This is a genomic window from Variovorax sp. H27-G14 (assembly GCF_046156345.1).
Classification (GTDB): Bacteria; Pseudomonadota; Gammaproteobacteria; order Burkholderiales; family Burkholderiaceae_C; genus Variovorax.
In genome coordinates this window covers 1-56,299 of the sequence record NZ_JAYLVN010000013.1, presented here as the reverse complement: position 1 = coordinate 56,299, position 56,299 = coordinate 1, and the positions used below count along the sequence as shown (strand labels likewise).

At 66.4% G+C, this 56,299-nt stretch carries 49 protein-coding genes (1 of these 49 cut by a window edge); 20 read left to right on the top strand and 29 right to left on the bottom strand.

Going from position 1 to position 56,299, the window contains the following annotated elements; genetic code table 11:
• The 6 genes in view from VLK31_RS25020 to VLK31_RS24995 are tightly spaced (at most 60 nt apart) and all read right to left on the bottom strand, a layout consistent with a single transcriptional unit that may run on beyond the window.
• Positions 1-824, bottom strand: partial view of a TRAP transporter substrate-binding protein gene (locus VLK31_RS25020; protein WP_409171167.1) — the 5' portion only. The gene continues 190 nt to the left of window position 1, outside the view; only the first 824 of its 1,014 coding nucleotides appear in the window; its start codon is at positions 822-824; its stop codon lies beyond the left edge, outside the window.
• 60 nt (positions 825-884) lie between these two features.
• Positions 885-2,474, bottom strand: a complete 1,590-nt coding sequence (locus VLK31_RS25015; RefSeq protein ID WP_409171166.1) for an acyl-CoA synthetase — start codon at positions 2,472-2,474, stop codon at positions 885-887.
• A complete protein-coding gene (locus tag VLK31_RS25010; RefSeq protein WP_409171165.1) occupies positions 2,471-3,640 on the bottom strand; it encodes an acetyl-CoA acetyltransferase in 1,170 nt (389 codons plus the stop codon). The genes VLK31_RS25015 and VLK31_RS25010 overlap by 4 nt, the downstream gene beginning before the upstream one ends.
• Before the next feature lie 12 nt (positions 3,641-3,652).
• Positions 3,653-4,510 (bottom strand): SDR family NAD(P)-dependent oxidoreductase, encoded by an 858-nt coding sequence (locus tag VLK31_RS25005; protein ID WP_409171164.1) that lies wholly within the window; start codon positions 4,508-4,510, stop codon positions 3,653-3,655.
• A 21-nt stretch (positions 4,511-4,531) separates the two neighbouring features.
• Positions 4,532-4,930, bottom strand: a complete 399-nt coding sequence (locus VLK31_RS25000; protein WP_409171163.1) for a PPC domain-containing DNA-binding protein — start codon at positions 4,928-4,930, stop codon at positions 4,532-4,534.
• Positions 4,923-5,477, bottom strand: a complete 555-nt coding sequence (locus tag VLK31_RS24995) for a PCC domain-containing protein (protein WP_409171162.1) — start codon at positions 5,475-5,477, stop codon at positions 4,923-4,925. The genes VLK31_RS25000 and VLK31_RS24995 overlap by 8 nt, the downstream gene beginning before the upstream one ends.
• A 117-nt stretch (positions 5,478-5,594) precedes the next feature.
• On the opposite strand from VLK31_RS24995, the gene VLK31_RS24990 reads away from it, so the two are divergent.
• Positions 5,595-6,515 carry a LysR family transcriptional regulator gene (locus VLK31_RS24990; RefSeq protein ID WP_409171161.1) on the top strand — a complete coding sequence of 307 codons (921 nt, stop codon included), beginning with the start codon at positions 5,595-5,597 and terminating at the stop codon, positions 6,513-6,515.
• An 18-nt stretch (positions 6,516-6,533) separates the two neighbouring features.
• On the opposite strand, the gene VLK31_RS24985 is transcribed toward VLK31_RS24990, so the two are convergent.
• The 10 genes from VLK31_RS24985 to VLK31_RS24940 all read right to left on the bottom strand — a co-directional run bounded on the left by VLK31_RS24985 (position 6,534) and on the right by VLK31_RS24940 (position 17,021).
• On the bottom strand, positions 6,534-7,175 hold the full coding sequence (locus VLK31_RS24985) for a glutathione S-transferase family protein (protein ID WP_409171160.1): 642 nt from the start codon (positions 7,173-7,175) through the stop codon (positions 6,534-6,536).
• Between the two features lie 132 nt (positions 7,176-7,307).
• Positions 7,308-8,057, bottom strand: a complete 750-nt coding sequence (locus tag VLK31_RS24980; RefSeq protein ID WP_409171159.1) for a class II aldolase/adducin family protein — start codon at positions 8,055-8,057, stop codon at positions 7,308-7,310.
• A complete protein-coding gene (locus VLK31_RS24975) occupies positions 8,054-8,704 on the bottom strand; it encodes an FMN-binding negative transcriptional regulator (RefSeq protein ID WP_409171158.1) in 651 nt (216 codons plus the stop codon). The genes VLK31_RS24980 and VLK31_RS24975 overlap by 4 nt, the downstream gene beginning before the upstream one ends.
• An 11-nt stretch (positions 8,705-8,715) precedes the next feature.
• On the bottom strand, positions 8,716-9,702 hold the full coding sequence (locus VLK31_RS24970) for an alpha/beta hydrolase (protein ID WP_409171157.1): 987 nt from the start codon (positions 9,700-9,702) through the stop codon (positions 8,716-8,718).
• Positions 9,703-9,748: 46 nt separating this feature from the next.
• Positions 9,749-10,675, bottom strand: a complete 927-nt coding sequence (locus VLK31_RS24965) for a 2-hydroxyacid dehydrogenase (RefSeq protein ID WP_409171156.1) — start codon at positions 10,673-10,675, stop codon at positions 9,749-9,751.
• 7 nt (positions 10,676-10,682) lie between these two features.
• The gene (locus VLK31_RS24960) at positions 10,683-11,885 is read right to left on the bottom strand and encodes a serine hydrolase domain-containing protein (protein WP_409171155.1); all 1,203 of its coding nucleotides are present in this window, start codon (positions 11,883-11,885) and stop codon (positions 10,683-10,685) included.
• On the bottom strand, positions 11,882-13,555 hold the full coding sequence (locus tag VLK31_RS24955) for an ABC transporter ATP-binding protein (RefSeq protein ID WP_409171154.1): 1,674 nt from the start codon (positions 13,553-13,555) through the stop codon (positions 11,882-11,884). Before VLK31_RS24955 ends, VLK31_RS24960 begins: the two co-directional genes overlap by 4 nt.
• Positions 13,556-13,560: 5 nt before the next feature.
• Positions 13,561-14,391, bottom strand: a complete 831-nt coding sequence (locus VLK31_RS24950; protein WP_409171153.1) for an ABC transporter permease — start codon at positions 14,389-14,391, stop codon at positions 13,561-13,563.
• A 7-nt stretch (positions 14,392-14,398) separates the two neighbouring features.
• Positions 14,399-15,424: an ABC transporter permease gene (locus VLK31_RS24945; protein WP_409171152.1), complete on the bottom strand. Its 1,026-nt coding sequence runs from the start codon at positions 15,422-15,424 to the stop codon at positions 14,399-14,401.
• Between the two features lie 7 nt (positions 15,425-15,431).
• Positions 15,432-17,021, bottom strand: coding sequence for an ABC transporter substrate-binding protein (locus VLK31_RS24940; RefSeq protein ID WP_409171151.1), 1,590 nt, complete (start codon positions 17,019-17,021; stop codon positions 15,432-15,434).
• Between the two features lie 275 nt (positions 17,022-17,296).
• On the opposite strand from VLK31_RS24940, the gene VLK31_RS24935 reads away from it, so the two are divergent.
• Positions 17,297-18,094, top strand: coding sequence for an AraC family transcriptional regulator (locus tag VLK31_RS24935; protein ID WP_409171150.1), 798 nt, complete (start codon positions 17,297-17,299; stop codon positions 18,092-18,094).
• Positions 18,095-18,126: 32 nt separating this feature from the next.
• On the opposite strand, the gene VLK31_RS24930 is transcribed toward VLK31_RS24935, so the two are convergent.
• Complete coding sequence (locus VLK31_RS24930; RefSeq protein WP_409171149.1) at positions 18,127-20,193, bottom strand: helix-turn-helix domain-containing protein; 2,067 nt, start codon at positions 20,191-20,193, stop codon at positions 18,127-18,129.
• A 202-nt stretch (positions 20,194-20,395) separates the two neighbouring features.
• Here VLK31_RS24930 and VLK31_RS24925 point away from each other — a divergent pair, with 202 nt between their 5' ends.
• The 10 genes from VLK31_RS24925 (at position 20,396) to VLK31_RS24880 (ending at position 29,722) form a co-directional block, all read left to right on the top strand.
• Positions 20,396-21,715: an ABC transporter substrate-binding protein gene (locus VLK31_RS24925; protein ID WP_409171148.1), complete on the top strand. Its 1,320-nt coding sequence runs from the start codon at positions 20,396-20,398 to the stop codon at positions 21,713-21,715.
• A gap of 82 nt (positions 21,716-21,797) precedes the next feature.
• A complete protein-coding gene (locus tag VLK31_RS24920) occupies positions 21,798-22,703 on the top strand; it encodes a branched-chain amino acid ABC transporter permease (RefSeq protein ID WP_409171147.1) in 906 nt (301 codons plus the stop codon).
• Positions 22,703-23,668 carry a branched-chain amino acid ABC transporter permease gene (locus tag VLK31_RS24915; RefSeq protein WP_409171146.1) on the top strand — a complete coding sequence of 322 codons (966 nt, stop codon included), beginning with the start codon at positions 22,703-22,705 and terminating at the stop codon, positions 23,666-23,668. Before VLK31_RS24920 ends, VLK31_RS24915 begins: the two co-directional genes overlap by 1 nt.
• Positions 23,665-24,435: an ABC transporter ATP-binding protein gene (locus tag VLK31_RS24910; protein ID WP_409171145.1), complete on the top strand. Its 771-nt coding sequence runs from the start codon at positions 23,665-23,667 to the stop codon at positions 24,433-24,435. Before VLK31_RS24915 ends, VLK31_RS24910 begins: the two co-directional genes overlap by 4 nt.
• 8 nt (positions 24,436-24,443) lie before the next feature.
• A complete protein-coding gene (locus VLK31_RS24905) occupies positions 24,444-25,130 on the top strand; it encodes an ABC transporter ATP-binding protein (RefSeq protein ID WP_409171144.1) in 687 nt (228 codons plus the stop codon).
• A 49-nt stretch (positions 25,131-25,179) separates the two neighbouring features.
• On the top strand, positions 25,180-26,397 hold the full coding sequence (locus VLK31_RS24900) for a CaiB/BaiF CoA transferase family protein (RefSeq protein WP_409171143.1): 1,218 nt from the start codon (positions 25,180-25,182) through the stop codon (positions 26,395-26,397).
• A complete protein-coding gene (locus tag VLK31_RS24895) occupies positions 26,397-27,164 on the top strand; it encodes an enoyl-CoA hydratase/isomerase family protein (RefSeq protein WP_409171142.1) in 768 nt (255 codons plus the stop codon). The genes VLK31_RS24900 and VLK31_RS24895 overlap by 1 nt, the downstream gene beginning before the upstream one ends.
• Entirely contained in the window at positions 27,161-28,549 is a 1,389-nt protein-coding gene (locus VLK31_RS24890) for a hydroxymethylglutaryl-CoA reductase, degradative (protein ID WP_409171288.1), read from the top strand. Before VLK31_RS24895 ends, VLK31_RS24890 begins: the two co-directional genes overlap by 4 nt.
• A gap of 48 nt (positions 28,550-28,597) precedes the next feature.
• Positions 28,598-28,870 (top strand): hypothetical protein, encoded by a 273-nt coding sequence (locus tag VLK31_RS24885; protein WP_409171141.1) that lies wholly within the window; start codon positions 28,598-28,600, stop codon positions 28,868-28,870.
• Positions 28,871-28,924: 54 nt separating this feature from the next.
• Positions 28,925-29,722: an AraC family transcriptional regulator gene (locus VLK31_RS24880; RefSeq protein WP_409171140.1), complete on the top strand. Its 798-nt coding sequence runs from the start codon at positions 28,925-28,927 to the stop codon at positions 29,720-29,722.
• 534 nt (positions 29,723-30,256) lie between these two features.
• Here the strand turns inward: VLK31_RS24880 and VLK31_RS24875 are convergent.
• From VLK31_RS24875 to VLK31_RS24845, 7 genes are all read right to left on the bottom strand, one after another.
• Positions 30,257-30,538 (bottom strand): DUF6959 family protein, encoded by a 282-nt coding sequence (locus tag VLK31_RS24875; RefSeq protein WP_409171139.1) that lies wholly within the window; start codon positions 30,536-30,538, stop codon positions 30,257-30,259.
• Positions 30,539-30,546: 8 nt separating this feature from the next.
• Positions 30,547-31,146: an RHS repeat-associated core domain-containing protein gene (locus VLK31_RS24870; RefSeq protein WP_409171138.1), complete on the bottom strand. Its 600-nt coding sequence runs from the start codon at positions 31,144-31,146 to the stop codon at positions 30,547-30,549.
• A gap of 103 nt (positions 31,147-31,249) precedes the next feature.
• The gene (locus tag VLK31_RS24865) at positions 31,250-31,756 is read right to left on the bottom strand and encodes a hypothetical protein (protein WP_409171137.1); all 507 of its coding nucleotides are present in this window, start codon (positions 31,754-31,756) and stop codon (positions 31,250-31,252) included.
• A 234-nt stretch (positions 31,757-31,990) separates the two neighbouring features.
• Positions 31,991-32,275 carry a hypothetical protein gene (locus VLK31_RS24860; protein WP_409171136.1) on the bottom strand — a complete coding sequence of 95 codons (285 nt, stop codon included), beginning with the start codon at positions 32,273-32,275 and terminating at the stop codon, positions 31,991-31,993.
• Positions 32,272-32,871, bottom strand: a complete 600-nt coding sequence (locus VLK31_RS24855; RefSeq protein ID WP_409171135.1) for a hypothetical protein — start codon at positions 32,869-32,871, stop codon at positions 32,272-32,274. The genes VLK31_RS24860 and VLK31_RS24855 overlap by 4 nt, the downstream gene beginning before the upstream one ends.
• 259 nt (positions 32,872-33,130) lie before the next feature.
• The gene (locus VLK31_RS24850; protein WP_409171134.1) at positions 33,131-33,709 is read right to left on the bottom strand and encodes a hypothetical protein; all 579 of its coding nucleotides are present in this window, start codon (positions 33,707-33,709) and stop codon (positions 33,131-33,133) included.
• Positions 33,706-37,656 (bottom strand): RHS repeat-associated core domain-containing protein, encoded by a 3,951-nt coding sequence (locus tag VLK31_RS24845; protein ID WP_409171133.1) that lies wholly within the window; start codon positions 37,654-37,656, stop codon positions 33,706-33,708. The genes VLK31_RS24850 and VLK31_RS24845 overlap by 4 nt, the downstream gene beginning before the upstream one ends.
• A gap of 169 nt (positions 37,657-37,825) precedes the next feature.
• On the opposite strand from VLK31_RS24845, the gene VLK31_RS24840 reads away from it, so the two are divergent.
• Together VLK31_RS24840 and VLK31_RS24835 are read left to right on the top strand one after the other, a co-directional pair.
• On the top strand, positions 37,826-38,302 hold the full coding sequence (locus VLK31_RS24840; RefSeq protein ID WP_409171132.1) for a hypothetical protein: 477 nt from the start codon (positions 37,826-37,828) through the stop codon (positions 38,300-38,302).
• A 301-nt stretch (positions 38,303-38,603) separates the two neighbouring features.
• Positions 38,604-39,875 (top strand): acyl-CoA thioesterase/bile acid-CoA:amino acid N-acyltransferase family protein, encoded by a 1,272-nt coding sequence (locus VLK31_RS24835; RefSeq protein WP_409171131.1) that lies wholly within the window; start codon positions 38,604-38,606, stop codon positions 39,873-39,875.
• Between the two features lie 55 nt (positions 39,876-39,930).
• Here VLK31_RS24835 and VLK31_RS24830 read toward each other — a convergent pair whose 3' ends face one another.
• Positions 39,931-40,440, bottom strand: coding sequence for a bacteriohemerythrin (locus VLK31_RS24830; RefSeq protein ID WP_409171130.1), 510 nt, complete (start codon positions 40,438-40,440; stop codon positions 39,931-39,933).
• A gap of 163 nt (positions 40,441-40,603) precedes the next feature.
• On the bottom strand, positions 40,604-41,233 hold the full coding sequence (locus tag VLK31_RS24825) for a hypothetical protein (RefSeq protein ID WP_409171129.1): 630 nt from the start codon (positions 41,231-41,233) through the stop codon (positions 40,604-40,606).
• A gap of 385 nt (positions 41,234-41,618) precedes the next feature.
• Between VLK31_RS24825 and VLK31_RS24820 the strand changes: the two genes are divergently transcribed.
• The 3 genes from VLK31_RS24820 to VLK31_RS24810 are packed head-to-tail and all read left to right on the top strand — an operon-like array spanning position 41,619 to position 45,141.
• Positions 41,619-42,617: a glycosyltransferase family 2 protein gene (locus tag VLK31_RS24820; RefSeq protein WP_409171128.1), complete on the top strand. Its 999-nt coding sequence runs from the start codon at positions 41,619-41,621 to the stop codon at positions 42,615-42,617.
• Positions 42,614-43,477 carry a ChbG/HpnK family deacetylase gene (locus VLK31_RS24815; RefSeq protein WP_409171127.1) on the top strand — a complete coding sequence of 288 codons (864 nt, stop codon included), beginning with the start codon at positions 42,614-42,616 and terminating at the stop codon, positions 43,475-43,477. Before VLK31_RS24820 ends, VLK31_RS24815 begins: the two co-directional genes overlap by 4 nt.
• On the top strand, positions 43,474-45,141 hold the full coding sequence (locus tag VLK31_RS24810; RefSeq protein ID WP_409171126.1) for an ArnT family glycosyltransferase: 1,668 nt from the start codon (positions 43,474-43,476) through the stop codon (positions 45,139-45,141). Before VLK31_RS24815 ends, VLK31_RS24810 begins: the two co-directional genes overlap by 4 nt.
• Here the strand turns inward: VLK31_RS24810 and VLK31_RS24805 are convergent.
• Positions 45,138-46,784: a thiamine pyrophosphate-binding protein gene (locus tag VLK31_RS24805; RefSeq protein WP_409171125.1), complete on the bottom strand. Its 1,647-nt coding sequence runs from the start codon at positions 46,782-46,784 to the stop codon at positions 45,138-45,140. The two genes, VLK31_RS24810 and VLK31_RS24805, sit on opposite strands and share 4 nt — an antisense overlap.
• Positions 46,785-46,918: 134 nt before the next feature.
• On the opposite strand from VLK31_RS24805, the gene VLK31_RS24800 reads away from it, so the two are divergent.
• Positions 46,919-48,925 carry an ATP-binding protein gene (locus tag VLK31_RS24800; RefSeq protein WP_409171124.1) on the top strand — a complete coding sequence of 669 codons (2,007 nt, stop codon included), beginning with the start codon at positions 46,919-46,921 and terminating at the stop codon, positions 48,923-48,925.
• 19 nt (positions 48,926-48,944) lie between these two features.
• Here the strand turns inward: VLK31_RS24800 and VLK31_RS24795 are convergent, their stop codons facing one another.
• Positions 48,945-50,249 carry an ArgE/DapE family deacylase gene (locus tag VLK31_RS24795; protein WP_409171123.1) on the bottom strand — a complete coding sequence of 435 codons (1,305 nt, stop codon included), beginning with the start codon at positions 50,247-50,249 and terminating at the stop codon, positions 48,945-48,947.
• 109 nt (positions 50,250-50,358) lie between these two features.
• Positions 50,359-53,916, bottom strand: a complete 3,558-nt coding sequence (locus tag VLK31_RS24790; protein WP_409171122.1) for an indolepyruvate ferredoxin oxidoreductase family protein — start codon at positions 53,914-53,916, stop codon at positions 50,359-50,361.
• Positions 53,917-54,224: 308 nt separating this feature from the next.
• Here VLK31_RS24790 and VLK31_RS24785 point away from each other — a divergent pair, with 308 nt between their 5' ends.
• Positions 54,225-55,112, top strand: coding sequence for a LysR family transcriptional regulator (locus VLK31_RS24785; protein ID WP_409171121.1), 888 nt, complete (start codon positions 54,225-54,227; stop codon positions 55,110-55,112).
• Positions 55,113-55,724: 612 nt separating this feature from the next.
• Complete coding sequence (locus VLK31_RS24780; RefSeq protein ID WP_409171120.1) at positions 55,725-55,997, top strand: hypothetical protein; 273 nt, start codon at positions 55,725-55,727, stop codon at positions 55,995-55,997.
• Positions 55,998-56,299: the final 302 nt, after the last annotated feature.

Here is a 56,299-nt window from a genome sequence, read left to right as displayed (position 1 = left end):
CGCTCCTTCATGGCCGCGGCGTTGATGTGCTTTGCAACGACGGTCTGCAGCTCGGGCGGCAGCCTGTCCCACGCGCGCTTGTTGGCCAGGAACCAGAAGCCGTCCCACATGTGGTTGCTCATGGAGCAGAACTTCTGCACCTCGTAGAGCTTGGCGGTCGAGATGATGGCGAGCGGGTTCTCCTGCCCATCGACAATCTTGGTCTGCAGCGCGGAGTACACCTCGGCAAAGTTGATCGACGTGGGCGCGGCGTCCAGCGCCTTGAACATGGAGGTCCACAGCGGCGACACCGGCACGCGGATCTTGAAGCCCTTCAGGTCCGCCGGCGTTGCAATGGCCTTGTTCGACGAGGTGATCTGGCGAAAGCCGTTGTCCCAGATCTTCTCCATGGCCACGATGTTGGCCTTGGCGATCTGCGTGCGAATATGGCTGCCCAGATCGCCGTCCATGGCCTTCCACACGCTCGCGTAGTCGGGGAAGGCAAAGCCCACGCCGCTGATGGAAGCCGACGGCACCAGCGTCGACAGAATGAGCCCCGACAGCGTGAAGAACTCCACACCCCCCGAGCGCAACTGGCTCAGCACGTCGGTGTCGGAGCCCAGCTGGTTGTTGGGAAAGATCTGAATGTCTACCTGCCCGTTGGTCTCTGCGCGAATGGCGTCGGCCATCTCCTTGGCCCGCAGGTTCATCGGGTGCGACACGGGCAGGTTGTTGGCGTACTTGTAGTTGAAGACGTTCTTCTGCGCGAGGGCGTGGCGCAACGGGAGCGCAAGGCTCGAGGCGGCGACGGCGGTGCGCAGCACGGTGCGGCGTTGGATGTTCATTCTTTGTCTCGGTGTCTTGGTTTGTTTTGAATGCGATCGTCCGGGGGGCAGGGTGCAGGCTCAGTTCGTGGCGGCCTCCCCGATGTCCCCACGCTCGGCCAGCAGCCGGCGTATGTCGTTCTTGGTCACCTTGCCGTAGCCCGACCGGGGCAGCGACTCCCAGAAGAAGACGTGGCGCGGCCAGCGGTATTTGGCGCAGCGGCCGTCCAGGTGGCCCAGGATGTCCTCGGGCGTCACACCGTCGCGGTTGCACACCAGTACGGCCACGCCCACCTCGCCCCATTTGGCGTCGGGCATGCCCAGCACGGCAGCCTCGCGCACGGCGGGGTGGGTCAGCAGAATTTCTTCGACCTCGCGCGGGTAGACGTTGGAGCCACCCGAGATGTACATGTCCGACTCGCGGCCCGTGATGTAGAGCAGCCCTTGCGCGTCCACGCGGCCCAGGTCGCCGGTGTGGAACCAGCCGCCGCGCAGCGCCTTGGCCGTGGCCTCCGGGTTGTTGAAATAGCCCGCGAACACGGCGGGGCCGCGGCAGCAGATTTCACCGACCGCGCCTGCGGGCATGCGTTGCATGTGCTCGTCGAGGATGGCCACCTCCATGCCGGTGCGCGGCCGTCCGCACGAGCCGATGTGCGCGTTGGCATCGGCGTCGTCGGCCGAGTGCATCGACGGCGGCAGCACCGTGATGCAGCCCGTGACCTCGCCAAGCCCGAAGTACTGCACCAGCACCGGCCCGAGCTTTTGCAGCGCGCGCTTCTGGTCGGCCCGGTACATGGGTGCGCCGGCATACACCACGTAGCGCAGCGAGCCATGGTCGAACTCGTCGACCGACGGGTCTTCCACCAGCATCTTGACGATGGTCGGCACCGTGAACACGTTGCTCACCTTGTGTCGCTCCACCAGCGACCAGAAGCTGCGTGGCGCCAGCCTGTCGGAAGGCGGCAGCACCGTGGCCGCGCCGCGCGCCACGTTCAGCAGCGCATGAATGCCCGCGCCGTGCGACAGCGGCGCGACCGCAATGGAGCAGTCTTGCTCGGTGGTGCCGGGAATCAGGTCGGCCAGGTGGTTGGTCACCACGAAGGCGAGCTGCCCGTGCGTGAGCACCGCCGCCTTGGGCTTGCCGGTGGTGCCCGAGGTGTAGAAGTACCAGAGCGGCGTGTCGGCCTGCACATCGGCAATGGATTTTTCGGCGCCGGAGTTTGCGGCGAGCATCGCCTCGTAACCGTGCTCCCCCTGGCGCGGCACGCCGACAGCGACCACGTGGCGCAGGTGCGTGCTGGCCGCGCGCACCGCGTCCACGTGCGCGGCAAAGCAGTCTTCGGCCAGCATCACCGAGGCTTCGCTCGAACTGCCCAGGTACGCCACCTCCGGCGGCGTGAGCCGGAAGTTGACGGGCACCCACACCGCGCCCATGCGAAACGCGGCCCAGCAGCTTTCGAACAGCGCCAGGTTGTTGCGCGACTGCACCAGCAGCTTGTCGCCGGCCTGCATGCCCAGCGCGCGCAGGCCCTGCACGAGCGCGTCGACGCGCCCGTCTATCTCGCGCCAGGTCCACTCGCGCTCTTCCAGGATCAGGCCGACGCGTTGGGGAAACAGCGCCGCCGTCTGCGCAAGCAGCACCGACAGGTTGGCCGCCTGGGCTGCGCTCACGCCGCCTCCAGCACGCTGAGGTAGTTGGCCACGGCCGCGCCGCCCATGTTGAACACGGCACCCGGCTTGCCCGTGCCCACCTGCATGTCGCCGGCGGTGCCGCTCAGTTGCATCGCGGCCATCACGTGCTGCGACACACCCGTGGCGCCGATGGGGTGGCCGCGCGACTTCAGGCCGCCCGACGGGTTCACTGGCAGCCTGCCGTCCTTGCGCGTCACGCCGTCCAGAATCACGCGCGCGCCCTGGCCGTGCGGCGCCAGGCCCATGGCCTCGTACTCCAGCAGCTCGGCGATGGTGAAGCAGTCGTGTGTTTCCACGAAGCCCAGGTCGTCGAGCGTGAGCTGCGCTGCTGCCATCCCGCGGTGCCACGCCAGCGCCGCGCCTTCGAAGCGCGTGGGGTCGCGCCGCGACAGCGGCAGGTAGTCGTTGACCTGCGTGCGCGAGCGCCAGCGCACCGCAGGCACCGTCGCCGAGCCCACGGGCGCGGCCGAGATCACCAGCGCCGCGGCGCCGTCGGACACCAGCGAACAGTCGGAGCGCTTGAGCGGACCCGCAACGAACGGGTTCTTGTCCGACGGATTGCGGCAGAAGTCGAAACCCAGGTCGCGCCGCATGTGCGCAAACGGGTTGTGCGTGCCGTTGGCGTGGTTCTTGGCCGCAATGGCCGCCAGCGCGTCGCTCTGGTCGCCGAAGCGCTCGAAGTAGCCGCCCGCGATCTGGCCGAACACGCCGGCAAAGCCCGCGGGCGTGTCGCCTTCTTCCTTCACGTAGGAGCAGCGCAGCAGCGTTTGCGCAATGACCGGGCCGGGCACCGCGTTCATGATCTCGAAGCCCACCACCAGCGCGTGCCGCACGCGCCCGCTGGCCACCGCGTCCAGCGCGGCCCAGATCGCGGCCGACCCGGTGGCGCAGGCGTTTTCCAGCCGCACGGCCGGCACGTGGCGCAGGCCGGGCACCGCCATGGCCACCAGCGAGGCGCTGAAATCCTGCGGCAGGAAGCCGCTGTTGAAGTGGCCGACAAAGATGCCGTCGATGTCGCCGGCCTCCAGACCTGCGGTGCGCAGCGCGGGCTCGACCGCGTCACGGATCAGTTGCTCGCTGTCCGCCGCGTCGAGCTTGCCGAAGGGCGTGTGGCCCCAGCCGACGATGTAGCTGTTGGTGTGCATGGGCTTTGCTCCTCAGGCGGGGTTGGGTTGGCTGGCGTGGCCAGCCGTGGTCGTGGTCGTGGGCAGGCCGCGGCGCAGCGTCGGCAGGCCGACGCCGGCCGCGTCGAAGCCGCCGTCCACCGCAATCACCTGGCCGTTGATGAAGCTCGCCGCGTCGCTGCACAGAAAGCCGACCGTGTGGGCCATTTCCTCCACACTGCCATAGCGGCCCAGCGGAATGGCGTCGCAGTAGTCGGAGCGAATGGCCACGCTGTGGACCAGCTTGGCCATTTCGGTTTCCACGGGGCCGGGCGCGATCACGTTCACGCGCACGCCCGCATTGCCCAGCTCGACCGCGTACTGCTTGGTGAGGTGGATGAGCGCCGCTTTGCTGGTGCCGTAGGCCACGCGCAGCGTGCTGGCGCGCAGGCCCGAGATGGACGCCACGTTCACCACCGCGCCGCGGCCGGCCTCGGCCATCCATGCGCCGAAGGCCTGCGTGCAGAGAAACGCGCCGTCCAGGTTGGTGCCCAGCACGGTGCGCCAGTCCGCGAAGGTGGTCTCCGCGATGCGCTTGAACACCGCCACGCCGGCGTTGTTGACCAGCGCATCGACGCGCCCGAAGCGGCCCAGCACGGCCCTGGCCGCGGCGTCGACCTGCGCGGGGTCGGACACGTCGCAGCGCACGCCCAGCACACGCTCTGGCAGGGCCAGGTCGCGCACGGCGTTGTCGAGCGTGGCGTGGTCGTTGTCGAGCAGCGCGACCTGGTAGCCGTGCGCCAGGAACCACTGTCCGATGGCCAGGCCGATGCCGCGCGCGCCTCCGGTGACGACGGCGACGCGGGGGGAAGATGGCGCAGAGGATGGTGTAGCGGAGGGTGTGTCTGTCATGGTTTTCTTGCGTTTGCGGAATCAGGATTCGTCGGAAGGCAGCCACTCTTCGAGCGTGATCTCGAAGGTGACGCACACGGCGTTGGCGCCCGCCACGAAAGGGCCGCCGTAGACCTGGCCCTGCGTGTCGGCGACCACACCGGTCAGTGCCGCGCGCAGCGTGCCGTCGGACTGGCGGCGCACTTCGCCGGCCAGGCTCACAATTTCCACGGCGGGCCCGCGAATCACCTGGCAGGTGCCGTCGGGCCGCTCCAGGCAGGCGTCGACCAGGCTGCCCAGCGCGCCGCGCACAAAGGCGTTGCCGAAGCCCTGGGCCACGCAGAGCTTTTCAACGCTCTGCATCAGGTCTTCGTTGGGGCCGATGCGTGCGTAGGCCACGCGGCCCATGCGGCCGCGCTCGATCAGGCGCACATCAGACATGGGCCACCGCCCTGGCTTCGGGGCGCATCAGCGGCATGCGGGTTTCTTCGTCGTAGGACACGCGCAGCTCGAAGCTGTCGAGCGCGGTGACCACCACCGTGACGGGAATGCGGCCGACCACCGTGCGCTCGGTCAGGATGTGCCCGCCGCGCACGCGCCCGTCGGCTTCGCGGAACGCGCCGTGGCAGTGCACCACCGGGCTGCCGCTGGCCGAGCGGCCCAGCGTGGCATTGCCGAAGATGAGCCGCGCGCCGCGCAGCGTTTCGGGTGCGCCGTAGGTGGCAAGCACGCGGCCGGTGGGGTCAGGCAGCGCCATGCAGAAGCTCATGGCGTCGAGCTCGCCGTCGATGAGCGTCATCGATGCGCTGGCCACGTCTTCGCTGTACAGCGCCCGCACGAGGCTGTCGTACAGCGTGGCGCCCGGGGGCAGCGACAGGCGAAAGTGCCGGCCCTTGTCGGCGTGCATGTGGGCGATCCGCACAGGCCCGCTAGGGCCGGGGTGAACCACGGTGCGTGCTCGTGGCAGGCCCGTCGTTTTCTCGATCATTTCTTTGTCTCCTTGGCGCGCGGCAGGGGTAGAGCCGGCGTCTGGCACAAAGTCTAGGATCGGACATCCATAGCAACAAATCTACAATTCAGATAGATCAATACAGGATTCAGATCGATGGAACTGCGCCACCTTCGCTGCCTGGTCGCCGTGGCAGAAGAGCTTCACTTCGGCCGCGCCGCGCAACGCCTGCACTTGTCGCAGCCCCCTGTGAGCCTGGCCATCAAGGAGCTGGAAGACGAACTGGGCGTGGCCCTGTTCGAGCGCACCTCGCGGCGCATTGCCATCACGCGCGCGGGCGAAGACGCGCTGCACGATGCGCGCGCCGTGCTCGCCGGCATGGAAACCATGCGCCGGCGCGCGCACGACGGCGCGGCCGGCATCATGGGCTCGATTGCGGTCGGCTTCATCAGCCTGCCCGCCTATTCGTTCCTGCCGCAGACGCTGCGCTGCTTCAACGAAGCGCATCCGCGCGCGCGGGTGGCGCTGCGCGAGGGCATCACCGAGCAGATCGTTGCCGACGTCGAGGCCGGCCACCTCGACGTGGGAATGGTGCTGCAGCCGTCCGACATGCCGGCCACGCTCGGCTCGCGGCTGGTGCAGAAAGACACGCTGATCCTTGCGCTGCCGGAGGCGCATCCGCTGGCCGGTGCCGGGCCGGTGGCGCTGGAAAAGTTCTCGGGCGAGCGCTTTCTGGGCTTCGAGCGCCATATCGGCCCGCAGATGTTCGACGCCATCGTCACCACCTGCATGCGCCGCGGCTTCAGCCCGCTGATGTTTCCGGCGCGGCAGATGAACACCATCGTGAGCCTGGTGTCGGGCGGCGTGGGCATTGCGCTGGTGCCGGCTTGCGTGAAGGCGCTGCACCGCGAAGGCGTGGTGTACCGCTCGCTGAAGGGCGAGAAGACCTACGTCGACACGCTGGTGGTGTGGCGCAAGTCGGACGAGTCGCCGTTGGTGAAGGCCTTGTTGGCGTTGCTGCCCGATGCAGCACCCAGGGCGGGAAGAAAAGCAGCGGTGGGCGGGGCGCTCGGCTGAGCGCCCGGCGGGCGGCTTTCAGTCCAGCATCGGCGTCAGGTCCGGATCGCCCTTGGCCATGGCGCGGCGGTACGCCGGCCGCTCGCCAATGCGCTGCAGGTAGGCACGAATGTTCGGCCACGGTGCCAGGTCGAGCGGCTGGAACAGCCGCATCGTGGTGAGCGAGAACACGCTCATGATGTCGGCCGCCGTGAACTCGTCGCCCGCCAGGTAGGTCGCTTCGCCCAGCCGTTTTTCCAGCAGCGTCAGCACCAGGTCGAGCCGGCCCTGCACGGCCTTGATCATCGGGTGGTCCGCCGCGAGCTTGGCGCGGCTCATCATCATCATTCGGCCCATCGACGGTTGCAGGTTGCCGTTGGCAAAGTGAAACCAGTACAGAAAGGCGGCGTAGTCCGCATGCTCCGGGCCGGGCTTCAGGCGGCCGCCGCCGTGCTTCACGATGATGTATTCGACGATGGCAGCCGACTCGGCCATCAGCAGATCGCCGTCTTCGATGACCGGCGCCGCGCCCAGCGGGTGCAGCGCCTTGAGCTCGGGCGGCGAGAGCACGGTGACCGCGTCGCGCGTGTGGTGCTGCAGTTCGTAAGGAATGTCCAGCTCTTCGCAGAGCCAGACGATGCGTTCGGATTGGGAATGGCCGAGGTGATGGATCTTGAGCATGGGGTGCGGGGGTGTAAAGGGTGTGGGGGAGTGGTTGCGGGTGTCGGGGTGCGCCGCCGGCCAATGCAGAAAGCACGCTGGCGCGGCGGCACGAGATGGTCGCACGTAACCCGCCGTCTTCCTGTCAGCCGATCAGCCTATCAGTCGCAAAGCCGACTCCCACGCCATCTGCGAATGCGCCAGCCCCTCTTCGCGGTTGAACTGCGCCGCCGTGCGCTCGCACACGGCCGCGGGCGGCAGGCTCAGCTTGCGCCCGCCGCTCAGCGCCTTCACCTGCGCCTGGCAGGCACGCTCCAGAAAGTAGATGTTCAGGAAGGCCTCGGCAATGGTGCGGCCCGCGGCCAGCAGGCCGTGGTTGCGCAGGATCATCACGCGGTGCGTGCCCAGGCTGTTCACCAGCCGCTCGCGCTCGTCCAGGTCCAGCGCAATGCCTTCGTAGTCGTGGTACGCCAGGTGGCCGTAGAACTTCAGCGCGTGCTGGCTGATCGGCAGCAGGCCTTCTTCCTGGCACGACACCGCAATGCCGTCGGCCGTGTGCGTGTGAATGACGCAGGCCAGGTCGTGCCGCGCCATGTGCACGGCCGAGTGAATGGTGAAGCCCGCCGCGTTCACGCGCTGTGACGCATCGGCCGCGTTCACGGCCTGGCCGCTCGGGTCGATCTTCACCAGGTCCTGCGGCTGCATCTCGTGGAACAACACGCCGTAGCGGTTGATGAGAAAGTGGTCGGGCGTGCCCGGCAACCGCGCGCTGATGTGCGTGTCGACCAGGTCCGTCATGCGGAAGTGGGCAATCAGGCGGTACAGCGCGGCCAGGTCGTGCCGCGTGCGGGCCTCGGCTTCGGCAATGGCTGCGGGGGAGAGTGTCTCTTCGGTGGTGGTCATGCGTGGGGTGCGGCTGCAAGGCCGGGTTGTTGCCGAATCAGCGCGGCCACCGCCAGGCTCTGCGCGTCGCCCTGGCGCTCCAGCGCGGCGATGACGCCGAGACGGTCGGCCACCGACTTGTCCTGGTTGAGCTTCATCTTTCCTTCGATGCGCGCAATGGGAATGTGCACCGCGGCAATGGCCTTCAGCCGCAGCGCGGTGTAGTCGGCCGGAACGCCCGGAAACGACCAGTCGCCGCCCAGCGGCGTGTCGTAGGTGGCCACGGTGCGTTGCAGCACCGCGTGAATGGCGTCGGTGTCTTCCACCACCTGGGGCGTGCCGTGCACGTGAATGGCGGTGTAGTTCCATGTCGGAAAGGTCAGGCGGTGCTCATACCAGCTCGGCGAGATGAAGGCGTGCGGCCCCTGGAAAATCACCAGTGCCGGCACGCCGGCCTTCAGGTCAAGAAACTGCGGATTGCCGCGCGCCAGGTGCGTGGTCAACAGGCCATGCGAGCCTTGCGGGGTGTCTTCGTCGACCAGAAAGGGCAGGTGCGTGGCGTTGAGCCCGTTCGCGCCGTGCGTCACTAGCGTGGCAAAGCTCCACTCGCGCATGCGCGCACGCAGCAGCACCTCGTCTTGCTCGGCATAGGCCGGTGGCGTGTACATGGGCGCGGTCCTCAGGCGTGGCGCTGCAGCCAGCCCACCGTGTCGTCGAAGGCCACGCCGGCCACGTCGGCCACCGACACCGCCTCCAGAAAGCTGTGCACCGTGCCCTTGTAGACCTTCGATTCCACATCCACGCCCTCTGCCTTCATCTTGGCGACCATGTCGATGTTGCCGTCGTACAGCGGGTCGCACTCGGTAATGACCAGAAAGGCCGGCGGAATGCCGTGCAGGTCGGCGTCCAGCAGGTTCATGCGCGGGTCGGTGTAGTCCTCCTTGCGCCCGAGGTAGTTCCGGTAGAACCACACCATCATGTGCAGGGAGAGGCCGTAGTCGCCCGCGCCGTAGCGCACCACCGAGTCCTGGTACAGGTCGGTGCTGAAGCCGGTGTAGTTGAGCACCATGCCGCGAATCGGGCTTTCGCCGATGTCGCGAAAGTGCAGGCAGGTGCCCAGCGACAGGTTGCCGCCGGCCGAGTCGCCGCCAATGAAGAGCTGCGCCGCGTCGATCTCCAGCGCACCCGCGTTGGCCTTCAGCCAGTTCACGGTGTCGATGCATTCCTCGATCGGTTGCGGAAACTTGGCCTCCGGCGCGCGGGTGTAGTTGATGCCCACCACCACGATGCCCGCGCGCTGCGCGTACTCGCGCATCACGCGGTCGTGCGTGTTCACGCTGAACAGCACGAAGCCGCCGCCGTGGATGTAGAAAAACGCGCCCGGCATGCGGCGCTCGCTCGGGTAGTACACGCGCACCATCACCTCGCCGTGGCGCGTGGGCACCTGGTGCTCTACGGTGCGCGCCATGCGCGGGCCGCCTTCGGTCCAGGGCGCGCGCACCTGCTCGGCAATGTCGCGGCCTTCGGCGATGGACACGGTGTCGCGGCGCGGAAACTTCGAGGCGTCGGCCGACATCTTCTGCACGAAGAGCTGCACCTGCGGGTCGAGCGGCGCGGGCTTGGCGCCCTGGGTCGATGCGGCGAATGCGGGGTCGAGTTGGGTCATGGTGTGCGTTGCCAGAGAAAATTGAAAGAGAGGAACGGTGCCGCGCTCAGTAGCCGCGCGCCGTGTCCACCTGGTTGAAAAACGGCGCGCCCGCGCGCAGCTGCGCCACGTTGCGTGCGATCTGCGAGGCAACCACGTCGAAGGCCGCCATGGTCGCCATGTGCGGCGTGACCACCACGCCGCTCGCCTGCCAGAGCGGGTTTTCTGGCGGAAGCGGCTCCTGCTCGAACACGTCGATCACCGCGCCGCGCAACTGGCCGCTGTCCAGTGCGGCCAGCAGGTCGCTTTCGACCAGGTGCTCGCCGCGGCCGCAATGAATGAGCGCGCTGCCCTTGGGCATGGCCGCGAAGGTGCGCGCATTCAGAATGCCGCGCGTGTGCGGGGTGAGCGGCAGCAGGCACACCAGCACGTCGGTCTGCGCCAGGAAGGGCGCCAAGCCCGCCTCGCCGCTGAACACGGTCACGCCCGGCATGTCGCGCGCGGTGCGCGCCCAGCCGCTCACCGTGTAGCCCAGCTGCGGCAGGTACGAGGCGATGTGCCCGCCCAGCTCGCCCAGGCCCATCAGCCCCACGCGGCAGGAAGCCGCGGGCGTCTGCAGCGGGCGCTTCCATTGCTGCGTGCGCTGGCTGGCCATGGCCTGGTCGATCTTGCGGTGGAAATGCAGCACGCCCCACAGCACGAACTGCAGCATGCCGTCGGCCAGCAGCGGGTCGACCACGCGGCACACCGGCAGACCGCGCAGCTCTTGCTCGGCCACCACGTTGTCGACGCCGGCCGCAATGCTGTGCACCAGTTTCAGGTTGGGCATGCGCGCATACACGCCGGGCGGCGACTGCCAGCAGGCGGCCACCTCGGCCTGCAGGCAACGCGGGTCGGGCCAGGTGACGATGTCGAGCGTCGGGTCCGCGGCCAGCAGCAGCGGGCGCAGAAAGTCCATGTCGACGGAGCGGCTCAAGAGGGCGACGGTGGTCATGCGTTTGTCAGGGGTTGGCAAGAAGGTGCAGTGCCAGCGCTCGGTAAGCGGGCAAGGTGGTCGGGTCGAGTCCGGCGTTGCCGGCCTTGGGGTGGGAGGCGAAGCGCGCAATCGTCATCTCGGCCACGGGGTCGATGTACACGCCCTGGCCGTGAATGCCGCGCGCGCAGTACGCGCCGTGGGCGTTGTGCGTCACCCACCACATGTGGCGGTAGCTCCAGCCGGGCAGCAGCGCATAGCCCGCATGCGCGAAGTGCGCGGGGCTGCCGCCACGGCGAATGTCTTGCACCGCCGCCTCGGGCACGATCTGCCGGCCATTGAAGAAGCCGTTGCCGCGCATCACTTCGCCGAAGCGGGCCATGTCGCGCAGCGTGCCGTTGAAGGCACCGCCCGCGCCCGCCAGGCGCTTGCCGTCGACGCCAAAGTACGCGTCGTGCTCCGCGCCCATCGGCTGCCACAGGCGCTGCGCCACCAGCTGCTGCAGTGTCTGCCCGGTCACGTTGCACAGGATCCATGCCAGCACCTCGGTGTTGACGGTCTTGTAGGCAAAGGCTTCGCCGTGCCAGTTGTTGCGCTGCACGGTGCACAGGAACGCGCGAATGCCGCAGGGGTCGATCACGCCGGGCTCGCGCGGCAGTTGCCCTGCTGCGCGCAGGTAAGACCACACCTCGGCGCCGGGGCGCGTGTAGTCCTCGTCGTATTCGAGCGCGGTCGTCATGTCCATGGTCTGGCGCACCGTGGCGTTGCCCCAGGCGCTGGCCTCCAGCGCGGGCACGTAGGCGGTCACCAGCGCGTCGGGGTCGATGCGCCCGGCCACCATCTCGGCCGCGGCCAGCGTGCCGACCAGCGACTTGGTGACCGACATGCACACATGTGGCGTGTGCGGCTGCAACGGCCCGTCGTAGTGTTCGTAGACGATGCGGCCCTTGTGCAGCACCACGATGCCGTCGGTGTGGTTGGCCGCGAGCGACTGGCGCCAGCGCATGGGCGCAGCGCCGCCCAGGGGCGTGAACGTCAGGTCGTCGATGTCGTCGCGCAGCGCGTAGGCCAGCGTGCTCACCGGCCCTTCACCGCGCCACACCTGCGTGGTCGGCACGCTCTCGCGCAATGCGCTGAAGCGTTCGCGCACCCGGGGCGCGGACCACGCCAGCGGATCTTCCGACAGGCGAGGCGCGCCCATGCGCCAGCCCAGTTCCACGGAGTCCGTCATGCCGCGAGCTTGTGTTCGAAGTAGTCCAGGCCCGGCATGGCGCTGAGCAACTGGCGCGTGTACTCATGCTGCGGTGCGCTGAACAGCTGCCCCGGCGCGCCGCGCTCCACGATCTGCCCCTTGCGCATCACCACCACCGAGTTGGAAATTTCTGCGGCCACGCGCAGGTCGTGCGTGATGAACATCATCGTCAGGCCCAGCTCCGCCTTCAGCTCGGCCAGCAGCGCGAGCACCTGCGCCTGAATCGACACGTCCAGCGCGGACACGGCCTCGTCGGCAATCAGCAGGCGCGGCTTGAGCGCCAGCGCGCGCGCAATCGAAATGCGCTGGCGCTGCCCGCCCGAGAACTCGTGCGGAAAGCGGTTGACGGCCGAGGCGCCCAGCCCCACGCGATCGAGCAGCGCGGCGGCAATCTTCAGTGCCTCGGCACGCGGCGTGCCGAAGATCATCGGGCCGCGCGCAATGGCATCGCCCACTTTCTGGCGCGGGTTGAGCGAGGCGAACGGGTCCTGAAAAATGATCTGCACCTGCCGGCGGTACGCACGCAGCGCCGTTGCGTCTTGCGTGAGCACCGGCTGGCCCGCGAAGGTGATGGCGCCGCTGTCGGGCTCGATGAGCCGCATCACCATGCGCCCGAGCGTCGATTTGCCCGAGCCCGATTCGCCCACCACGGACACGGTTTCGCCTTCCTCGATGGACAGGTCGATGCCGTCGGCCGCCACCACCGTGCGCGGCGGCGCGAACAAGCCGGACTTGGACACGAAGGTCTTGCGCAGTTGTTCGATCTTGAGCAGTGGCTCGGCCCGGCTGGCACTCAGTGGTGTGCTGCGCGCATGCCGCCCCGGCACAGCGTCGATGAGCGCGCGCGTGTACGCATGCTGCGGGTTGCGCAGCACCTCGTCGCGCGTGCCTTGCTCCACCACGCAGCCGTGGCGCATCACCACCACGCGGTCGGCAATGTCCGCGACCACGCCGAAGTCGTGCGTGATGAACAGAACGCCCATGCGGCGCTCGGCCTGCAGCGACTGGATCAAATCGAGAATCTGGCGCTGCGTGGTCACGTCCAGCGCGGTGGTCGGTTCGTCGGCCAGCAGCAGGCGCGGGTTGTTCAGCAGCGCCATGGCAATCATCACGCGCTGGCGCTGCCCGCCCGACAGTTGAAACGGGTAGCTGCGCACGATCTGCCGGGGTGCCGGCAGGCCCACGGCTTCGATGATTGCAAGGCAACGCTCTTCGACGGCCGCGCCCGACAGGCCCGCCGTGTTGTGCAGCAGCAGCGCCTCGGCCACCTGCGCACCGATGCGCTGCAGCGGGTTGAGCGCGCTCATCGGCTCCTGGAACACCATGGCAATGCGCTCGCCACGCAGCTTGCGCATGCTGGCCGCGTCGAGCTGTGCGAGGTCGGTGCCTTCGAGCAGCACGCGGCTCTTGGCGTCGAGCTTCACGCGCGGCGGCAGCAGGCCCAGGATGGCATGCGCCGTCATCGACTTGCCCGAACCTGACTCGCCGACCAGGCAGACGATTTCGTTTTCGGCAATGTCCAGCGAGAGCTTTTCGACGGCGTAGCTGCGGTCGCCCGAGCTGGGCAGCACGATCGACAGGTCGCGAATCGACAGCAGCGGGGCGGCGGCCGAGGCAGGCGGTGTGGTCGGCGTTGTGGAGGGCGGCATCGTGGTCATTGGCGCGAGATCCGTGGGTTGAGCACGTCGTTCAGGCCTTCGCCCACAAGGTTGATGGCCAGCACCGTCAGCAGGATGGCCAGGCCGGGAAAAAAGCTCATCCACCAGGCCTGGCGCAGCATGGTGCGCGCCGCGCCAATCATGAAACCCCAGCTCATGAGGTTGGGGTCGCCCAGGCCCATGAAGCTCAGCGCGCTTTCGATCAGGATGGCGCTGGCGATGCTCAGCGAGCCCGCCACGATGATCGGCGACAGCGCGTTCGGCAGGATGTAGCGCACGATCAGCGAGAACGGCGACTCCCCCTGGCAGCGCGCCGCCTGCACGAACTCGCGCTCCTTCAGGCTCAGGAACTCGCCGCGCGTGAGGCGCGCCACCTGCGGCCAGCTGACCAGTGCAATGGCCACCACCACCGTGCGAATCGACGGCTCCAGAATGGCCACCAGCAAGATGCACAGCATGAACGCCGGAATGGTCTGGAACAGTTCGGTGAAGCGCATCAGCGCCTCGCCGATGCGCCCGCCCAGGTAGCCCGACAGGGCACCCACCACAATGCCGATGATCAATGCCACCAGCGTGGATGTGAGCCCGATCATCAGCGACACGCGCGTGCCGTGCGCAATGCCCGAGGCAATGTCGCGCCCCAGGCTGTCGCTGCCCAGCAGCATGCCGTCGGTGCCGGGCGGCGTGAAGGGCGCCGCAATGGTGTCCCACGGGTCGCCCGGAAAGAACAGCGGCGCGGTCACGGCCAGCGCAATCACCGCCAGCAAGATCACCAGCCCGAGCATGCCGCTCGGGTGGCGCAGAAAAGAACGAAGAGTGGCTTTCATAAGGGGTTCAGGCGGCCTTGATGCGGGGGTCTATCACGCGGTACAACAAATCGGTGAGCCAGTTGAAGGCAATCACCAGCACCGACAGCACCAGAAAAATGCCCAGCATCACCTGGTAGTCGCGCTGCAGCACCGCGTCGTACGTGAGGCGGCCCAGGCCGGGCCAGGCGAACACCGTCTCGATGACCACCGAGCCGCCGATCAGCGTGCCGGCCTGCACGCCGGCCATGGTCACCACCGGCAGCAGCGCGTTGCGCAGCATGTGGCGCCACAGAATGCGGCTGTCGGAGGCGCCCTTGGCGCGCGCCGTCTTCACGTAGTCCTGGTGGCTCACCTCGATGATGGAAGAGCGCATGAGCCGTGCATAGATCGCCAGGTACAGCATGCCCAGCGTGAAGGCGGGCAGCACCAGGTGCTTGAGCTTGTCGAGCACCGCGGCGCCGGCGCTCATCGGCACGCCGATGGTCTCGTAGCCGAAGGCCGGCAGCCAGCCCAGCTGCACCGAGAACAGCAGCACCAGCATCAGCCCGAGCCAGAACACCGGCGTGGCGTAGATCACCAACGCCAGCAGGCTGATGAAGGTGTCCGACAGCTTGCCCGCGCGCACGCCCGCCAGCGCCCCCAGCACCACGCCGCCCACCAGCGATATGGCGAATGCAGACAGCGTGAGCAGCAGCGTGGCCGGCAGCCGCTCGGCAATGGCGCTGGCCACCGTGCGCTGCTGGCGGTACGAGTAGCCCAGGTCGAGCGTGATCACCTTGCCCAGGTAGGTCGCAAGCTGCGTGGTCACGGGTTTGTCGAGCCCGTAGTCCTTGCGCACGCGGGCCAGAAAGGCCTCGTCGGTCGCACCCGACTGCCCGGCAATGACCAGCGCCGGGTCGCCCGGCGCGGCGCGCACCAGCATGAAGTTGAAGATGGCGATGAGCAGCACCACCACCACCATCTTGAGCAGCCGCGCCGCCAAGGCACCCAAGGTGCCCAAAGCGCCCGCAGCGCCGACCCCACTCACCCCGCCAAGCCATTGCAGTTTCATGGACGCGTCAGGCCTTGAACGACACGGTGTCGAAACTCTCGTGAATGCCGATGGCCGTGGTCACCAGGTTCTCGATGCGCTTGTCGTAGATGGTGGGAAATTCCATTTCCACCAGCCATGCGATGGGCACGTCTTCGACGATGAGCTTTTGCATCTGGCTGTACAGCGCGCCGCGCTTGGCCTCGTCGATTTCCACCGCGGCCTCTTCCGCGATGCGGTCGACCTCGGGGTTCGAATAGCCCACCGTGTTGGTGAACAGGATCTTGCGGATGTTCGATGTCACGTAGTTGCGCGTGACACCCAGCGCCGGGTCGCCGAACTGGTAGAGCCACGACAGGTTCATGTCGTAGTCCCAGTTGCTGATGCGCTGCGTGTAGCTGCCGGGGTCGGTCGACTCCAGCGTCACGGCAATGCCCACCTTGGCCAGCGACTGGCGGATGTACTCGCAGGTGCGCTGCACCATCTCGCCGTAGGGCGACACGGGCAGTTTCACGCGGGCGCGCACGCCCTTGTCGTCGGGCTTCAGGCCCATCTCGTCGAGCAGCGCCTTGGCCTTGTCGATGGAGTAGTCGTACTTGCGCACGTTGGGCTCGTAGAACTTGGTCTTGGAGTTGACCGGCCCCGTGGCCACCTTGCCGAAACCGTAGAGGATTTTGTCCTTGATGAAGTTGCGATCGATGGCGTGCATCACCGCCTGGCGAAAGCGCTTGTCGTTCAGCGGCGCGGTGCGGTTGTTGATCTCCAGCCACATGATGGGCGCGAAGTATTCGTAGCCCTTGGTCGTGACCGCCAGGTTCGACTTCTTGCCCAGCCGCTGCGCGTCGAACAGCTCCAGGTCGGTCCACTGCGTGAGCTGCACCGTGCCGTTTTCCAGCGCCAGCGCGCGCGAGGCACCGTCGGGCACCACGCGGTAGATGATGGCGTCCAGATGGGGCAGGCCGGGCTTGAAGTAGGCCTCGTTGCGCACCAGGTGAATGTGCGAGCCGCGCACCCATTCCTTCAGCTTGAACGGGCCCGAGCCAATGGGCGCCAGGTTGGCGGGGTTCTTGGTGACGTCTGTGCCCGCGTACACATGCTTGGGCATCACCGGCAGGTTGGAGATGTCGAAGGCGCCAATGAAGGGCGCGAACGGCTGCTGCAGTTTGAACACCACCGTGAATGCATCCGGCGCGGTGATCGACTCGCAGCGCCCGAACAGCGCCTTGGCGCGCGGGTGCGTGATCGGCAGAAAGTCTTTCACCGTGTAGAGCACGTCCTCGGAGGTCAGCGGCTTGCCGTCGTGCCACTTCACGTTGCGCTCCAGGTTGAAGGTGTAGGTCTTGCCGTCGGGCGAAATGGTCCAGCTCTTGGCCAGGCTGGGCAGCGGCTTCAGGTTGACGTCGTAAGTCAGCAAGCTCAGAAAGATCTTGCCCGCCACCATCTGCGTGGGCGTGAGCTGGCTGATGGCAAGGTTCAGGATCGGCGGCTCCGGTTGCACGATCGAGTTGAGCGTGCCGCCGCGCGTCTGCCCGTGGGCGCGGGTGATGCCGAGGTTGAGCTCGAGCATGCCCATGGCGCCGGCGCCCATCAGGAACTTGTTGAAGTCGCGTTTGTGCATGAAGGTCCTCGAAGGATGGTTTGAATTCAGGGGGTGGCGGGCCGCAGCGCGGTGCGCACCGATCGCGAAATTCAGTTTAGGGACGGGCCCTGCGCGTGTTTGCAGGGATCGAGCCGAGTTCTGTTCCGCGTGGGCCATCCGGCCCGTGCGTTGCGGTGCGCGGGCCAGTGGCATATGTCTTGCATGGCGTCTTGTCCCGCCATCGGGCAAGCCCGATGGTCAACGCCATCGGACGGGGCCAATATCCGAGCCTCCCCCAGCCGGACAGGAACCGCATGATTCGCCCCAACACCTTCGAGGCCTACCAGGTCATTCCGCGGCCGGTATCGATGATCGTGGTCGAGCACGACCCCGAGCCCTCGCTGATCGTGCCCTCGCATTCGCACCCGCGGGCGCAACTCGCCTATGCGGTGAAAGGCACCTTCACGCTGCACACCCCCACCGGCGCGTGGCTGGTGCCGCCCAACCGCGCCGTGTGGGTGCCGGGCGGCGTGGTGCACGAGATGCACGCACGCGGGCAGGCCGTGTCCAACCGCTCGCTGTACATCCAGGCCGATGCCTCACCCAACCTGCCCACCGAGTGCTGCGTGATCGAGGTGTCGCCGCTGATGCGGCAACTGGTGATCGACGCCATCGGCATTCCGCTGCTGTACGACGAGGCGGGGCGAGACGGTCGGGTGATGCGGCTCATCCTCGACGAGATCTGCGCGGCGCCCAAGGTGCCGCTGCACGTGCCGATGCCGCAAGACCCGAGGCTGCTGCGCATCTGCCGCGCGCTGCTGGACGACCCGGGCAACGATGGCGATCTGGAGTACTGGGCACGCCACGGCGCGCTGGGCAGGCGCACGCTCACGCGGCTGTTCCGTGACGAGACCGGCATCACGTTCACGATGTGGCGGCAGCAGCTGCGGCTGATGGAAGCGCTGCGCCGGCTGGCGATGGACACGCCGGTGACCACCGTGGCGATGGACCTGGGCTATGAAAGCCCAAGTGCGTTCACGGCGAGGTTCCGGCGGGTGATGGGCAAGACGCCCAAGCATTACCTGGGGCGGTGCGATTCGGACATGGGGTGAAGCTGGGGTGAGGTGAGAGCCCTCGCTGGACGCTAGAGCCCCGCGCCCACGCCCCCCGTGAGCGCCTGCGCCTGCACCTTCCTGCGCAGCATGTGCATGCGCAGCGCCACATGCAGTTCAAGCGAGCGTCCGCCCACACGCCAGTTTTTCAGCAGGCCGTCGACCGACTCCAGCCGCTGGCGCAAGGTGTTCACATGGATCTGCAGCGCGTCGGCGGTGGCCTTCGCGTTCTGCGCATGCTCCAGGTAGGCCAGCAGCGTGCCGGCCAGGTCGGTGCCGCGGCGCTGGTCGTGCTGCACCAGCTCCCCCACGGTCGCCTCGATGAAGCCGGCGACGTCTGCCGCGCGGCGCTGCTCGAACAGCAGTGAATACATCGACAGCGTGGCCTCGGGCAGCAGCTCGTGCGAGCGACCCAGCGCACGCATGATGTCGATGCCGCGCTTGAGCGCGCGAAAGCAGCCGGGCAGCCCGTCGACCTGCGACTGCGTGCCCGACGTCACGCCCACCGCGCTCAGGCGCGCGTCGGGCAGCAGCGTGGCCTGCAGCGCCGACTGCAGCGGCTCGAACGCGGCCTCGGGGCAGATGGCCACGATGAAGCCCTCGCATTCCTCTAGCAGCGTGCCGCGCGCCACGGCCGGGCGCATGCGGCGCAGCGCGTATTCGATGTGCCGGTCTTCCACGCTGAGCACCGCCATGCGCAGCGGCAACCCCAGGTCCAGGCCCAGCGGCTGGGTACGCAGCTGCAGCGCGGCCGGCGATTCCTGTTGCCAGCTCACCAGCGCGCGGATTGCCGCGGCCGACTCGCCGCTCACCACCAGCTCGCTGCGCTCCTGCGACAGCAGCACCACGCCCGCGACCAGCGCGCCGCGCTCGAAGGTGCGGATCTCGGTGGCGCTCATCGCGCGGTCCGACAGCATCACCATCGCGCCCAGCAGCCGGTCGGCGCCCATCAGCGCTGCCACGCGCAGATGAAGGTGCGGGTCGGGCCCGCCGCCGTGGCCTTCGACCGCATGCGAACGGCCTGAGCGCCGGCCCTCGGTGAGCGCGCTGTGCATCAGGTCTTGCACCGGCGTGAGGCCCAGCAGCTCGGCCAACCCGCTGGCCAGGTGCGCGGGCGCCAGCGTCGCGTGCTGGGTCGGCTGCTCGGCCTCGTCGAGCAGCGCGATGTGAACCCCCAGCATCGACGCCACCATGTTGAGGATGTCGACCACGCTGCAGCCGCGCGCGACCAGCCGCGTCATCTGCTCGTGCGCCTCGGCCGCGGTCTGAATCTCCTCGGCCTGGCGGTGCAGCGAGGCGTTGGCATCGCTGGCGCGCTGCAGCGCCACCTGTGCCTCCTGGAACAGGCGCGCGTTCTCGATGGCCACCGCGGCCTGCGCGGCCAGCGTCGACAGCATCGCGACCTCCCACGGCGCATGGCGGCGCGGCTGCCGGTCGCAGATGCACAGCACGCCGATGCAGTGGTTGCCCACCATGAGCGGCGCGCCCAAGAGCGACTGCACGCCCTCGTCCTTGATGGCCAGGTCGATGCCCTGCTCGTGCGCAAAGCCGTGGTCGGTCAGGTAGTCGCTGCTGTGGTACGGCGTCTTGTGCTTGAGCACGTGGCCGCAGATGCCGTGGTCCAGCGGCACGCGCACGTTCTTGAAGCGCTCCGAAATCGCGCCCTCGGTCGCGCGAATGTAGAAGTCGTTGCGCAGGCGGTCGAAGTTGGTGAGGTAGCCGATGTCGGCCGAAAAAATCTGCCGCGCGCGGCGCACGATGGCCTGCAGCACCAGTTCGAGGTCGCGGATCGACGTGAGGTCTTGCGCGCTCTCCAGCACCACCAGCAGGCCGCGCTCGCGCCGCTGCTGCAGCGCCTGCTGCTCGCAGACCGCCACCGCCGCGCGGATGCTGCCGGCCAGCAGCGAGCGCTGGGCCGGGTCGCGCACCGTGGCCTGCACGCGCGCCAGCATGTCGTCGAACTCGCGCGCGCTGGCGTTGCGCTGAAGCATGGCGAGCAGCTCCGACTGCAGCTCCGCGGGCACCAGCGCCGCGGTTTCAGCTTCGTGCGCGCCCATGGCCGCGCCGCCTTGGCGCGCGACCGATTCCGATGTTGTCAAAGACCTCTCCCGGTGTGTGCCCCTGCGGGCATCAAAGCTCAGTGCAAACCCTGACGCGAACCGCACTGCGGTGCGGCCGATGTGCGAACTGCCCATAAGGCAGCTGATCTGGTGTGTGGATGCGCCATAGGAGATCGCGGTTGCGATCGACATGATTCATGCACTCGCACATTAACAGTGAGAGACCACAGGAGACAACCCAGTGAAATCGCTTGCCACACTCATGGCGTGGGGAACGGCCGTGTTCGCCCTGGCCACGGCCGCCATTGCCCAGCCTCAACCGCAGCCTCAAGCTCAGCGCCCCGCTGAAATAAAGCTCGGCATCAGCACCTTCATGACCGGCCCGGCCTCGGTGCTCGGCGCGCCCGCCAAGGTGGCGGCCGATATGTGGATCGAAGACTTCAACGCCGCGGGCGGCATCAGCGGCACCAAGCTCAGCCCCACCTGGATCGACGAAGGGCAGGGCGCCGACAAGTTCCTCTCCGAGTACCGCCGGCTGGCGCAGGAGCCCGGAGAAAAGCTGATGCTGTCGGCCATCTCCAGCGGCTACTGCAATGCGCTGGCGCCGGTGGCCGAAGACCTCAAGGTCATCAACATTCTGTGGGAGTGCTCGACCGAGAAGGTGCTCGAAGAGCGCCGCTACAAGTACGTGTTTCGCACCGGTCCCAACGGCACCATGGAGATGGTGGCGGCCGTGCTGCACCTGCTCAAGACCAGGCCCGACTTCAAGACCCTTGCGGTGGTCAACCAGGACTACGCGTGGGGCCGCGACTCGTGGGAAATTTTTCGCAACACGCTGCTCGCGCTCAAGCCCGACGTGAAGATCGTGGCCGAGCTGTTCCCCAAGTTCGGCGCGTCCGACTTCTCGAGCGAGGTCACGCGGCTGCAGGCGCTGCGGCCCGACGTGGTGCTGTCCACCGCCTGGGGCGGCGACCTCGACACCTTTCTGCGCCAGGCCTCGCAACGCGGCCTGCTCAAGTCGTCGCAGTTCGTGCTGCCGCTGGCCGACTCGTCGCTCGAGCGGCTCGGCGACGCGGTGCCGCCGGGCGTGATCGTGGGCTTCGTCGGCGACGGCTACTTTGCCGACCCGGAGTTTGCCAACGACCCCGAGGCGCGCGCCTTCGTGCAGAAGTTCAAGCAGCGCACCGGTGCCTACCCCAACTTCGCCGTGTATCACATGGTGCAGGCGCTGAAGGCGGCCACCGGTGCCTACAAGCAGGCGCTTGCCGACAACAAGGGCCAGTGGCCGAGCACCGACCAGCTCGCGGCCACCTTGCGCAAGCTGGAGTACCGCGGCCTGTCGCGCCCGATCAAGCTGCGCGAGGACGGCCAGGCATTGCAGGGCCAGCTCTACGGCGTGACCGCCAAGGACGCGTCGCAGCCCTTCCCGGTGGCGCGTCAGCTCTCGTTCTATCCGGCCGACATCCTCACGCCGCCCGTGGGCCAGAAGTCCGCCGAGTGGGTGAAGACGCTCAAGCCCGCGCTGCTGAAGAGCCCGCAGATCCGGCGCGTGGGCGACTGATGCAGTCGACGCGACCGACCTCACTCACATCACCGACTTCAGCCACATCAACGACATCAAGGACAAGAGGCGCCCACCGTTCATGGACCTGAACCTTCTTTTGCTTGCCACCGTCGACGGCCTGTCCTACGCCGGCTTGCTGTTTCTCATCTCGCTGGGCCTCACGTTGATCTGCGGCGTCTTCGGCGTGATCAACGTGGCGCACGGCAGCCTGTATGCCTTCGGTGGCTACAGCGCGGCCAGCCTGCTGGCCTGGCTGCTGCCGCACACCTCGTCCACATGGGCGCTGGTGGGCTCGCTGTTCGTCGCCGCGGCGGTGGTCGGTGGCTCTTTGGGCGCCTTGCTGGAGCGTGGCCTGCTGCGCCACTTTCAGGACCGCGACCCGGTGCTGCAGTTGCTTGTGACGTTCGCGGCCTTCATGGTGCTGGAAGACGTGCAGCGCATGGTGTGGGGCGCCACGCCCGTCAGCGCGGGCGACTTGGCCACGCGGCTCGGCACCACCGAGCTGCTGGGCGTCACCTTCCTGAACTACCAGCTGCTGTTCATTCCCGGCGTGGCGCTGGTGGCCTACGCGGGCCTGCAGTTTCTGTTGCGCCATTCGACGGCGGGGCGGCAGATTGTGGCGGTCATTCACCACCGCGAAGTGGCGACCGCACTGGGCATTCACGCAGCGCGTGTCGGCACGCTGACCTTCGCGCTGGCCGGTGCGCTGGGCGCGCTGGGTGGGGCGCTGTCGGTGCCCATGACGTCGTTCGTGCCCGGGCTTGGCGCCGAGATGATCGTGACCTCTTTCGCCGTCATCGCCACCGCCGGGCTGGGGCAGATCACCGGCGCGCTGGTGGCTGCCGTGCTGATCGGCATGGCGCGTTCGCTGGCGGTGTACACGCTGCCCGAGCTCGAAGTCGTCATGCCCTACCTGATGATGGTGGCGGTGCTTTTGGTGCGCCCACACGGGCTCTTCACCGTCACCGTGGCGCGGAGGATCTGATGCGCAAACCGACCTCTCTCGCGGTGGGCGCGCTCGTGGTGCTGGTGGTGCTGGTGTTGCTGGGTACTGGCTGGGCCATGCCCTCGTCGCGCATGCCGCTCATCACCTTGCTGTGCTTCGGCCTGGCCGCGCTGGGCCTCACGGTGCTCATGCGCGCGGGCCAGGTGTCGTTCGGCCACGCCATGTACGCGGCCATCGGCGGCTATGCCACCGCGTTCAGCGTGCGGGCGTTCCCCGGCATCGACGGCGTGGTCGCGGTTGCCGCGGGCGTGCTCGCCAGCCTGGTGTGCGGTGCGTTGATGGCGGCCTTTGTGTCGCGCTACCGCGGCATCTTCTTCGGCATGCTGAACCTCGGCCTGTCGATGGTGCTGTTCTCGCTGGCCGGCAAGCTCTATGCATGGACCGGCGGCACCGACGGCCTGCGCTTCGAGCGGCCCACGCTGCTGGGCATGGCGCTGGAGCGCGGCCAGTTCGAGCTGGGCGTGCTGGTGCTCGTGCTGTCGCTGGCCGTGGCCGTCACCTGGGCGGTGCAGCGGTACTTCGACTCTTCCTCAGGCCAGGTGATGGTGGCGCTGCGCACCAACGAAACCCGGCTGGAGTACATCGGCCTGTCGGCCCGCATGGTGCTGGCCGAGGGCTACGTGCTGTCGGCCGGACTGGTCGGCCTTGCCGGCGCGCTGCTCGCACTGGTGCAGAGCCTGGTGACCCCGGAGAGCGGCTACTGGATTCGCTCGGGCGAGTACGTGTTCATCGCCATCCTGGGCGGCTCGGGCCATGCGGTGGGGGCCTTTCTTGGCGCGGCCGTGTTCGAGCTCATCAAGCTCGCCGCGGCCGCCTACTTCACCAACGCCTGGCAGATTCTGCTGGGCACCACGCTGATCGTGGTGATCTTCTTTGCGCCGCAGGGCATCGTCGGCTGGCGCCGGCGTGCACCGCGCACGCAGCGGCCGCAGGAGGCGCCATGACCGCATCGACGACCCAACAGAAGCAGGGCGAGCTGCTGCGCACCGAAGGCCTGACGCTGCGCTTCGGCGGCATCACCGCCGCCGACGGCATCGACTTTTCGCTGGCGCGCGGCGAGCACCTGGCGGTGATCGGCGCCAACGGCGCGGGCAAGACCACCTTCATCAACATCTGCACCGGCTACATCAAGCCCGACAGCGGCCGCGTGCTGTTCGAGGGCCAGGACATCACCCGCCAGGGGCCGCGGCAGATCGCGCGCCTGGGTGTGGGCCGCTCGTTCCAGTTGCCGCAGCTTTTTCTGGACCACACGGTGCGCCAGTGCCTGGAGCTGGCCTCCGTGAGCCGGCAGGGGCGCCTGTCGCGCTGGACTTCGCTCTCTCGCGCGGCCGACCAGCGCGCGGTGAGCGAGATGCTGGAGCTGGTCGAGCTTGGCGCGCATGCCGACACGCCCACCACCGTGCTGCCGGAAGGCCGCCGCAAGCTGCTGGACGTGGGCATTGCGCTGATGCTGGAGCCCAAGCTGGTGATCATGGACGAACCCACCAGCGGCGTGTCTTCGCAGGACAAGCACGGCGTGATGCAGACGCTGATGCACGCCCTGCGGCAGCGCCAGGTCACGAGCTGGTTCGTGGAGCACGACGTGGAAATCGTGCGCCGCTACGCCACGCGGGTGGCCGCGTGGATCGACGGGCGCATTGCCGCCGACGGCACGCCGGCGCAGGTGTTCGCCGACGCGCTGGTGCGCCGCGACGTGCTGGGAGAACGCTGATGCTGCGCATGGAATCCGTCCATATCGACCTGGCGGGGCACTCGGTGCTGCGCGGTGTCGCGCTGGAACTCGCGCCGGGCCAGACGGTGGCCGTGGTCGGGCGTAACGGCGCGGGCAAGACCACGCTGCTGCGCGCGCTCATGGGGCTGGTTGCGCCGCGTTCGGGCAGGCTGCTGCTCGACGGCGAAGACATCACGCGCAGCCCCGCTTCGCACCGCGCCGCGGCCGGCTTCGGCTACGCGCCGGAAGACCGCGTGATCTTTCCCACGCTGAGCGTCGCGCAGAACATCACCTTGCCATGCGAGGTGCTGCGGCTGCCGCGCCACGAGATCCAGCGGCGCATCGACGCCGTGCTGGCCAGCGTGCCGCAGCTGGAGCCGATGCTCGGGCGTTCGGGCGCGGCACTGTCCGGTGGGCAGGGAAAGATCGTTGCGCTTGCGCGCGCCCTGATGGTGGGCGTGCGCTTCGTGCTGCTCGACGAACCCTTTCAGGGCCTGGCGCCCGCCTTGGCGCGCCAGTACGGCGATGCGCTGCGCGCCCTGCGGGTGTCGCATCCGCAGCTGTGCGTGGTGGTGACCGAATCGAACGCGGCGCTGCTCGACGCGGTGCACAGCCGCACCCTGTACATCGAACGCGGCGCCGTCTCCGAGACGGCATGCGACGCCGTCTCTCAGATGGCGTGCGGCCCCGCCTGAACCCTCGACATGTATCCCCACGGAGAACACACAAGTGAGTACTGAACCAATGCAGCTTCCGCTCGGCGAGGGACCGCTGCGCGGCATGGTCGTGATCGACGTCACCCGCGTGGTGGCCGGGCCTTACTGCACCATGATGCTGGCCGACCTGGGCGCCACCGTCATCAAGGTCGAGAACCCGGCCGAGCCCGACTACGTGCGCACCTTTCCGCCCTTCGTGCAGGGCCACACCGGCAAGGCCAGCGCCTTCTTCGCGCAGTACAACCGCCACAAGCTGGGCGTGAGCCTGGACCTGAAGTCGGAGCAGGGCCGCGCGCTGCTGCGCGAGCTGGTGAGCAAGGCCGACCTGCTGGTGGAAAACTTTCGCCCCGGCACCATGGAGCGCATGGGGCTGGGCTACGAGGCGCTGAAGCCGTGCAACCCGCGGCTGGTGTACGTGTCGATCAGCGGCTTTGGGCAGACCGGGCCCAACTCGCGCCGGCCGGCCTACGACAACAGTGCGCAGGCCACCGGCGGCCTGTGGTCGCTCAACGGCGAGAAGGGTGCCGCGCCGTTGCGCGTGGGCACCATCATCGGGGACCTGTCGGCCTCGTTCTATGCGGCCATTGCGGGGCTGTCGGCGGTGATCCATGCGCGGCAGACCGGCGAGGGCCAGTGGGTCGATGTGGCCCAGCAGGACGCGGTGGTCACGCTGACCGAGCACGCCATCGTCAACTACACGGTCGACGGCGTGGTGGGCGAGCCGCTGGGCAACGACCACCCCTTCGTACGGCCCTACGGCCAGTACGCCTGCAAGGACGGCTTCGTCTTCTTCGGCGCCTACACCGACAAGTTCTGGCGCGAGGCGTGCCGCATCTTCGGCGAGCCGGCGCTGGTCGACGACGCCGAGATCGACACCATGGAAAAGCGCTTCGACCCCGACACCTACACGCGCCGGGTGCAGCCCATCGTGCAGGCCTGGTGCGCGCGGCACACCAAGGCCGAGCTGGAGGCCATGGCCGGCGACACCATTCCTATGACCCCGATCAAGACCATTGCCGAGGTGGTGGCCGACCCGCACCTGGCGGCGCGCGACATGTTCGTGCCCACGCAGGTGGACGGCGTGCAGGTGCAGGCCTTCGGCAGCCCGATGAAGCTGTCGGCAACGCCGGCGCACGCGGTCGGCAGCGCGCCCGGGTTCGGCGAGCACAACGAGATCGTGCTCAAGGGCTGGCTGGGCATGGACGCGGCCGACTACGACCGCTATGTGGCCGAGGGGGTGATCTGATGGGCATTTCCTACGCGGTGGACGACCAAGGCATTGCGCACGTGCGCTTCGACCGCCCCGACAAACTCAACGCGCTCACGCTGGCCATGTACGACGAGCTTGCGCAGGCCTTCGTGCGCGCGAACGACGACCCGAAGGTGCGCGTGGTGCTGCTGGGCGGCAACGGCGAGCGCGCGTTTTGCGTTGGCGCCGACCTGGGCGAATCGATTCCGGCGCTGGCCGAGGGCCGCTTCGACATTTCGGAATGGGACGGCGCCCACATCAAGCAGCCGGGTTTCTACAAACCGGTGGTGGCCGCGATCAACGGGCTGTGCATGGGCGGGGGCTTCGAGATCATGCTGGCCGCCGACATTCGCGTGGCTTCGGAGACGTCGGTGTTCGCATTGCCCGAAGCCTCTCTGGGCTTCACGCCGGCCGGCGGCACGCTGGTGCGGCTGGTGCGGCAGATTCCGTATGCGCTGGCGATGGAGCTGATGCTCACGGCCGAACGCTTTCCCGCGCGCCGCCTCGCGGAAATGGGCTTGCTGAACCGCGTGGTGCCGCCCGACCAGCTGGAGGCCGTGGCGCTGGACTTTGCGCGCGGCATCGCAAAGAAGGGGCGCGTGGCCGTGGCGGTCATCAAGGAGGCGGCGCTCACGCTCGCACACCTGCCGTTCGACGAAGCCTTTCGCCGCGAGGCCGTGCTCGGCCAGCGCGCCTTCACCAGCGAAGAGGCGCGCGAAGGCCTGCGCCGCTTTTTGTCGCGCGATCGGTCCGCGGCGCGCTGAACGCGCCTTCCACGGATTCGCCCGCTCACCCATTCACTCGATCACTCGATCGCTCGATCGCTCGTTCATTCATCGATTCAGGACAGCCCATGGTTCAAGACTCCCGCCTCCCCAACTTTCGCGCGCTCACGCCGGCCCAGCGCCTCGACCACATCGCCACGGTGACGGGCCTCACGCCTGAAGAGGTCGCGCTGCTGAAGGCGCCCGGCGCGCTGCCGCTGGCGCGTGCCGACGGCATGATCGAAAACGTCATCGGCACCTTCGAGCTGCCCTTTGGCGTGGCCGGCAACTTTCTGGTGAACGGGCGCGAGTACCTGGTGCCGATGGTGGTCGAAGAGCCTTCGGTGGTGGCAGCCGCTTCCTTCATGGCCAAGCTGGCGCGCGAAGGCGGCGGCTTCGATGCGTCGAGCACCGGGCCGATCATGCGGGCCCAGGTACAGGTGCTCGGCGTGACCGACCCGTACGGCGCACGGCAGGCGCTGCTGCGCGCACGCGACCAGATACTGGAAGTGGCCAACAGCCGCGACAAGGTGCTGATCGGCCTGGGCGGCGGCTGCCGCGACATCGAGGTGCATGTGTTCCCCGACACCGCACGCGGCGCCATGATCGTGATGCACCTGATCGTCGACGTGCGCGACGCAATGGGCGCCAACACCGTCAACACCATGGCCGAGGCGGTGTCTCCACTGGTCGAAAATCTCACCGGCGGCAAGGTGCGCCTGCGCATCCTGTCGAACCTGGCCGACCTGCGGTTGGCACGCGCCCGCGTGCGGCTCACGCCCGCAGTGCTGAAAACGGCGGAGCGCAGCGGCGAGGAAATCATTGAAGGCGTGCTCGACGCCTACACCTTCGCGGCCATCGACCCGTACCGCGCGGCCACGCACAACAAGGGAATCATGAACGGCATCGACCCGGTGATCGTGGCCACGGGCAACGACTGGCGCGCGGTAGAGGCCGGCGCGCATGCGTACGCCTGCCGCAGCGGGCGCTACACCTCGCTCACCACCTGGGAGAAAGACACGAGCGGCGCGCTCGTCGGCACCATCGAAATGCCGATGCCCGTCGGCCTGGTGGGCGGCGCGACCAAGACGCACCCGCTGGCGCAACTGTCGCTGAAGATCCTTGGCGTGACCTCGGCGCAAGAGCTGGGCGAAGTGGCCGTGGCCGTGGGCCTGGCGCAGAACCTGGGCGCGCTGCGCGCACTGGCCACCGAAGGCATTCAGCGCGGCCACATGGCGCTGCACGCACGCAACATCGCGCTGGTGGCCGGTGCCACGGGCGACGAGATAGACGCGGTCGCCAAGCAGATGGCCGCCGAGCACGACGTGCGCACCGACCGCGCGCTTGCGTTGCTCGCGCAGCTGCGCGGCAAGTCGACCGCCTGACAGCGGCCTGGCCCCGAATGTCTTGAACACCCACGGAGCGCAACTGCCATGAGCACCTCACAGCACACCGAGCACGCGCCGCCGGCCATGGCGGCGCGCCGGTTCTTTCACACCGGCTGGCTTACGCAGGAGCGCATCGTGCTGCTGCTGCTGGCCGTGCTTGGCATGCTCGGGATCAGATCCATCGACACCAATGCGCGCCTGCCGGAAATACTGACCCTGTCCGACCGCATCCTCGTCATGCGGCAGGGCCGGGTGGTGGAAGAGTTTGCGCCGGAGGCCGCGACCGAAGACAAGATCATGTACGCGGCCGTGCACTGAGGCGTAGCGACCGACGCCGCCAGCCGCACCCCACACGAAGGAGTATCGAAGCCCATGATTCGCCCCAACACCTTCGAGGCCTACCAGGTCATTCCGCGGCCGGTATCGATGATCGTGGTCGAGCACGACCCCGAGCCCTCGCTGATCGTGCCCTCGCATTCGCACCCGCGCGCGCAGCTCGCTTATGCCGTGAAAGGCACCTTCACGCTGCACACCCCCACCGGCGCGTGGCTGGTGCCGCCCAACCGCGCCGTGTGGGTGCCGGGCGGCGTGGTGCACGAGATGCATGCGCGCGGGCAGGCGGTGTCCAACCGCTCGCTGTACATCCAGTCGGACGCCTCACCCAACCTGCCGACCGAGTGCTGCGTGATAGAGGTGTCGCCGCTGATGCGGCAACTGGTGATCGATGCCATCGGCATCCCGCTGCTGTACGACGAGGCAGGCCGCGACGGTCGGGTGATGCGGCTCATCCTCGACGAGATCTGCGCGGCGCCCAAGGTGCCGCTGCACGTGCCGATGCCGCAAGACCCGAGGCTGCTGCGCATCTGCCGCGCGCTGCTGGACGACCCGGGCAACGATGGCGATTTGGAGTACTGGGCACGCCACGGTGCACTGGGCCGGCGCACGCTCACGCGGCTGTTCCGAGACGAGACCGGCATCACCTTCACGATGTGGCGGCAGCAACTGCGGCTGATGGAAGCACTGCGCCGGCTTGCGATGGACACGCCGGTGACCACCGTGGCGATGGACCTGGGCTATGAAAGCCCGAGCGCATTCACGGCGATGTTCAGGCGGGTGATGGGCAAGACGCCCAAGCATTACCTGGGGCGGTGTGATTCGGACATGGGGTGAAGGCTTGCGATTTATAGAAGCGTTCAGGTGATCGCTGTGCACGGCATAAGTCGCACCGTTGATCACCGCAGCAATCGGCATCGGCCCACTGGCAGTTGGCAAGTACACGTACTGCGCCTGCCCCGCACTGGCCGCACCGCCGCTGCCCACCTCCGCAATCGGCGTGCCCTGCTCGTCATACGCATACGCATAGCCCAGTCGCTCCGCTGACGTGCTGCCCGGACTCCACAGCTTCGTAAAAAAGCCGACCAGGCTTCGCATGACGCCGGGGTTGCTTTCGTTGCCCTGCACCGGCGGATACAGCGGCTCGGTCTTGAACACCCGTTACCCCAGGCGGTGACGAACAAAGGCGCTGTGAAAGCTGGGTCGCTTACCTCGGGTTCTGTTCAAGAAGCCGTCAAGTCCTCGCCCGGCCGCGTTGTAGCCGTCGCCGATTAACTCCGTGGCGGTGAGGCGGCCCGAGGTGTGAGGAAAATTGGCCGCTGACCCCTTTCTTCGCCTCAGGCCAGCCAAGATGTTGGGCCAGTGATGTGATCAAGGGGTCTTCGTTTTAGGGTAAGGCAATTGGATTCCGCGCTCAGCGCAGGTGGCTTCGTAGTATTCCCGCGCGGCAGACAACTGCTCCCGCATTTCCTCGATCTCCGTCGTCAGGTCTTCTAATTCGTTGGACCGCACGAGAGCGCTCATTTCTTCGAGGCGGCGCACTAGCCCATTCAACGTGTCGCCTTGCACAACCACTCCCGGATAGTTGCGCTCCGGGAGTTGGACGACCGCAAAGTTGACTGGACGCCCTAGAAGTTCAAGTGTCTTGATCATGGTAATTGTTAGTTCGGCGGGAAGATGATGTGTGGTCTGCCAGCATTTACTGTGTCGCGCCAGAGGTCCAGGTTACGTGGTTCACCAAGGCCTCTCGGCCCGTCGGGAAGCGAACTTTTCAAACTGTGCGCGGTTGACCTTGAAGCCGTCGGTGGAATGACGTAGTCCCAATCGGATGCCGGTCGTGCCGTTCCATTCGCTCGGCTCTCAACCACGCAAATTGGTGTTCCCGTCCGATCAGCAGCATTTTGGATTCTTCTCGCATCGCCTGGCGATATGTTCTCGAGTTTTGCACCACCCCCGGCTCTCGATCCCGATGCTCTCCCTCCACCGCCAAATATCGATCTACCGCCGCCGACACCGCCACCGGCTTCAAAAATTTGATTCTCGTAGGGTCGCAACATTCTTGATCGCTGCAAGCCGTCAGGATCAACGTAGCTCAGCGGATTCGCACCGGCATAACCGAACCGATTCCACCCGCCATCCAACCCAATCGGATCTCCCTGCGTATACCTCCCGGTCGTCGGGCTGTACGTCCTGAACCCGTTGTAAAACAACCCCGACTCCTCATCCGCATACTGCCCCGGATACCGCAGGTTGAACTTCACCTCGGAGAGGTTCGTTGTGCCGGGGTTCGGCGTGATGTCCAGATTCGCAAACCGGTTGTTCGCAATCGTCGGCTTACCTTCCCGAACGCGCGATGTTCAATTTTTATCTCGGCAAGTCATAAGTTGGCGGCGACTTGAGAGTTGGGCTCAATCTCACGCCTGCTACCAGCAATTTTTGCGCTCCAGGACCAACGTAGTACGACTTAATCTTCGCAAACGTATTCATTATCTCCCGAGTGAATAAAGCGTACAAATCTTGCGACGCTTTCTCCGGTCGAACCGTTCCGATTTGTCCCGCAAGTAGCCGATTTTCACTCGCCAAGCCGCCTAGATGCAGGCTCACCGAATCAGGGTTTTCGAGTTGGTCTATCGCGTGTTTGACCGTTTCGTCACGTTGCGTGACCTGTCTCGTCGAAACCTTGATCGCTTCATCAAGTACAAGATAGATCGTGAGCGGAACCAACTCGTTCATATCACTGCAAATCTGCGGCAGCGGGTTCTCGAAAAGCCCGGCCTTGACAAGCTTCAACGGGCGCTGCTGTGAAACAGTCGCTACCAGAAGCGTCCAATCTTCTGATGTTGCGTAAACTGGAAATTGGCTTTTTTTCATACCAACGTTCTTTCTTAGGGCTTGCGAATCAGCATCACATGGTCGCCCGTCTGGCTATGAGTCCTGGTTGCATTAGTCGCTCCGCGAGTCGGCAGCTCAATACCAGCTGCGAGTGTCGACAGTGTTTACGCGTGCAACTGAACTCTGCCGCGGCCAAGCGGCCCGCAGGGTTGGGGAAATTGGACTCTGACCCTTTTTCTTCCGGACTGTGAAAGCGCAGTGACAGCCAATGCTTTAATCAGGCTCATGTCGGATACCGCATCCATCAATGCGACAGCACCATTTTGCTGCGCTCGCCCAGCTTGCATCACTCTTGTTTAGCTCAACCACACCATCTGCAACCATGGTCGCTGGCTGACCGTACTCCCCCACATCCATCTCATAAATATTCACCGCAAGCCCTTCGTGGAGGAGAACGTATTTTCCAGATGCATCTGCTCGACTGTCGGTCTTTGATAAAAGTACAAGATCGGGCTCCACCATCTCGTTGAAGTCGACAGAGATACGAGGACGTGTCATTTAATTTTTCCTTTACCTACGCTGATCGCGAGGAACCGCTTCGTCGTACCCGCGTTCGGCGTGATGTCCAGATTCGCAAACCGGTTCTTCGCCATCGTCGGCTTCTCGTCCCCGAAGGCGCTGTAGCTCCATTGCCAGACAGGCTGCCCGCCCGCGTTCGTCAGTCGTCTCGGCGTGTTCAGGTGATCGCTGTGCACCGCATAAGTCGCACCGTTGATCACCGCAGCAATCGGCATCGGCCCACTGGCAGTTGGCAAGTACACGTACTGTGCCTGCCCCGCACTGGCCGCACCCCCACTGCCCACCTCCGCAATCAGCGTGCCTTGCTCGTCATACGCATACGCATAGCCCAGTCGCTCCGCCGACGTGCTGCCCGGGCTCCACAGCTTCGTAAAAAACCCGACCAGGCTTCGCATGACGCCGGGGTTGCTTTCGTTGCCCTGCACCGGCGGATACAGCGGCTCGGTCTTGAACACCCGCTGTCCCAGCGCGTTGTGCACGTACCGCGTGGTAGGGCTCACATCCGTTGCGCCGGTGGTCACCGCGGCCAGTCGGCCTTCGGCGTCGTAGGCATAGCTGCGCAGGCCGTCACTCACCATATCGCCGTTGGCGTTGTAGCCGTAGCTGACGTTTGTGCTGCTCGATCCATTGAGGGTCTGCGTGAAGCCTGTCAGCCGGTTGCTCGTGACCTCAGTGGTGTAGATGCAGCGCCGGACACACGGCCCGCCGCGTCGTAGCTGTAGCCACTGAACTCCGTCGCGGTGAGGCGGCCCGCGGTGTGGGGAGAAATTGACTCTGACCCCTTTTCTTCATAACCCCTTTTCTTCACTTGGTCGATGCGATCCGGCGGAATGCTCAAGCTAAATTCAACTTAGGTGCGAGCATTTCTCTTGCCCGCAAACTTCCCAGAGCTTCCGCAGCCCGCAGCATCGTCATTGAGCGTTCGCGATCATTTCGCTGCTCCAGCGTCGCGAGTTCTACCAGCGCTTGCGCACTCAGTCCTTGGGCGGCCGATTCGAGGATTTGCAACCTATCAAAGTCAAGCGGATTTTCATAGCGGGTCTGTTCGTACATCTGCCAAAGTGCATCCGCATGCCCGGACTCGCCAGCACGTTGGAGCATCTTCAACGCTTCGGCTTTGGTCACGCCAAATCGCGCGTCCCAACAACAGCGCGCACCAGCGGTGTACAGATCGTCCGCGCTATTCAGTGTCGGATGCATATCTCTCGCTCGCCGAATCCACTTGACCACGATTTCAGCATCCGGCACGACGCCGCCATTGCCGAGATCAAAAATCGATATGAAGTGAAGCATGGCGCCATAGAAACCACGCTCAGCCAGGGCTTCGAGCACGGTGCGACCCAATCGGGCCACGTCGGCATCTTCATTGCAAGCAAGCCAGTAGGCATGTTCGACCGTTGTACTTGAGTTCATTCACGTCCCTTTGGCATACCGCTCATTATCCGAGGCAGCGTCAGCTGGAGTCTGCGATTTTGCAAGCGATTACTGAGTTTTCCGTCATTGAAGACTTGCATCTGCGCGCGTTTGATGTACTGCTTTTCACCCTCAGTGAGTTTGTCCAGTGTGTCCTTGAAAGGGCCGGCACATAACTTCTCATCTCCAGGGTAAACACCAAAAGAACCCGTCAAAAATCGTGGCCCTTCCTGCTTTCCAATGAACGTGTGCACATGATGACCTGCACCCGTTTTCGAGCCGTGCTCTGCACGGAAGTCAGTCGCAGGAGGGCCCGGATAGGCGACGATGGACACGGAGCCAATGTTGTAGACGGTTTCCAGTCCCTCGGGATCTGCGAACAGCAACGGGTTGAGCTCTGCATAGGCAAAGAGATTCCAGCCAGCGTCAAGTCCAGTCGGATCCGGCTGCGTATAGCGCCCGGTCCTCGGATCGTAGGAGCGATTGACGTTGTAGTGCAGTTCTGATTCGCTGTCGTAATACTGCCCCGGATACCGCAGGTTGAACTTCACCTCGGAGATGTTCGTCGTGCCCGGATTCGGCGTGATGTCCAGATTCGCAAACCGGCTCTTCGCAACCGTCGGCTTCTCGTCCCCGAAGGCGCTATAGCTCCATTGCCAGACAGGCTGCCCGCTTGCGTTCGTGAGTTTTCTCGGCGTGTTCAGGTGATCGCTGTGCACGGCATAAGTCGCACCGTTGATCACCGCAGCAATCGGCATCGGCCCACTGGCAGTTGGCAAGTACACGTACTGCGCCTGCCCCGCACTGGCTGCACCGCCACTGCCCACCTCTGCGATCAGCTTGCCCTGCTCGTCATACGCATACGCATAGCCCAGTCGCTCCGCTGACGTGCTGCCCGGACTCCACAGCTTCGTAAAAAACCCGACCAGGCTTCGCATGACGCCGGGGTTGCTTTCGTTGCCCTGCACCGGCGGGTACAGCGGCTCGGTCTTGAACACCCGCTGCCCCAGCGCGTTGTGCACGTACCGCGTGGTCGGGCTCACATCTGTGGCGCCGGTGGTCACTGCGGCCAGTCGGCCTTCGGCGTCGTAGGCGTAGCTGCGCAGGCCATCCGTCAGCAGGTCGCCGTTGGCGTTGTAGCCGTAGCTGACGCTTGTGCTGCTCGATCCATTGATCGTCTGCGTGAAGCCTGTCAGCCGGTTGCTCGTGGCTTCTGCGGTGTAGATGCGGCTGACGGTCTGTGCGCCTCGCACCACGACGCTGCTGGCTCGGTTGCCGTTGTTGTCGTAGGTCAATGCGTGCGTGTGGCCCGGCGCGTCGAAGTGCCGCAGCCGGCCCGGCATGCTGTAGACGGGTGTCCATGCGACGGTGTGGGCCGACATTGAACTCTTCATCGGGTCCGCATCGCCGGGTTGATAGAGGTTCTGGCTGACGCCGGACACACGGCCGGCCGCGTCGTAGCTGTAGCTGCTGAACTCCGTCGCGGTGAGGCGACCCGCGGTGTCGTAGGCACGGCTCGCTGACACCGCAGGAGAGGCCAGAGCCCAGGTCCAGCCAGTGGGCTGCCCCAGCGGATTCCAAGTGATGCCGGTGACCAGCGGGTTGCCGTTCAGGCTCAGGCCGCTCAGGCGCCCGGTGTTGTCATAGGCATGCCAGAGCACGCCGCCCGCGTTCGGGTAGTGGATGGCCGCCAGCGTGCCGTCGCGGTTGTACATGTAGCGCACCTGCAGAATGTTGCCTGTGCCTGCCCCTGTGGCGAGCGTCTGCTTCTTGATCGACACGCGACCGAGGGCATCGCGGATGTACTGCGTGGTGCCGCTGCGGTCGACGATTTCCGACAGGTAGCCCCTGCTCGGGGGCGTGAGGTCGTAGCGCAGCATGGTGGTGTTGCCGTCCGCAAAGACCAGGCTGGTCGGCCGACCGAGCAGGTCTCTGCGAATGGTCGTGGCCCGGCCCATGGCGTCGGTGATCTGGCTGGGCAGGCCCAGCGCGTCGTACTGCGTGCTCGCCGTGCCCGTGTCGGCGCTTGACTCGGTGGTGGCGTTGCCTTGGGCGTCACGCGTGTAGACGGTCGCCACGCCCTTGAAGTCCTTGGCTTCTGTGACGGCGTCGAGCGCGTTGTACTTGAAGGTGGCCGACAGATCGATCGCGTCTGTCACGCGGCTGATGCGGCGCAGGCCGTCCAGGCCGTACTGGTTGCTTTCGTTCAGGCCATTGGTGGTGCGCACGAGCTCGCCGTTGGCGTCGTAGCCGAAGGTGTGGGTCTGGTTAGGACCCTCGGTCTTGCCGGCGAGGCGGTTGATGTTGTTGACGGTGCGCGCCACGCTCCAGGCCAATGCGCCTGCGCTGTCCCTGACCTGCTCGGCGGTGCGGTTGCCCATGCCGTCGAGCGTGTAGCTGCCGCTCTCGCCTCGGTTGTTGCGCCAGCCTGTGAGGCGATGGGCCTCGTCGTAGGTGTAGGTCAGCGCAAGGCCGGTGGGCAGCGTCACGGTCTCCACCGTGCCGTAGGGCTTGTAGGTGAGCGTGGTGGTCTGGCCGCCCACGGTCTGGGTCAGCAGGCGGTCGCGCGGGTCGTAGGTGTAGGTGGTGACCAGACCGTTGGGGGCGGTCGTGCTGGCCACGCGGTTGGCGTTGTCATACGTGTAGCCGGTGACATGGCCCAGGGCATTCGTCGATGCGAGGAGGTTGCCGTGCGGGTCGTAGCTGTAGGTGGTGACTGCGCCGTTGGGTTCCGTTGCGGTGGCTGCAAGCTGAGACGTGTTGTAGGTCCACTGCCAGAGCTGGGCTTTGTTCGTGGCGGTGTCGGTGACGGTCTTCGACAGGGTGTTGCCGAAGGCGTCATAGGTGAAGGCGGTCGTGCGGCCGGGTTCGGTGACCAGTGCCGGCAGGCTGAAGGTGGCGTGCCACTGGGTGGTCACCGTTCGCGCATCGGGCGTGCCGGCTGCATGGACCACAGTGGTCGGCAGACGGCGCACAGCGTCCCAGCTGGTGGTGGTGACAGTGCCCTTGAAGTCGGTCTCCGACGTCGGCAGGCCGTTCGCGTCCTGTACGCGGCTGGCCGCATCGTCCAGGCCCTCGCCCGAGGGCAGAGACCCCGAGGTGACGGCGAGCGTGCCTTGAGAGCTGGCATAGCTGTAGTTGCGGCTGGTGCCCAGCGGGTCGACCACGGTGGCCGACCCTGCAGCGGGGTAGCTGACCTGGTAGCTGTCCGCGGCACCGGCAAGCTGGCTGCTGACCGCCCGGCCTGCGTTGTCGTAGGCGAAGGTGCCCCAGCGAGCGCCGCTCTCGTCGAAGATGCCTGTCAGGCCTTGAGGGAACGAAGCGATCTCGTAGGCGAAGCTGCGAACCTTGCCATCGGGGTAGGCGACCGAAGACAGGCGACCAACCCCGTCGTAGGCATACGAAATGACGCGGGCATCTGGGGTGGTCGCTGTGGCCAGGCGGCCCGAGCCGTTGTAAGCCAGGGTCAGGGTGCGGCCGAATCCGTTGCTCACCGAGACCAGTTGACCAAGACCGTTGTACGTGTGCGCGGTGACCCAGCCGTTTCTGTTCACTTCGGACAGCAGCTTGCCGGAACCATCGAAGTGGAACGAGGTGTCGTCGTCGGCACGGCGGTAAGTCCAGCCGCCCGAGGAGGTTTGCGCGAGAGTGTCGGCACCGCTGCCGGCGCTCCAGTGGGTGGCACCGGGCAGTTTGTCGAAGGTGCGTACGTGGCCTTCGGCGGTGGTGAAGGCCACGCTCGAGGGTGCGGTTGCAGGTGTGGCGACGAGCCTGGCGCTGAAGTTGTGCGACCAGACCTGGCCCAGCGGATTTGTTTCTCGGCCCGAATCAGCGGCCCAACTGCTGCGGTAGGTGCGCTTCAATAAAAGGGAATTGGGGCCGGAATCAGACCAATCGATTTCGGCGCGGTATTTCTCGGCTGTCGCGGGGAGGATGGGATTGCCCATGCACATTCCGGCAACCGGTTTGGAGGCGGGTGGCAATTCCGGGGGAGAGGGCGGTTTGTCGGAGGTGATGGAGCCGCCGCCGGAGGTTGTTTGCGCGGCGTGACCGTCGGTGCAAGAGCCATTCGGGGACGCCGAAGTTGCGGGATGAAGACGCAAATAGGAAAATGACGTGTCCGAGAGCGCCTTGATTTCTATGGTCGTGCTATCCCAAAGTTCTCCCGAAGATAGACAAATCCAGGCTGGCTTCTGCTGTTTTGCGACCCGCCACGCCTCTACTGCCTGCGACGGCGAGGAACCGGTGCCTGATACGTCAGCCGCTGTGGCTGTGTACGTTGCTGCAAATGCGTCTGACGCAAAAATTGCGAATACCGCGGCAAGCAAAGATTTAAATAGCCTCATTGCATTCCTCCCGTTTTTTGGTGTATCGGAATTCTTGAAACGCCAAAAAACGCGGCGCAAGATTCTGACTGCGCCCGGAAGGTACATGTCACCTGAATTTTTTACAATGCAATCTTTAAATTCGAGCAGTATTCCTAGACTTAAAAGTTCTCAATCATTAACAGTCATTCATCAACTATTAAAAACTGATAACCAATTCTCGAGTAAAGACGATTTTTTAATTTTTCCAGGTAGATCGCTGGATTAATTTTGCTCACTCAATCGACCGGATAAAAGTGAAAAATCAATGCGGAAATACGGTAAACGGTGTTCCAGCTGAAAAAGACGCAGATACAGGACGTGCGTTCAAGGGGGCTGCCCGTCACTCGCGCAAGCTCTTGATCGAGTGGCGGGCTTTAGGGGACGAGGGCATCCGCAGTGTTCAGCAATTCAAACATTGCGCGTTCGACTGATGCAGCAAGCAGCGGAGCCACCAAAGACGGACTTTGCAACCCGAATGCCGCTGCCAGTGAAGCCGCACACCCAAAGCACCGCCGCAATAATCCTCAATGCCTTCCATCTCCTTCGGCCCGCTCCCCACCGAATGCCTGTTCGACGAAACCCTGCACATCACCGTGCACGGGCTGTTGCCGGGTCAGCAGATCAAGCTCCACGCGCTGGGCGCCGGGCCTGCGGGAACCTTGCTGGCCTCGCAAACGAGCTTTCACGCGGGCGCCGCAGGCGACGTGGACTTGTCCCGCGATGCGCCTGCAGCCGGCGACTACACGGGCGTGGACGCGATGGGTTTGTTCTGGTCCCGCTCGGTGCGACCGGCCGCCGATGTGCCGCTTTCAATGCTGCGCGGGGACGACCCCATGACCGTCGTGCTCGTCGTCGAAAGCGAGTCCGCCGCGCCAGTCACGCACAGCATTCGCAGGCGCTATTACGACGCTTCTGTTGCATTGCGCAAGGTGCGCGAAGAGGGACTCGTCGGCAGCCTTTTCGCGCCGCTGGCACCCGGGCGCCACCCTGCGGTGTTGGTCGTGGGCGGCTCGGGTGGCGGCGTGCAGTGGTCGCAGGAAATGGCCGCGCTGCTGGCATCGCATGGGTATGTGGCGCTGGCACTGGCTTACTTCGGGGCCGAGGCGCTGCCGCCCACACTGGACCGTATTCCGTTGGAGTACTTCGGCAAGGCCATCGCCTGGCTCGCGCGGCAGGACAAGGTCGACCCCGAGCGCATCGCCGTGTCGGGCGCATCCCGGGGCGGTGAGCTGGCGCTGCTGCTGGGAGCGACGTTTCCCGCCATCCGGGCGGTGGTGGCCTACGTGGCGAGCGGCATCGTCGGGCCCGCCTATCCGCCGAGCGGGCACTCGGCCTGGACGCTCGGCGGCAAGGACGTGCCGTACGCCGATGTCATGCCGCTCGCCGAGTGGAACGAGGCCGTCGCGCAAGGGCGTGTCGACGCCGACAGCTTCGACTGGTACCTGATTCCACTCCAGGACAGCGCCTTGGTGGAAGCCGCCTCGGTTCGTGTGGAAAACATCCAGGGACCGGTGTTGCTGATCAGCGCTCAGGACGACCGCATCTGGCCCTCCGCCGCGCTGACCGAATTTGCAGTGGCCCGCCTGCAGCGCAAGGGCTTCGCCCATTCCGTCGAACACGTGTCGTACGCCGACGCGGGCCACAGCCTCGGATGGCCGAACGTGTCCACCATGTCGACGCGCTTCACGCACCCTGTATCGGGTGAAGCGCAGAACCTTGGCGGTTCGCCGGCCGGCACGGCCCGCGCCCGGGAAGATTCATGGCGCAGGATGCTGGCGTTCCTGCGAGACAAGCTGTAGACGGGCGGGGCCATCCAGGCCCGGTGCCAGCGCGACAAGGTCGATGCCGCGTCGCTCAGCCGAACAACCTCCTCATCCACCCCTGCTTCGCCTGCCCACCCGGCCGCCCCTGCAGCAGCTCCTTGCCAACCTGCTCCGCGACGATGCGTTCCGCCGAAGACGCGGTGCTGTGCAGATGCGCTTTCACCACAGGCACATAGGCACCGTCTTCATGGCGGATGTGGTTGAACAGCCACCGCGACAGCATCGCGTGAAGCTCCGCGAGCACCGGCTCGCCACGCTCGAAGCGCGCATGAAACTCGACCACGCGCCGCACGAAGATCTCGTGCACCTTCTTGTGTGGGGTGGAAAACGGATAGCCAGCATCGTCGAGCATGGCCTCCTCGAACGCGAAATGCGAGGCCGTGTAGTCGATCGCTTCCTCGATGATGCGGCCCACGGTGCGCTGGTCGTTCGTCAGCCGGGCATCGTCCAGCGCATTGATGTACTGAACAATGCGCTGGTGCTGGGTGTCGATCTCATGGATTCCGGTATTGAGTTCGTTCTTCCACACGAGATGCGCCATGATGTCCAAGTCCAGATTTCAAGAGAGAGCGCGCAGTATCGATGTGCGAATGGCGCGCTCTGTTGATCTGAATCAAGGGCATCGATAAGGTCCTTGCACAAGTTGGAAGAAGCGGCCTTCGAACGAGCGAATCAGCGCCCCTGAACTGCCCCTGAGCGATGCGTCATGCGCAACGCAACGCAAACATTCTGTCGTTCGCACGCCTGCGTTGGTCCTTGAGGCGGTCTTGCTCGAAACCTGGCAGCGGCTGGCGCGCGGCAGCGTCGATCGAGGCGATCAGCGCCTTCAGCTGCGCGCATTCCGAAGTCGGGGTGTCGACATTCATCGCCACGCGGCGTTCGTGTTCCGCAACGGATTGCGCGATCACGCTGTTGTTATGCAAAGAGGCTTGCCTTGCATCGTCCGACATGCCGTCGGCCAGGTTGCTGTCTGGATGCACCGCCACTTGTGCGGCCTGGGCGCCGGTGGGGCAGGGGCCGTCCGAATAAGCGATGGCACCCGAGGCCGACGTGCATTTTGAGAAGCGCTGCACGCGAGGGGCCAACGCCGGGTCTGGCAGCCGCGCGTCTTGCCGCGCTGGTGGTTCCGCTTGCGGCGCAGCGGATGGCGCGCCCTGCGGGTCTTTCTGCGCGCGCACCGGGTTCACCCCAGGCCCACTGTTGAACGCCAGGTAGGCCAGGCTCCCCAGGACCAACGCCACAACAATTCCAATGAGGAGCCACATTTGATCGATGGATTTCGAGGGCCGCAACGAATGCTCCCATGCCGCCATCGCGTGGTCGGCCTTGTCCATCGAAGGGTCTCGAAAGTCCTCGTTGCGCATGCCGCTGAATGCCCTGTGGTTGACGCGCCGCCGACTGCCGTGGCGCGAGCGGGAGGATACCTTTCAAGCGCCGCTGGTCCATCGACACTGACGGCGCACTGACCACGCGAAATGGATACTTTCGCATAAGGATTCTGGGTGGTTTCGCATCACCGCTCAGATAACCTTCAGCTAAGTATGAGGTGATAAAGCAATGATCCGTTGCCCGCACATCGATACCGCGATGCGCACCATCCGCGCCTCGTACTTGGAGCAACCCGCAGGTGACCACAGCCGCTGTTCAAACATTTGCCGACGTGCGCCTTGCTGCATCCGCAGCGCCGCTGCACGCCACTCGCCCGGCGGCGCGACGCCCATGAATGCCGTCTTGCGCGAGGCGCCGCAGCTGGCGCAGGTGAAGGCGTTGCGCCCGCGCAGCGTGTCGTGCGTGGTGCCCTGCTTCAACGAGGCCGCCAACCTGCGGCAACTGCTGCCGCAGCTGGAAGCCATGCTCTGGGCCACCCACCTGCGGTGGGAAATCATTGTGGTGGACGACGGCAGCACCGACGACACGCAGGCACTGGCCGAGCAGTGGTGCGAACGATCGGGCTTTCGGTACATCTCGCTGTCACGCAACTTTGGCAAAGAGGCCGCCATTACCGCGGGCCTGGGCGCCGCCACGGGCGACGCCGTGGTGCTGCTCGACGGCGACATGCAGCACTCGCCCGCGCTGGTGCGCGCCATGATCGACCACTGGCTGGCAGGTGCCGAGGTGGTCTACGCGGTGCGCGAAGACCGGAGCGACGAGGCGCGCCTGAAGAAGCTGGGCACGCGCCTGTTCTACAAGCTGCTGAACGCGTCCGACCGTTTTGCCGTGCCGGAGAACGCGGGCGACTTCAGGCTGATGGACCGCAAGGTGGTCGATGCGCTGGCCCAACTGCCCGAGCGCAGCCGGTTCATGAAAGGCCTGTACGCCTGGGTCGGGTTTCGCGCGGTGGCGCTGCCGTACACGCCGGCACCACGCGCCGAAGGGCGCAGCCGCTTCAACGGGCGGCGGCTTTTGATGCTGGCGCTCGACGGCCTCACCGCCTTCACGACCTGGCCGCTTCGCATGGTGAGCGTGATGGGGCTGCTGCTGGCGGTGCCCGCTTTTGCCTACGGCAGCTATGTGGTGGTGGACCACCTTGTCTTCGGCAACGCGGTCTCGGGCTGGGCCACCATCGTGGTGAGCCTGATGTTCTTCATTGGCGTGCAGATGATTTCCACCGGCATCGTCGGCGAGTACGTGGCGCGCATCTTCGAAGAGGTCAAGGGCCGGCCGCTGTACCTCATTCGCGAGCAGCGCGGCACCGGGCTCGAGATGGAAGAGGCATGACCACGCGTGCACCCGAGGCGCGGCAGCTGTGCATCTGCGCCGACGACTTCGGCATGAGCCCCGGCGTCAATGCGGCGGTGCTCGCACTGATCGAGCGGCGCAAGCTCAGCGCCACCGGCTGCCTGGTGCAGCGCGAGGCATGGACGCAGGGGCTGCCAGCGCTGCGGCGCGTCGATCGCGCACAGGTGGATGTCGGCCTGCACCTGGACCTGACCCCGCCCCAGGTGCCGGGCGGTGACGAGCCCGGGCTGGGCCCGCTGCTGCTGCGCACCTTCACGCGAACCGCGTCGCTGCCGCACTTGCAGCGCGCCATTGCCGACCAGCTGGCCCGCTTCGAGGACGACATGGGCCGCCCGCCGGCCTTCGTCGACGGGCACCGGCATGTGCACCAGCTGCCGGTGGTGCGTCGCGCGCTGCTGGACGAGGTGTCGCGCCGCTACGGCGCGGCGCCGCCCTGGCTGCGCAACACGCGGCCGCGCGCCGTGCAAGGGGCCGTCACGCTCAAGGCGCACGTCATTCATGCACTGGGAGGCCGAGCGCTGGCGCGTGCCGCCGCGCGCAACGCAACCCCCACGAGCCGTGCGCTGCTGGGCGTGTATGACTTTGCGGGCGGGCACGCGGGCTATCGCCGGCGCATGCTCGGCTGGTTGTCCTCGGCGCGCAACGGGGACGTGCTGATGTGCCATCCCAGCATGAGTGACACGGGCAACGCAGGCGACACGCACGACACGCCGCACGGCGAGGCGCGCATGGCCGAGTACGCGGTGCTCGCCGACATCGATTTCCCATGGACCACGCCCACGGGCGACCAGGTGGCGCTGGCGCCGCTGTCCACCCACTGGCCTCGCGCTCGCACATGAAGCACGCATCTGTGGCCGTCGAGCTGGCGCCGGGCCATTCACAGAAGAGCCCCTCGGGCCTGTCACCGAAGAGCCCCTCGGGCCTTTCGTTCCCGGCGCTGGACAGCCGAAACGGTGTCCTGCTGGCGCTGGCGGCCATGGCATTGGTGTGGACCGTGGCCATCTCGTTCTTCTATCCGTCGCCGCCATGGGACAACGTGGAAGAGCTGTTCTGGGCCGGCAGCTTCGAGCTGGGCTACTACAAGCACCCGCCGCTGCCGAGCTGGATCATGGGCGTGCTGGTGGGCCTTGCTGGCCGCGAGCCGTGGCTGACCTATGCGGCAGGCGTGGCGTGCGGCGTGGGGGCGCTGTTCATCGTGTGGCAGTGGTCGCGCGAGATGGTCGTGCCCCGGCGCGCCGCGCTGGCGCTGGTGCTGGGCACGCTGGTGACGTACCACGTGCAGCGCGCCGTCATCTACAACCACAACACGGTGCAGCTGATCTGGCTGGCCGGCTACTGGTGGATGCTGTGGCGCGTGCTGCGCGGGCCGTCGTCGCGCTACAGGGACTGGGCCTGCCTGGGTGCTTTTGCGGCGCTGGCGTTTCTGACCAAGTACAGCGCGGTGGTGCAGTTTGCGGTCGGCCTGGCGTTCATCGTGCGGCAAGGCCTGTGGCGCGAGGCGCATGTGCGCACCGGCGTGGCCATTGCCGGCGCGGTGGCCTTGGCGATGCTGCTGCCGCACTTCGCGTGGATGGTTCGCCACCCCGACCTGTCGATTGCCTATGCGCTGCACTCGGTGCACTCGAAGACACCGGCGGTCTACAGCTACAACAGCCTGCGCAAGGTGGTGACGCTGCAGATCGTCAGGCTCTTGCCCATGGTGCTGATGGCGGCCTGCCTGTGGCTGACGCGGGCCAGGGGCGGGCCGGCATCGCCCGCATCATCCGCATCACTTGCATCACCCACATCACTTGCAGCGAGCGCGTTCGACCGGCGCTTCTTGGCGTGGGCCAGCTTCGGCCCCGTCTGCGCGGTGCTGCCGCTGGCGGCTGTTTTTCAGGTGACCTTGCTGCCGGCCTGGCTCACCACCTTCTTCTTGCCCGTTGCCTTGTGGGCGGTGGTGAACCTGCGCGGCCTGGACGCCGAACACTGGTCGCGCCTGCGGTGGCGCGTGGTGATGGCGGTCACCGTGGTCGTGCACCTCGTCGGGGCCTTGGGGCAGGGGTGGGTCGAAGGTGTCTGGAGCAGGCAGCTGGGCTACATGACGCGGCCCAACCTTCCCGCGCAGGACGTGGCACTTGCGGTGAACGACCTCTGGCAGCGGCGCGTGGGCGATGCCCCGCTTCAGTTGCTGGTCGGCGACACGTGGTTTGCGGGTGCGGTGGCGTTGAAGATGGCGCCGTCGATGCAACTGCTGGTCGACGGCCAGGAGCGCGATTCACCGTGGCTGGCGCCCGGCACGCTGGCGCGCGAAGGCGGCATGGTGCTGATTCTGGACAACCCCGATTTCCTCTCGGAGGGCATCATGCTGGAGCCCCTGCTGGCGTCGGCCAACTGCCGCGGTGTGCTGAACGTGCCCTGGACGGGCCAGGGCGCGGCGCACAGCGCGCGCATTCGCTGGGGCATCGTTCTGCCCAAGGACCGTGCTGCGCACGATACCGGTCAGCCCGCGCGGGCCTGCTAGCGCCTGATCAGCGGCGCAGGCACTCCTTCGATCACCACGTTCAGGCACGCCGGCATGCGGCTGTCGAGCGCACGCTGCACCGCAGGCATGAGCGAGGCGGCGTCGCTCACGCATTCGCCGTGCGCGCCAAAGGCCTGCGCCACCGTGTCGTAGCGCGTGGGCCGCAGCTCACAACCGATGAGCCGCTCGGGCCCGTAGTCGCGCAGCTGGATCTGGTATTCGGCGTTCCAGCGCGCGTCGTTGCCCACCACCGCGAGAAACGAGAGCCCGTAGCGCAGCGCGGTGTCGAACTCGGCAATGTGAAAGCCGACCGTGCCGTCGCCCATGACCGCGACGATGGGCGCCTCAGGCTGGGCACAGCGCGCCGCCAGCGCATAGGGCAGGCCGGCGCCAATGGCACCGGCCACGCCGTTGTTCACGCGGTGCGGTGCGCGCAGGCAGGCCATGGCCCACTGTCCGATTTCGCCGCCATCGCACACGAGCACCGATTCGGGGTGGCTGTCGAGCACCGCTTGCAGGGGCAGCAGCATCTGCACCGGATGCAGCCGGCCCGGCAGTGCCGAGCAGGCGCTGTTCCATGCGGCGGGCCGGTACGACAAGGCGCTGCGCACGTCGCGGAGCCAAGGCGACGGCGCGGTGGTGGTCATGGCCATGGGCCCGTCTGCCTGCGTCGTCTCGGCCAGCGCGCGCAGCGCCGACCAGGCATCGGCCTGCGCCACGGTCTTCAATCGGTCGCCCAGGGCGCGGCGGCTGCGTTCCATTTCCTCAGCGTCCGCGTCGACCTGATGCACCTGCGTGGCAGCCGGAAAGGCGGCGCCGAACTTCAGCGTGAAGTCGAGCCGCTTTCCCACGAGCACCAGGCAGTCGACATCGGCCAGCAGTTGCGCGAAAGCGCCGAGGCTGGCGTCGGCGATGCCACGCGGGCTTTCCATGCCGACCACCGGAATGCCGGTCGCGTCTTCGAGCGCGCTGGCCAGTGCGCGCCCGGGACGCGTCATGCATGAGGGGCCGACCAGAATCATCGGCTTGCTGGCCTGTGCCAGGCACTGGCGCAAGCGCGCCGCAACGGCTGGCGCGAGCGGCATCGGCGTGGGCGCGAAGTCTTCTCTTTGTGGGGTTGAAGGGGCGGCGGCCGCTTCGAGCACGTCGCTCGGCAAGCTCAGGTGCACCGGCCCCGGTCGCCCGGACCTGGCGAGGCGGATGGCCTTGGCAATGTCGGTGGCCACCTCGTCGGGGCTGGCGCATGTCCAAGCGGCCTTGCAGACCGGCGCGGCCATTTCTGCCTGGCGCATCTCCTGGAACGCGCCTTGGCCGAGCTGGTCGTTCGGCGCGTGGCCGGACAGCAGCACCACCGGTGCCTCGGCCATTTGCGCGGTGTACAGCGCGGCCACGGCGTTGGCGTGGCCCGGGCCGCCGGTGACCAGCGCAATGCCCACTTCCCCGGTGATGCGGGCCCACGCGTCGGCCATGTGCACGGCACTGGCCTCGTGGCGCGTGTGAACCAGCGCAATGCCGGAGCCGAAAGCCGCGTCGAACACTGGCATCACATGGTTGCCGGAGAGCGTGAAGATGCGCGTGACGCCCGCGGCGTGCAGGGACTGGATCAGCGCGTCGGCGCCTCGGTGGCGAAGGGTGGGGGTCATGGCGAGAGAGCTCCGGCAGGGCGCCAATGCGCTGCGAATGGTCAAGGACATAATTGTGACCCGATGAAACCGCACTCCTTCCCCTTGTCCGTCACGCCGTGTGCGTTGCGGTGGGGTCGTCGGAGCGAGGCGCCATGAGGCTTGGCAGCGCGGGCCGTTGGCGATGCCGTGGCTGGGTCGCCAGGCTGTGGCTGGCCATGGCGCTCGTCGTGCTGGCGTGCGCCACTGCTGCCCCTGTCGCTGAATTGCCGGCTGCCGATGCGTCGCAGCGCAATGACGCCGTGCACATCACCCGCGCCCAATTGCTCTCCATTCCAGGCACCGGCTACACCGCCCCGCCCCAACGCATCGAAGACGCGGCGCTGCCGACCGACGGCTGGAAAGAGGTCGCGCTCCCGTACACGGCCGGGCGCGATCTGCTTCCCACCCCTTCGGGGGCAGTGCGCACCGTTACCGACTGGTATCGCATCGACGTGACCGGGCTGGCGCCCTCTACGCAATCTGCGCAATCTACGCAGCCGCAGCTGCTCTACCTCGCCCGCTGGAAAACGCTGGGCCACATTGCGGTGTACGGCGACGGCATGCTGCTCTACCAGTCGCACGGCAGCCCCGTGCACAACGGCTACAACCATCCGCTGCTGCTGCCGTTGAACGCCACCGCGCACGCGCCGCCGCCGTCGTCGGTGCTGATTCGCGTCGACCGCCTGCGCAGCAGCGGCAGCGGGTTCTCCACCGTGTGGGTGGGCGGCGAAGGCGCGCTGAGCTGGCGCTACCAGGTGCGCCAGCTGCTGCAGGTGGAGCTGCCCTTCATGGGCAGCGCCGCGTTTTTGGCGGTCGGGCTGTTCGCGTTCGCGGTGTGGCTGGGCAAGCGGCGCGAGTCGCTCTACCTGCTGTTCTTCGCCATCTCCGCGCTCGCCTTCTTGCGCATGCTGCACTACTACGTGGGCGGCAACTACATGCCCATGTCGGACGACTGGTTCGAATGGCTCACGGTGGCCAGCCTGCTGTGGCTGATCGTGCTCATCCACCTGTTTTTGCAGCGCCTGCACCAGCAGCCTTCACCCTGGCTCACCCGCCTGGCGCTGGTGCTCACGCTGGCCTGCAACGTGACGACGCTGCCGCATGTGTCGAAGGCGATCGTCAGCCTCTACCTGTTCACGCCGCTGCTCAACCTGATGGTGCTGCCGGTGGCCGTGCTGATCTTTGCGGTGAACCTGCGCAAGGCGCTGCGCGCGCAGTTGCCCGAAGGGCGCATGGTGGCGGGCTGGACGGTGTTTGCCGTGGTGTTCACCTCATACGACGGGCTGCTGCAGAACAACCTGGTGAGCCCGGAGAGCGTGTACACCTCGCCCTACGCCATCATCGGGCTGTTCTTTCTGTTCTCTTACATCATGTTCCAGCGCTACACCGGCGCATTCGCGGAGGTGGCGCGCCTGAACACCGGGCTGGCTTTGCGCCTGCGGGAGCGCGAGGCGGAGCTGCAGCAAAGCTACCAGCGGCTGCGCGTCATCGAGAACCAGAACATGCTGAGCGCCGAACGCCGGCGCCTCATGCAGGACATGCACGACGGCCTTGGCTCCACGCTGATCAGCGCCATTCGCTCGGTGGAGCGCGGCACCATGAGCGACGCCGAAATATCGGTCGTGCTCAAGGGCTGCATGGAAGACCTGAAGCTGGTGATCGACTCCATGGAAAGCGTGGACACCGATCTGCTGCTCCTGCTGGCCACGCTGCGTTTCAGGCTGGCGCCGCGCATCGAAGGCGCGGGCGTCTCGCTGCGCTGGGAGGTGCAGCCCGTGCCCTCGCTGCCGTGGCTGGACCCGAACAGCGCGCTGCACATTCTGCGCATCACGCAGGAGTGCATTGCCAACGTGCTGCGCCACACGCAGGCCACCACCATCGGCGTGAGCACCGCCACGGTGGACGAGGGCGTGTGCGTGCTCATCGAAGACAACGGCGCGGGCTTCTCCGTGGAAGAGGCCCTGCGCCGCGGCGGCCGGGGCATGCACAACCAGCAGCAGCGCGCGCTGGCCATTGGCGGGACGGTGCGCTGGGAGTCGGGCAGCACGGGGACGCGCTTCATGCTGTGGTTGCCGCTGCAGCGCGAGATGGACGCCGAGAAGGTGTTGGCGCCTTTTTGAGCCGCGGGCAGGAGCCGTGTCAGCCGACCCGGTTCACCCCGCACCACCGCGCCATGAACACCGCCAGCACCGCAGTCACCTGCACCATGCTGTCGATCGACACCCACTCGTCGATGCCGTGAATGTTGGCGCCGCCCGAGGGCCCGTAGCAGATGGCCGGCGTGTCCCCGTAGAGGTTGAAGAACTTCGCATCGGTGGTGCCGGTGAAGGCGGTGGGCGTCAGCACCTTGCCCACGATGTCCTGGTGGCAACGGGCGAGCGCTGCCACGATGGGTGCGTCCGCAGGCACCTCGCAGCCGTCGGCCTGAAAGCCCTCGTACACGATCTTGTAGCTCAGCGCGGCATGGGCAGGGTGCGCCTCGTAGGCGGCGGCCAGCAGGGCCTCGACCTCGGCCTTCACCTTCTCGACCTTCATGTCGGGGTAGAAGCCCAGGCGCACGTCGGCGCGGCAGGCCGATGGCACCGACGAGGCCCATTCGCCGCCGTTGATCTTGCCCAGGTTGAAGTTCACCGGATGGTTGTGGTGCGCAAAAGAACGGTAGCGCGCGCTGGGTGCGTTCCATTTTTCTTCGAGCTTTTTCAGCTCGCCGAACAGGTACAGCACGAAGTCGATGGCGCCCACGCCGGTTTGCGCGACCGAGGCATGCACCGGCTTGCCCAGCACCTCGATGGCCAGCCACAGCACGCCCATCTGGCAGGTCATGATGCCGTCGGCCGCCACCGGCTCGGTGATGACGGCCGCATCCGCGCGGTAGCCCTCCACCAGGCAGGCCAGCGCGCCGTTGCCCGTGCATTCCTCTTCGATGACCGACTGAAAGTACACCGGCGACGCGGGCTCCAACCCCAGCGAGCGCAGCGCCTTGTAGGCCATGGTGTACGCGATGATGCCGGCCTTCATGTCGGACGAACCGCGCCCGTACAGCCGGTCGCCCTCCACCTTGCCCGAGAACGGCGGGTGCGTCCAAAGCACCTCGGCGCCGGTGGGCACCACGTCGATGTGGCCGTTGAAGATCAGCGAATTGCCCTTGAACGGCCCGGTCGGGCGGTGGATGCCCACCACGTTCGTGCGGCCCTCGTAAGAGACGATGGACGGCGAGTAGCCGGGGTGCGCGCGCAGCTTTTCTTCGTCGATCTGAAATTCGTCCACCTGCAGGCCGAGCGCGCCAAAGGTGTCGGCCATGAAGCGCTGCGCGCTCTGCTCGTGGCCCAGCAGCGAGGGGTGCGTGACCAGCTCGCTCAGCATGGCGACGGCCTCGTCGCGCAGGGCATGGGCGGCGGCGACGATGGCGGCTTCGTCGGCCTGGAGGGGAAGGGCTTCATTCATGAACCCATTCTTTCAGCGGCGCGCGCGGCGCACCGTTGGGAATGGGCCTGGGACTGTCGCGGATGCGCCGTTCTGACCGGGCTGGCGCATCCGCCGCGCCTGCGCGCGCTCAGGTCGCCATTGCAGCCTGTCTTGGCGAAGAAGCCTTCGGCGCTGCTGGGCTGGCCGCGTCCAGCTGCTTCACCAGCGCGCCCCAGCGCACCCGCGCCGTCACCACGCTTTCTTCCTTCACATGCCCGAAGCCGCGAATCTGCTCCGGCAGCCGCGCGAGCGACAGCGCGGTGTCGAAGTCGATGCGCTCGAAGCGCGCGAGCAGGTCTTCGACCATCGCGCGGTAGTCGTCGATCAGCTGGCGCTCCATGCGGCGTTCGGCCGTGCGGCCGAACACGTCCAGCGCCGTGCCGCGCAGGCCACGGCACATCGCCAGCACGCGGAACGCACCCAGCATCCACGGCCCGAAGCTCGTCTTCAGCGCGCGCCCTTCGGCATCGCGGCGGCCCAGCAGGGGCGGTGCGAGGTGAAAGCGCAGCACCGGCTTGCCTTCGAACTGCTCGCCGAGCTTTTGCATGAAGCGCTTGTCGGTGTACAGGCGCGCGACCTCGTACTCGTCCTTGTAGGCCATGAGCTTGAACAGGCCCGATGCCACGGCCTTCGCGAGCAGCGTGGTGCCACGCCCTTGCTGCTCCACCGCGCGCACCCGCTCGACCAATTCGGCATAGCGCTGCGCATATGCGGCGTTCTGGTACGCCTTGAGGAACGCGGTGCGGTCCTTCACCCGTGCCTCGAAGCTCTGCGGCCGCTGCAGCGCCACCACCTGTTGCGGTGTGGCTTCGCGCGTGACCGCGGCAAGGTCCAGCGCCGCCTTGCGGCCCCAGCGAAATGCCGACTGGTTGGCCTTCACCGCCACGCCATTGATTTCGATGGCCTTGTTCAACGCCTCGGCCGACAGCGGCACGCAGCCCTTCTGAAACGCGAAGCCCAGCAGGAACAGGTTGGCCGCAATTGCGTCGCCCATGAGCCGCGTGGCCAGTTGCGTGGCGTCGATGAAGTCGGTGCGCCCGTCGACCGACTCATCGATCAGCGCGCGCACCTGCGCGGCCGGAAACTCCCAGTCGGGCTGCTGCGCAAAATGCCCCGTCGGTTGCTCGAAGGTGTTGACCAGCGCATAGGTGCGCCCGGGCCGCATGCGCGCAATGGCGTCCGGCGCGCCGGCGGTGAGCATGTCGCAGCCCAGCACCAGATCGGCCTCGCCGGTGGGAATGCGCTGCGCTTTTAGTTGCGCTGCGTCGCGCGCAATGCGCACATGCGAAGTCACCGAGCCGTTCTTCTGCGACATGCCCGTCATGTCGAGCACGCTCACGCCCTTGCCCTCCAGGTGCGCGGCCATGCCGATCAGCGCGCCGATGGTGATGACGCCCGTGCCGCCGATGCCGGTGATCAGAATGTTGTGCATGCCGTCGAGCGTGGGCGGTGCGGGCTCCGGCAGCGGCGGTTCCGCAACTGCGGCCTTGGCCGCCACGGGCGCCTGCTTGCGCGGCTTCACGCCTTCCACCGTCACGAAGCTCGGGCAAAAGCCCTTGATGCACGACTCGTCCGCGTTGCACGCGCTCTGGTCCACGCTGCGCTTCAGGCCCAGCTCGGTGGGCTTGGGCAGCAGTGCGGTGCAGTTCGACTGCTCGCCGCAGTCGCCACAGCCTTCGCACACCGCGTCGTTGATGAACACGCGCCGCGCAGCCTGCGGAAACTCGCCCGTCTTGCGGCGGCGGCGCTTTTCCGCCGCGCACACCTGGTCGTAGATGAGCACCGACACGCCCTCGCACTCGCGCAGCGTGCGCTGCACCGCGTCCATGTCGTCGCGGTGGTGCACCGTGAGCACGAAGCCGTCACGCTCTGGTGGCAGCACGCTGCGGTCGGCCCAGCGCGTCGGGTCTTCGGCCACCAGCGCAAGGCGCTTCACGCCCTCGGCCGCCATCTGGTGCGCGATGCGCGGCACGCTGAGCGGCCCGTCGACCGGCTGGCCGCCGGTCATGGCCACCGCGTCGTTGTAGAGAATCTTGTAGGTGATGTTCACGCCCGCCGCCACCGCCGCGCGAATGGCCAGCGAGCCCGAGTGGTAGTACGTGCCGTCGCCCAGGTTCGCGAACACATGCCTGCGCTTGGAGAACCACGCCTGCCCCAGCCACGGCGCGCCTTCGCCGCCCATGTGCGTGGTCGTCTTGTTGTGCTCCGGGTAGATGGCGGTGGCCATCACGTGGCAGCCGATGCCCGCCAGCGCCAGGCTGCCTTCGGGCACCTTGGTCGAGCTGTTGTGCGGGCAGCCCGCGCAGTACCAGGCCGGGCGTGAAGGCGTGGCCACGGCCTTGCCGAGCACCACGTCCTTCGCGTCGAGAATGGCCAGCCGCATGCGGATGCGGTCGCTGGTGTGAAAGCGCGCAACGCGCGCGGCAATGACCCGCGCAATCTGCGCCACAGAAAAGTCCGCCGTGGCCGGCAGCAGCCATTGGCCGCGCGGGTGCGCACCCCATTCGCCCTGCTCGTCGAACTTGCCGATCACGCGCGGGCGCACGTTCTCGCGCCAGTTGTACAGATGCTCCTTGAGCTGGTACTCCACGATCTGACGCTTTTCTTCGACCACCAGAATCTCTTCGAGGCCTTCGGCAAATTCACGCACCGAGTCGGGCTCCAGCGGCCAGGGCATCGACACCTTGAACAGCCGAATGCCGATGCGCGCCGCCTCTTGTGCGTCGATGCCCAGTTCTTCCAGCGCCTCCAGCACGTCGCGGTACGACTTGCCCGAGGCCACGATGCCCAGCCGCGCGTTGGGCGAGTCGATGGTCACGCGGTTCAGGCGGTTGGCGCGCGCATAGGCTATTGCGGCGTAGATCTTGTAGTTGTGCATCAGCGCCTCCTGCTTGCGCGCCTGCACGCCCAGCGTGTCGCTTGAGAGCCGCGCATGCACGCCGCCGGGCGGAAACACGAAGTCCGCGGGCAGCCGGGTGTGCACGTCGCGCGTGCCGGCCGCAATGGAGCCCGACGACTCCACCGTGTCCGCCAGCGCCTTGAAGCCGACCGGCAGCCCCGCAAAGCGCGACATCGCAAAGCCGTGCAGGCCCAGCTCGATGTACTCTTCCACGCTCTGCGGGTAGAGCATGGGAATCATCGAGGCCGCGAACAAGTGGTCGCTCTGGTTGGGCAGCGTGGAAGAAGAGGCACCGTGGTCGTCGCCCGCCACCAGCAGCACGCCGCCGTGGGGCGAGGTGCCCGCATGGCTCATGTGCTTGAAGACGTCGCCGCAGCGGTCCACGCCGGGTGCCTTGCCGTACCACATGGCAAACACGCCATCGACCGCGCTCTCGCCCGTCAGGTGCACCTGCTGCGTGCCCCACACGGCGGTGGCCGCCAGCTCTTCGTTCACGCCCGGCAGAAACTTGACGGCGTTGGCTTCCAGCTGCGGCTGCGCCTTCCACAGTGCTTCGTCCAGCCCACCGAGCGGCGAGCCGCGGTAGCCGGAGACAAAGCCTGCGGTGTTCACGCCCGCTTGCTGGTCGCGCCATTTCTGCACGAGCATGAGGCGCACCAGCGCCTGAATGCCGCTGAGGTAGATCCGGCCTTCGGTGGCCGTGTATTTGTCGTCCAGCGCAACGCTGGCCAGTTCGTGGGATGCCATGACTGAGAAGACTCCGGGTAGGACTCGAGGGATGCGGACGTGGCCCCGGTAAGGGGCCGGCCCGCGTAGCGCCGCGCCGGGGTAGACGGCAGGGCAGCAACGATTCTTCCGCTGGGCGGGCGGAAAGTGCTTCTTCGTTTTGGCCGTACGGCGTGCGTTGCGGAAGATTCGTCTTTTTCGGATGCGATGTGCCGAAAGAATTTCGGTGGCCCTCGGGTGTGGCTCAGATGGCGCTCATGTGGCGCTCATGTGGCGCTCGGGTGGCCCGCTGGCCCGACAATGGCGGCCCCGCAGAAAGCAGAGACACCATGAGACCCGACCTCGATTCGCTGGCGCTTTTCCTGCGCGCCATTGAGCACGGCAGCCTGTCGAAGGCCGCCGCCGAGAGCCACATGGTGCTGTCGGCCGCCAGCCGCCGCCTGGCCATTCTGGAAGGCCACCTGGGCGTTGCGTTGCTCAACCGCAGCTCGAAGGGCGTGACGCCCACCGGCGCGGGCGAGTCGCTGGCCATGCATGCGCGCCAGATCCTGCGCGACGTGGACCGCATGCGTGCCGACCTGTCGGACTACGCGCAAGGCGCCACGGGGCGCGTGCGGCTGCATGCGAATGCGTCGGCCATGGGGCAGTTCTTGCCTGACGATGTGGCGAGCTTTCGGCAGCGGTATCCGGAGATTCGGGTGAGCGTGGAGGAGCACCGCAGCGTGTACATCGTGCAGGCCATTCGGGACCGGCAGGCCGATGTGGGCGTGATCACCAGCGAGGCGGCCGACCCGGCGCTGCACTTCATTCCTTACCGCACCGATCGGCTGGTGGCCATCGTGCGGCAGAAGCATCCGTGGCGTGGGCGAGAGGTGTCGTTCGAGGAACTGCTGGACTTCGACTTTGTGGGGCTGGAAGACGACTCGGCCATTTCGCGCACCATGGAAGACGCGGCGATGAGCGCGCGAAAGGTGCTGCGTTTGCGGGTGCGGGTGAAGAGCTTCGAGGCGGTGTGCCGAATGATCGAAGCGGGCATGGGCGTGGGCATATTGCCCGAGGGGGCGGCGGTGACTTATCGCAAGGAGATGAAGTTGCGGTTCATCAATCTGACCGATGCCTGGGCTTCACGTCGCATGTACCTGTGTACGCGGCAGGAGGCTTTGAGTTTTCCGCAGCGTCGGTTGGTGGATCATCTTTTGGCTCGGGGGATGCCTTAAGGGCAGATTCGGGGGCGGGACCGGGGTCGGGTTCGGGTTCGGGTTCATTCAGGGCGACGCTCACGCCGACGGGGTGCCTTGCTCCGCGAATGTCCCCCGCTTCGCTCCTCCTTTATTTCGCTGCGCAAGGCACCCCATCGACGTGAGCGCTCAGCGCCGCTGTGCGATGCCACAGGCACGTTGCGCCTTGTTTGATCGATCGCCGACGACGCCGCTGTGGCTGCCGCAGCAGCCGCTTTTGAGTTTTGCTTGGAAGCGAATGTGGCCTTGTGTGACATGCCGGCACAGCGCTCTTCAGGCCCACACGCGGCGCATTGCAGAAGCTGCATTTGTTGGCGCTTGCGGAGATTTCGTTTCGAACGAAACGGCCATTGCGCCGGGCTCTTATCTAAAGTGAACGCCCCTGCCACTCACTACCCCAGCAAGGGGACAAGGAAGACGCTACACACACAGCCACACAGATATTTGAAGACTGCTCGCCTCGCGGCAGGTTGTCGGTGCTGAACAAGCAACGACGCAGATGCGAGGTATCAAAAGGCGACGGCCGGGGTGTTGAAGCATCCCGACCGTCTAACCAAAGAAGTGCACCAACCTCTAAAGGAACGCACAAAAATGGCTACCAAGACTATAGCCGGGGCCCACTCGCCCCCAAACTCCCCCGACGAGACCGCCCAAGACCCGGCGGACCAACTCGAAAACACACTCGCCCAACTAGAAGCCCTGCTGTGGGTCTGCCACGGGGAAAACATCGATTGGTGCAGCGGCACGGGACCGCGACAACTGGACAACTTGCTTTGGCTTGCGGCTGAATTGGCGCGCAAGGCTGGGGAGCTGTTTCAGTTGAGTGAGAAGGCGCGGCATGGCGCGCCTGAGACCAGCAGTTAGTGCCTGGTCTGCGGGCTGCGAGTTTCGCAGCCCGTCTGTGGCGCGGTATTCGTTTGTGGGGTGGCTTTGAGGCGATATCCGCTCCATAGCGGACATCGGGCCCTCCCGAAAGCGGACGTTCGCGGAAGGTCCGGATCAGAGCACGGCGTACAGCCGTTTCGGGCTCCTTTGCGATGCTAGGGAACATCTGATCAAGTCGTAAATTGACTTGATGACGAGCGCGCGTGTTGTGTCGCAGCGCTCGCCGGCTCGTTGCACCGGCATTCGATGTGTTTGAGCGCTTCTGTAGTGCCCTTACGCTG

Excerpts from the sequence above, each read along its gene's own strand:
- VLK31_RS25010 (WP_409171165.1), bottom strand. The coding sequence starts at position 3,640 with ATGCACACCAACAGCTACATCGTCGGCTGGGGCCACACGCCCTTCGGC.
- VLK31_RS25005 (WP_409171164.1), bottom strand. The coding sequence starts at position 4,510 with ATGACAGACACACCCTCCGCTACACCATCCTCTGCGCCATCTTCCCCC.
- VLK31_RS25000 (WP_409171163.1), bottom strand. The coding sequence starts at position 4,930 with ATGTCTGATGTGCGCCTGATCGAGCGCGGCCGCATGGGCCGCGTGGCC.
- VLK31_RS24995 (WP_409171162.1), bottom strand. The coding sequence starts at position 5,477 with ATGATCGAGAAAACGACGGGCCTGCCACGAGCACGCACCGTGGTTCAC.
- VLK31_RS24990 (WP_409171161.1), top strand. The coding sequence starts at position 5,595 with ATGGAACTGCGCCACCTTCGCTGCCTGGTCGCCGTGGCAGAAGAGCTT.
- VLK31_RS24985 (WP_409171160.1), bottom strand. The coding sequence starts at position 7,175 with ATGCTCAAGATCCATCACCTCGGCCATTCCCAATCCGAACGCATCGTC.
- VLK31_RS24980 (WP_409171159.1), bottom strand. The coding sequence starts at position 8,057 with ATGACCACCACCGAAGAGACACTCTCCCCCGCAGCCATTGCCGAAGCC.
- VLK31_RS24975 (WP_409171158.1), bottom strand. The coding sequence starts at position 8,704 with ATGTACACGCCACCGGCCTATGCCGAGCAAGACGAGGTGCTGCTGCGT.
- VLK31_RS24970 (WP_409171157.1), bottom strand. The coding sequence starts at position 9,702 with ATGACCCAACTCGACCCCGCATTCGCCGCATCGACCCAGGGCGCCAAG.
- VLK31_RS24965 (WP_409171156.1), bottom strand. The coding sequence starts at position 10,675 with ATGACCACCGTCGCCCTCTTGAGCCGCTCCGTCGACATGGACTTTCTG.
- VLK31_RS24960 (WP_409171155.1), bottom strand. The coding sequence starts at position 11,885 with ATGACGGACTCCGTGGAACTGGGCTGGCGCATGGGCGCGCCTCGCCTG.
- VLK31_RS24955 (WP_409171154.1), bottom strand. The coding sequence starts at position 13,555 with ATGCCGCCCTCCACAACGCCGACCACACCGCCTGCCTCGGCCGCCGCC.
- VLK31_RS24950 (WP_409171153.1), bottom strand. The coding sequence starts at position 14,391 with ATGAAAGCCACTCTTCGTTCTTTTCTGCGCCACCCGAGCGGCATGCTC.
- VLK31_RS24945 (WP_409171152.1), bottom strand. The coding sequence starts at position 15,424 with ATGAAACTGCAATGGCTTGGCGGGGTGAGTGGGGTCGGCGCTGCGGGC.
- VLK31_RS24940 (WP_409171151.1), bottom strand. The coding sequence starts at position 17,021 with ATGCACAAACGCGACTTCAACAAGTTCCTGATGGGCGCCGGCGCCATG.
- VLK31_RS24935 (WP_409171150.1), top strand. The coding sequence starts at position 17,297 with ATGATTCGCCCCAACACCTTCGAGGCCTACCAGGTCATTCCGCGGCCG.
- VLK31_RS24920 (WP_409171147.1), top strand. The coding sequence starts at position 21,798 with ATGGACCTGAACCTTCTTTTGCTTGCCACCGTCGACGGCCTGTCCTAC.
- VLK31_RS24915 (WP_409171146.1), top strand. The coding sequence starts at position 22,703 with ATGCGCAAACCGACCTCTCTCGCGGTGGGCGCGCTCGTGGTGCTGGTG.
- VLK31_RS24910 (WP_409171145.1), top strand. The coding sequence starts at position 23,665 with ATGACCGCATCGACGACCCAACAGAAGCAGGGCGAGCTGCTGCGCACC.
- VLK31_RS24905 (WP_409171144.1), top strand. The coding sequence starts at position 24,444 with ATGGAATCCGTCCATATCGACCTGGCGGGGCACTCGGTGCTGCGCGGT.
- VLK31_RS24900 (WP_409171143.1), top strand. The coding sequence starts at position 25,180 with ATGCAGCTTCCGCTCGGCGAGGGACCGCTGCGCGGCATGGTCGTGATC.
- VLK31_RS24895 (WP_409171142.1), top strand. The coding sequence starts at position 26,397 with ATGGGCATTTCCTACGCGGTGGACGACCAAGGCATTGCGCACGTGCGC.
- VLK31_RS24885 (WP_409171141.1), top strand. The coding sequence starts at position 28,598 with ATGAGCACCTCACAGCACACCGAGCACGCGCCGCCGGCCATGGCGGCG.
- VLK31_RS24880 (WP_409171140.1), top strand. The coding sequence starts at position 28,925 with ATGATTCGCCCCAACACCTTCGAGGCCTACCAGGTCATTCCGCGGCCG.
- VLK31_RS24875 (WP_409171139.1), bottom strand. The coding sequence starts at position 30,538 with ATGATCAAGACACTTGAACTTCTAGGGCGTCCAGTCAACTTTGCGGTC.
- VLK31_RS24865 (WP_409171137.1), bottom strand. The coding sequence starts at position 31,756 with ATGAAAAAAAGCCAATTTCCAGTTTACGCAACATCAGAAGATTGGACG.
- VLK31_RS24860 (WP_409171136.1), bottom strand. The coding sequence starts at position 32,275 with ATGACACGTCCTCGTATCTCTGTCGACTTCAACGAGATGGTGGAGCCC.
- VLK31_RS24850 (WP_409171134.1), bottom strand. The coding sequence starts at position 33,709 with ATGAACTCAAGTACAACGGTCGAACATGCCTACTGGCTTGCTTGCAAT.
- VLK31_RS24845 (WP_409171133.1), bottom strand. The coding sequence starts at position 37,656 with ATGGGCAATCCCATCCTCCCCGCGACAGCCGAGAAATACCGCGCCGAA.
- VLK31_RS24835 (WP_409171131.1), top strand. The coding sequence starts at position 38,604 with ATGCCTTCCATCTCCTTCGGCCCGCTCCCCACCGAATGCCTGTTCGAC.
- VLK31_RS24830 (WP_409171130.1), bottom strand. The coding sequence starts at position 40,440 with ATGGCGCATCTCGTGTGGAAGAACGAACTCAATACCGGAATCCATGAG.
- VLK31_RS24825 (WP_409171129.1), bottom strand. The coding sequence starts at position 41,233 with ATGGACAAGGCCGACCACGCGATGGCGGCATGGGAGCATTCGTTGCGG.
- VLK31_RS24820 (WP_409171128.1), top strand. The coding sequence starts at position 41,619 with ATGAATGCCGTCTTGCGCGAGGCGCCGCAGCTGGCGCAGGTGAAGGCG.
- VLK31_RS24815 (WP_409171127.1), top strand. The coding sequence starts at position 42,614 with ATGACCACGCGTGCACCCGAGGCGCGGCAGCTGTGCATCTGCGCCGAC.
- VLK31_RS24810 (WP_409171126.1), top strand. The coding sequence starts at position 43,474 with ATGAAGCACGCATCTGTGGCCGTCGAGCTGGCGCCGGGCCATTCACAG.
- VLK31_RS24805 (WP_409171125.1), bottom strand. The coding sequence starts at position 46,784 with ATGACCCCCACCCTTCGCCACCGAGGCGCCGACGCGCTGATCCAGTCC.
- VLK31_RS24800 (WP_409171124.1), top strand. The coding sequence starts at position 46,919 with ATGAGGCTTGGCAGCGCGGGCCGTTGGCGATGCCGTGGCTGGGTCGCC.
- VLK31_RS24795 (WP_409171123.1), bottom strand. The coding sequence starts at position 50,249 with ATGAATGAAGCCCTTCCCCTCCAGGCCGACGAAGCCGCCATCGTCGCC.
- VLK31_RS24790 (WP_409171122.1), bottom strand. The coding sequence starts at position 53,916 with ATGGCATCCCACGAACTGGCCAGCGTTGCGCTGGACGACAAATACACG.
- VLK31_RS24785 (WP_409171121.1), top strand. The coding sequence starts at position 54,225 with ATGAGACCCGACCTCGATTCGCTGGCGCTTTTCCTGCGCGCCATTGAG.
- VLK31_RS24780 (WP_409171120.1), top strand. The coding sequence starts at position 55,725 with ATGGCTACCAAGACTATAGCCGGGGCCCACTCGCCCCCAAACTCCCCC.